The sequence below is a fragment of the Hymenobacter persicinus genome, assembly GCF_004167665.1.
Classification (GTDB): Bacteria; Bacteroidota; Bacteroidia; order Cytophagales; family Hymenobacteraceae; genus Hymenobacter; species Hymenobacter persicinus.
Genome location: NZ_SEWE01000023.1, coordinates 1 through 57507 on the forward strand (window position 1 = coordinate 1; position 57507 = coordinate 57507).

Sequence of the window (57507 nt, forward strand, 5' to 3'; positions counted from 1 at the left end):
GCGCGTGGCGCGCCTGTGAGCGTGGCCTGACCAGATGCCGGGTTGGGATATAGATGCAGAGCCGCCGCATTACTGCCCGCAACAACCGATAGCGGGTTAGCCACAACATTGTAGATGCCGAAGCGCGAGTTGACTTTGCTGCCATCACCAGAAACTGTAAAGTCGCCGCCGGCTATCAACTGGTTACCGGAGGCGACCAGTGCCCGGACGTTTCCATTTAAGCCCGTACCCAACGTGTTCCATGTTGTGCCATTCCATTTGGCTATCATAGTGGCGGGCACCGCACCGCTGCTGTTATTAACTGTGAGGAAGTAGCCCCCCACGTAGAGTTCACCGCTCCCCGCGGCCAGCGCATTGACGACGTCACTCACCCCGTTGTTGGTACTGGTAGCAGTAGCCGAACCACTCCCCAGCGCGCTCCAAGCTATGCCGTCCCATTTGGCGATATTATTAGCCGTCACCACACTGTTACTAGTGCGGGCAGTAGTAAAGTTGCCGCCTACGTAAAGGTCATTGCCCCAGAATGTCATGGCATTGACGCCGTATTCAGGGAAGTTAAGATTAACAATTCCATTATTCGTGCTGGTGGCGGCAGCCGTGCCATTGCCCAACGCGCTCCAAGAAGTGCCGTTCCACTTGGCTACGCTGTTAGCCGCTACTGCACTGCTGCCGTTGAATGCCGTGGTGAAACTACCGCCCACGTAGAGGTCGGTGCTGCGCACGACCAGGGCTGAGATATTACCGCTTGTACCGTTGTTGGTGCTAGTAGCCAGCGCGGTACCGTTACCCAGCGTACTCCAGACAGTGCCATCCCACTTAGCTACATGGTTTGCAGATATCCGATTGGTTCCGTTGCGGACTGCGCTGAAGGTGCCACCCACGTAAAGTTCGTTGTTCAGCACGGCCAAACCAAGTACAAAACCATTCACCCCATTATTGGTACTCGTGGCGATGGCAGTACCATTCCCTAGCGTGCTCCAGACAGTGCCATTCCATTTGGCTATCTGACCGGCGGCCAACTCGCTGGTGCCATTGAAAACCCTGAAAAAGTAGCCGCCCACGTAGAGGTCATTGTTCAACATAGCCAGGGTATTGACTCTATTATTTACCCCGTTGTTGATGCTAGTAGCAACAGCAGAGCCATTACCCAGCGCGCTCCAAGTTGTGCCGTTCCATTTGGCCACGTTGTTGGCCACGGTTGCGCCTATGCTTGTAAATTCCCCGCCCACGTACAGGTCACCGTTGCTGGCTCGTGCCACGGCATATATAGTGGCGTCGGCACCATTTTGCCCCGTATCCAGCGCGCTCCAAGCGGTACCGTTCCACCGGGCTATGCGGCTGGCTGCCACTTCACTGCTGCTATTGTTCACAATAGTGAAGTCCCCACCTACGTAGAGGTCATTGCTTAGCACTACTAAGCAACCGGCCGTGTAATTCACCCCGTTATTAGTGCTGGTGGCAACGGCCGTGCCATTACCCAGCGCACTCCAGGTCGTGCCATCCCATTTGGCAACGGAACTGGCCGATACCGGGTTGCTGCCATTGCGGACGGTACTGAAATACCCGGCTATGTAAAGCTCATTGTTCAATACCGCCAGGGCGAAGACCCCATCACTCACGCCGTTATTAGTGCTGGTGGCGACGGCCGTGCCATTACCCAGCGCGCTCCAGGCCGTGCCATTCCATTTAGCAATGTTATTAGCCGCCACTGCAGTGCTGCCATTACGAACCGCGCTGAAGCGCCCGCCCACGTAAAGGTCGGTGCCCATGACGGTCAGAGCGAAGACCGCTTGGGGATTTACCCCGTTGTTGGTATTCGTGGCGACGGCCGTGCCATTGCCCAACGCACTCCAGGCCGTGCCATCCCATTTGGCAACGGAACTGGCGGCCACCGGACTGCTCCCATTGCGAACATCAGTGAATTGGCCGCCTACATAGAGGTCGTTGTTTAGTACGGCCAGGGCAAAGACTGCCTCATTTGCTCCATTGTTAGCGCTGGTAGCGGGAGCTGTGCCGTTGCCCAGCGCGCTCCAGGCGGTTCCGTCCCATTTCGCTATATAATTAGCTTGCACCGGACTATCACCGTTGTTGGCAGCGGTGAAGAAGCCGCCCGCGTAGAGGTCGTTATGTAGCACGGCTAGGACATCTGGTCTACTGTTTAGCCCATTGTTAGTAGCAGTAGCGACATCAGTACCATTGCCGAGCCCGCTCCAGGTGGCACCGTCCCATTTGGCAATGTAGTTGACGGCCACTACGCCGCTGCTAGAGCGGGCAGCGGTAAAATCACCGCCCACGTAGAGGTCGGTACCTACTACGGCTAGGGCGGTGACTATGTCATTTACTCCGTTGTTGGCACTGTTAGAGCGAGCGGCGCCATTGCCCAGCGCGCTCCAAGTTGTGCCGTTCCACTTGGCTATCCGGCGGGCCTGCACCGCGCCTACGCTCGTAAAGCGGCCGCCAACGTACAGGTCGCCGTTACTGGCCCGCGCCACCACATACACGCTATTCGTGGCACCGTTCGCTCCAAAACCCTCCTGCCAGTTTTCGTCGCCCGCGCCGGTGGGGCGAAACGAGGGCTCACCCGAAGCCGGGTCGAGCGTCATGCGGTAACCCGTGGCATCAAACGAACCGGCCCCGCCGGGGCGCAGCGTGCCGTCAGCGTTGAGCATGGTGCCCACCGAGGGCGCCTTGCCGCCGGCCGGTGCCTGCGCCCGGCCCGTCCAGGGCAGCAACAGGCAGAGCAGCAGCAAAAAAACAGGCAGCCGGGGCGTTGACAGGGACTGTTGGGGGCCGCGATGCTCGGTCGGGCGCGACACAGGAACACTCGCGGCACGCAGACTGTGCCGAAAAAGAGCAGTAGAAAATGTAGTCATGTAATCGAGGCCGCGCTGTATTCGGAAAAAGTCCGAGCGAGCACAGAGCCAGTTAGAAGTACGATAGATGAAGAGCAATAAAAGCGAACGGCAAAAGTACGACTACTCTGCCTCTGCTTTGCTATGGCTGCGCAAAGCCGGGGAGGCCCAAGACTACATCCTGGGAATCTTCACCTCCGCAACGAAGCAGGCAGCACCCAGACCAGCGCACCAGAACCAGTAGGGGGGTATAACTTTTTGAGGGGGTTAAAAAGCTATACCCCCACGCCCACCATACGCATGGGGGTATAAGTTTTTAAGGGGGTCAAAAAGTTATACCCCCTTGTGCAAAGCTGCTTACTTTAGGTATCGAGTAGTCACCGATGATAAATCTTCCAGATAGAGCACCCCACGATGAGAAAAGCCCAGCATACCGTCGATAGCTCAGGATTGGAGGAGACGGTGCAGATCTACTGGGGGCTGTCGCAAGAAGCGTTGGGCCGACTGCTCGGCATACCGCAGGCGCGGCTGGCTCAGGCCAAAGCGGGCACCCGCCCCCTGCCCGCCGATGCCTCCTACCGCCTGCGCGCCCTGGCCCAACTGCTGCCCCCGCCCGGCGCGCCCGAGCCCCCGCTCCCACTTCTGGACTACACTCCGCTCGAAGCCCGCTTAGTCGCCTGCCTCGACCAGGCCCGCCGCCTGCGCTTCCGCCTTGAGCACGAACTGCCCGCCCGGGCCCTACCCGCCCGGCACCGCCTGGCCCACGCCCAAAGCCTGCCCGCCGCGCTGGCCGCCGCCGAGGCCGATGCGCCCCTGCCCCCGCGCAAGCTCGAAGACCGGCAGGCCGAGCTCACGCTGCTGCTCAACGCGGCCCGCACCGAGCTGGAAGACCGCAGCGGCCCTACGCCGCTGGCGTTGCTGCGCGCCCGCCTGGCCGGGCTCGAAGCCGAGGCGGCCGCGCTGGCTCAGATGCTGGCCGAGGTTAATGCTGAAGGGTGACCAGCTAGAGGTGAAGCCCTAGCTAGCATGCAATCGATGCTGGTAAGCTACTTTTTATCGGGACTTCGAAATCAGCCGCCGACTGGAAGTGATTGACACGTTGTTGTCGATACTTTCCACCCGCAGCGGCAAGTATATATCATACCATCTGCTTACCACCTTAGCATTTGACAGAGTATAAGGATAGTTGAAATTACGCACAGCTGTCCAGTCGTCCATTTTTAGATGAAGCCAAATAACTCTGACCTCCGCAAATCCAATCAGATGGTGGTTATCATACTTGCGCGAGTCTTTTACCTTGAAATATATTTGGGGATTTATCATACTGTTAATAGGAATACACTTGAGATACTCGGCTAAGCACGAGTCAGCAAATAGACCGGTTATATAGTCCCCACGATCAGGCAGTACGGCAGCATATTTTATGGTGTCGTGCATATCATGTAATGCTTTTTCACAGATAGCATCAATCGTTTGATTTAACGCCGTGTTTTTGGCTATGTAGTAGGCAGCACTAGGCTTGGGGCCATCAATGGCGTAGGTGATGATGCCAGGCTTAGGCTTCTCTTTCTTGATCTTCACCATAGTTTTGAAGAAAAAGCCGGTGGTAGTAACCGTGTCAACGCATATAATCTGCTGCGAGAATGTTTTTACGCTGCAAACAAGGAAAACAAATAGGAGCAAAAATCTTTTCATACGTACTGTTTCACAATTTTTCAAGTCTTTTGAGAGCCTTTCTGTGCACGCAGCCTGAATAGCTGGGCGGTGCTGCTCAGCACGGCGGTCGGCACGTTAAAGCGCGCAACTATCGTTGCCGGTCGTACCCAGGCAGGCAATAAATAATTCCAAATTCACTCGGCAGTTACGGGCGTGGTCTATGGATTATTTTTCCGAGTGTGGAGCATTTAGCTACTAAGACAAATTATTATATTAGGAGAGTAATTTTCTTTCACTCCTTTATCTTTTTTATTATGGCGTACTCTATTACCCAACTGGCCACCAAGGCCGACTGCGACCTGGTGCTGGTGCCCCTGACGCAGAAACGCGACCAGGCGGCTAACCGCCGGTCGAATCTGGCCTTTCAGCTGCAGACATTCAGCGACCCGGCCGGGCGCAACGCGGAACTCTCGCGCCTGAACCGCCGCATTGCCGATGCCCAGGCCGACCTGCCCACCCTGCCGGAGGGCAAAACCAAGCGCGACCTCGAAAACGAGCTGGCCACCAACACCAAGCGCCGCAACCAACTGCTCAACCAGAGCGACGCTCAGGGCTCCGACGACCGGGTGCTGCTCGAGTTTGAGCAGGCCACCCTCATCCAGGCCCACGACGAGGCCGTGAGCTTGATCGGGCAGGTCGAAAGCCACAAGGCCACGCTGCCCGCCTAAGACCGTCGGCCGGGGCTTTTCCGCTATCCGTACGCCTATTGCAATTTAGAAGAAACGCCTCACTTGCCTCGCGGCGGGTGGGGCGTTTCGATTTCGGGGGGCATGCCCGCGCTAAGCCGCACCCACGGGGGCCGGAGCCGCCGGCAGCGCCCCCCCGTAAAGGGCCGCCCCCGCCGCATCGACCTGCGTCTCCAGGGCCAGCGTCTCGGCGGCCGGGTCAGCGGCCTGGGCATCGAGGATTTACCGACTTTGTTGCCGCGCTCCGCCCCAGCTCCCGTACTGGTACCATCACCAGCAGACAAGTCGACTAGCCAAGCCTATGAACCCGTCACAGCACCACCCGCCCGCAGAGCCAGCCTTCCTCAAAGCCATCCGGCTTCTCAACACGGCCGACGGCGGCTGCACGTTCCAAACCGGCTGGCTGCCCACGCAAACCCAGTGGGCCGTCAGCACCTGCTTTGCGGAAACCCAGGTTCACCACGAGCATCGCCCGCACGCCGCCCCGCGCACGCAGTACGTGGTTACGCTCCAGGGCAGGCTGCGCTTCCGGGTCAGCAATGGAGCCACGTTCCTCCTTGAGCCGGGAATCATCCTCGTGGCCAAGGATGTCAGCGGCCCCGGCCATACCTGGGACCTGATTGAGGGCCCCACTTGGGAGCGGCTCTACCTGCCGTTTGCCGCCGATGCCAACGACCATTTCATTGCCGATGACGGACCAGTTGCCGCTGGCCAACCGCAGCAGCTGCGCTAAGCGCAGGCCCGGCCACGTGCCGGCCCCTGACCGACCCTGCCGATAACCGCCTGGCATCTCCCACCGCGCTACAACCGCGCTACAACCGGGCCCGGCCGCACCGCATGCTGCCACCCAAAGTGTCTAGCTGAGTGGTCGGGCCACTGCTCACAAAAAAAGGCCCGCCTCCTTGCGGAAGCGGGCCTTTCTGAATCAGAACTGAGCGTGTCCTTAGCCGCGGCTGGCGGCCAGGGCTTCGGCGCCCCCCACGATTTCGAGAATCTCGGTCGTGATGGCCGCCTGACGCGTGCGGTTGTAGGTTAGCTTGAGCGACTTGAGCAGCTCACCGGCGTTTTCGGTGGCTTTGTCCATGGCCGTCATGCGGGCGCCGTGCTCCGAGGCGTTGCTTTCCAGCACCGCCTTGTAGAGCTGCACTTTCAACGACTGCGGAATCAGGGTCTGCACGATTTCCTCTTTCGAGGGCTCGAAGATGTAGTCCACGTTCGAGGTAGCGGCAGCCGTGACAGGGGCGGCAGCGGGTACGAGCGGCAGGAGCTGCTCGGCCTGCACCACCTGGGTGGCCACGTTGCGGAACTCGTTGTAGACCATTGTCACCTCATCGTACTGACCGGCGCTGAAGCCTTCCATGGCCTGCTCGGCCGCTTCGCGCACGGTGTCGAAGGAAAGCTGGCCAAACACGTGGGTGTAGTTGCCCAGGATCGGGCCGCGCTTCGAGAAATACTCGTGAGCACGCTTGCCGATGGCCATCACCGTGATGTTGCCGGCGGCAGCCTGCGCCGCGTAGCGCTGGGCAATCAGGGCATTAACACCTTTGAAGATGTTGCTGTTGAAAGCCCCGGCCAGGCCGCGGTCGGAAGTGATGGCAATGATGAGCACGCGGCGCACCTCGCGCTGCGCCGTGTAGTCACTCTCCACGCCCTCGCCGACCTGGGCCGTCAGGTTGCTGAGAATGCTGTTGAGCCGCTGGGCGTAGGGACGCATGCGCAGGATGTTGTCCTGGGCGCGCCGCAGCTTAGCCGCCGCCACCATTTTCATGGCTTTGGTGATCTGCTGCGTGCTCTGCACCGATACAATGCGGTTGCGGACTTCTTTTAAGCTTGCCATTCTTGTGAAAAATAAGTTGTCAGTTGCTCGTTGTCAGCTGTCAGTTTGGGCCAGACTTAACGTCCTTCTCCTGACAACTGACAACGAGCAACTGACAACCGATGAATTACTTCGAAGCGTATACCGCCGACAGGTCTTTGGCAACCTGACGGATGGCACCCGTAATCTCGTCGTCGAGCTTACCGGCTTTCAGCGACTTGAGCGCCTCGGGGTGGCGCGTCTGCATCACCTGACGGAATTCCGTCTCGAACTCGCGCACCTTGTTTACGGGCACTAGGTCAAGCAGACCGTTGGTAGCGGCGTAGATGATGGCCACCTGGTCTTCCACTTTTACGGGGGAGAACTGGGGCTGCTTCAGGATTTCGAGGTTGCGACGGCCCCGCTCGATGGTGAGCTTGGTCGAGGCGTCGAGGTCGGAGCCGAACTTGGCGAAGGCTTCCAGCTCGCGGAACTGAGCCTGGTCGAGCTTCAGCGTACCGGCCACCTTTTTCATCGACTTGATCTGGGCGTTACCACCTACGCGCGATACCGAGATACCTACGTTGATGGCGGGACGCACACCCGAGTTGAACAGGTTGGTTTCGAGGAAGATCTGCCCGTCCGTAATCGAAATTACGTTCGTTGGGATGTAGGCCGAAACGTCACCAGCCTGGGTTTCGATGATCGGCAGAGCCGTCAGCGAGCCGCCGCCTTTCACCATGTGCTTGATGGAGTCGGGCAGGTCGTTCATGTCGGCTGCAATCGTGTCGGAAGAGTTGATCTTCGCGGCACGCTCGAGCAGGCGGCTGTGCAGGTAGAATACGTCGCCGGGGTAGGCCTCACGTCCGGGAGGACGACGCAGCAGCAGCGACACTTCGCGGTAGGCTACGGCCTGCTTCGACAAGTCGTCGTATACCACCAGGGCGGGACGACCCGTATCGCGGAAGAATTCGCCGATGGCAGCACCGGTGAAGGGAGCAAAGAACTGCATCGGAGCCGGATCGGAAGCCGAAGCGGCAACCACTACGGTGTAGTCCATGGCGCCGCCCTTGGTCAGGGCGTTTACCACCTGGGCTACGGTCGAAGCCTTCTGACCTACGGCTACGTAGATGCAGAACACGGGCTCGCCGCGCTCGAAGAACTCGCGCTGGTTCAGGATGGCGTCAAGCGCTACCGTCGACTTACCCGTCTGACGGTCGCCGATGATCAGCTCACGCTGGCCCCGGCCGATTGGAATCATGGCGTCGATAGCCTTGATACCCGTCTGCATGGGCTCGGTTACGGGCTGACGGAAGATAACGCCGGGCGCCTTACGCTCCAGGGGCATATCGTAGGTGTCGCCGGCAATGGGGCCGCGGCCGTCGATGGGCTGACCGAGCGTGTTCACGACGCGGCCGATGATGCCGTCACCGACTTTGATGGAGGCAATCTTGTTGGTGCGGCGAACCGTGGCGCCTTCGCGGATGTCGCTGTAGTCGCCGAGCATTACGGCCCCTACGTTGTCTTCCTCGAGGTTGAGCACCAGGGCCTGCAGGCCATTTTCAAATTCAATCAGTTCCCCCGACTGGGCGTTGCCCAGGCCGTAGATGCGGGCTACACCGTCGCCAACCTGGAGTACCGTACCAACCTCTTCGAGTTCGGCTTCGGTCTTAAAGTTGGACAGCTGCTCCCGCAGGATGGCGGATACTTCATCCGGACGTACGTCTGCCATGTTTTTGTTTATAGATGGGGTTGGTAGGGGTTCTCTTTAAACGTGTTGCGCAGCTTGCGCAAGCTGTTACGCACCGATTCGTCGAGCTGACGGTCGCCTACGCGCAGGATAAACCCGCCGATGAGCGACTCATCAACCGATTCCTGCAAGGTAACGTTCTGCAAGCCGGACTGACGGCGCACCACTTTGTTGAGTTCTTCGCGCAGTTCGGGCGCGAGCGGGGCGGCGGTGGTCACCTGGGCAACCTGCATGCCGCGCAGCGCGTCGTACTGGCTCTGAAACTCGGTTGCCACCCATTCGAGGGCACTCTCGCGGTTGTGCTGGGTGATGATGGAGAAAAACTTCTCCGTCATTTCCGTCACTTTGCCGCCGAAAATTGCCTTCAGAATGGCCAGCTTCTTATCGTGCTTCACGATGGGGTTGCGCAGCAACAGGCGCAGGTCGCGGCTTTGCTCCAGCGTAGTGCGGAACAAATCCATGTCGGCCTTTACCTGCTCCAGCGTCCCGCGTTCCTCGGCCAGGTCCAGCAGGGACTTGGCGTAGCGGGAGGCAACTCGTTGTTCAGACATTGGTTTTCAGTTGCGAGTTGCCAGTTGTCAGTTGCCAGATTCCAGTTGGCTGTCGATTCCACATCAACTGGCAACTGGTAACCGGCAACCGGCAACTGATAACAACTAGTTAAGCTTTACATCCTTCAGGTACGAGTCCACGAGTTGCTGCTGGGAACCGGAATCGGCCAGCTCCCGGCGCAGGATGCGCTCAGCAATGTCGATGGAAAGCTTGGCAGCCGTGTTTTTCACTTCGGTCAGCGCGGCGTTCTTCTCGTTCTGAATGGCTTCGCGGGCCTGCATGATCATGCGGCTGCCCTCTTCAGTGGCTTTGTTTTTGGCGGTCTCAACGAGTTGATTGGCCATTTGCGAAGCTTCCTGCATCATCTTGTCGCGCTCCATGCGGGCTTCGGTCAGCAAACGTTCGTTGCCGGCTTTGAGCTGCTGCATTTCCAGCTTGGCCTGGTCGGCCATGCGCAGGGCACTTTCGATAGAATCTTCGCGCTCCTTGAGGGAGAGCAGGATGGGCTTCCAGGCAAACTTGGCCAGCAGGAACAGCACGGTGAGGAAAATCACCAACTGCCAGAAGATCAGACCAAATTCGGGCGTTACGATTTGCATAGCGCTTTAAACTCTGCGTTGGCCATACAGGCCAACAGATGAAAGGAGGAAATAGAATCAGCGCCCGGGGGCGGCTGAAAACCTACTTCAAAAAAGCCAAGTCAGCCCGCTGCGCCGTGCGCCGAAGCGACGCGCAGCGGGCTGCTCTTGCGGTGCCTCCTCTACTGGAGTTTGAACGAAATCAGCAGGCAGACTACTACTGCGAACAGCGCCAGACCTTCGATCAGAGCGGCTACGATCAGCATAGCGGTTTGGATCTTGCCGGAAGCCTCAGGCTGACGACCAATGGCCTCCATGGCCGAGCCACCGATGCGGCCGATACCCAGACCAGCACCCAGAGCAACCAGACCAGCACCGATACCGGCACCCATTACGGCGAGACCAGCGGCATTAACAACCTGCAACAACAGAGAAAGAAGCATAAAACAGAGGTTTGAGAGAAATGTAAAACAGAAAAAAGTCGGGTGAGAAAAGCGCGTTAGTGGCTAACGTGGGTCGAGGCCGAACCATCGTCGTAGCCCATCTGCAGGTCGGCGTCGTGGTGGTCTTCCACGGCCCCGCCGATGTACATGGCGGTCAGCAGGGTGAAGATGTAGGCCTGCAGGATGGCCACCAGCAATTCGAGCACGTTGATGAACAAGCCGAACGCCAGCGACACCGGGGCCAGGGCCGCCGTTTTGAAGATGAAGATCAGGCTGATGAAGCTCAGGATAACGATGTGGCCGGCCGTGATGTTGGCAAACAGACGAACCATCAGCGAGAAGGGCTTTACCACGATGCCGATGAGTTCTACCGGACTCATGATGGGCAGCAGGGCCTTGGGCACGCCGGGCGTGGCGAAGATGTGGGCCCAGTAGTACTTATTGGACGAAGCCAGGGTGATAATCAGCGTCAGGATGGCCAGCGTGAAAGTCACGGCAATGTTGCCGGTCAGGTTGGCGGCCCCCGGAGTCAAACCGAGCAGGTTGTTGAACCAGATAAAGAAGAACACGGTCAGCAGGTAGGGCATGTAGCGCTCATACTTGGGGCCGATAGACTTCTTGGCTACCTCGTCGCGGATGAAGATGATGATGGGCTCGAAGAACGACTGGATGCCTTTGGGGGCTTTGCCGTGGTTTTTCTTGTAGCCGCGGGCAACGGCGGTGAACACCAGCAGCAGGATAATTCCGCTGCCCATCAGGGCGGCGGCATTTTTGGTAATCGAGAAATCGTATACCTTGCTGCCGTCTTCCGACACCAGATGCTCGTGCTCGAGCTTCAGACCGTCGTAGGACTGGTCTTCCGCCAAGCGGGCCGACGAGAACGTCGACAACCCTTTGCCGGGACGGTAGGCAATGATGGGCAGCGGGGCAACAAAGTGGCCGTTGTCGGTCGAGAACCAGTGCCACTCGTGCGAGTCGCCGATGTGGTGCAGAATCATCTCCCCGGGGTTGAAAGCCTTGTCTTTGGAGCCCTCAGCCGCGGTAGCTGGTTCGTTAGCAAAAACGGGAAGCGTAAGAATGCAAAAGAGAGCTATCAGTAAGCGCTTCATTCAGTGGGGATTAAGGTAAATTTCACAAAACCTTCATTTTGGATTTTCACCCGGTTTTGAAAACGGGCGCAAGTTACTCAGGATGCTCCAGACTTCAAACCCGGCGTACAAGAAATACAGAATAAAGAAGCAGCCGAGGAAGGTCCAGGTGCCCCGGCCTTCGTGGGCCCCGCCCTTGTATAAGTAGATCATCACCATGCCGATGGAAAGCAAAAGCCGCAGCACAATGGAGCTGAAGTAGGCCGCCATGAAGTTGTCGGGGCTGGCGCGCACGAGCCGGAGCGTAATCCAGTAGGTAATGGCGGTGAGCAGGGCGAAGAAGCCGAAGATGGAATAGGCCAGCGGATGAATGACGGCCGCGCCGTACTGCAGCTGCAAGCCATACAGAATGGCCCACACGACGACGGAGAAAAACAACAGGGAGCGAAGAAAAACGGCCACTAGGGAGAGCTTACTCGTTGCGCGAGACGGCGCGAATGATTTGATAGGTGGCCGCCACGAGCCCGAACACCATCAGGCCAATGGTAAACCACGGGTTGCGGGTGTGGTAGTGCTCGTCGAGCTTGAGCCCGCCATAGGTGCACAACCCAATGATGGCCAGCATCTGAAAGCCCAGCCCCGAGTACTTGGCGAAACTGCGCAACCGGTCGGAGTCGTTGGATTTGGGCGGCTGGGGAACGTCGGCGGGCATGGCACGGGGCGGTTTGGGGCTGCGAAAGTATTGATTTTCGGCGCAGTAGCCTACGGTTATCGTCAGCATTTGGCTGAACTGCCAGCAGGGCTGGGGAAAAACCGTAATTTTACCCAATTGGCTACGTTATCAACACGCAGGCGCCCCCGCGACGAACGAAACGGCGGAGCCCACGCGTTTGATTTTGCAACTTAGGGCCCCGCCTATCATTCTGCTTTGACAAAGTATCCGCTTTTCCGCCTGCTTTACGTGCCCGTCGTGCTACTGCTGGCCGCTGCCGCCGTGGGCGCCTGCTCCTCGGAGCGCAAGTCCATTATCGGGCACGGCTACGAGAACATCGTGGCCCGCGACAATGGCTTTTTCCTGGCCCGCGAGAAGCTGCGCGCCACGGAAGCCACCTTGTACGCGGCCCGCGTGAACGACTACAACCGGGTGCTGCCGCTGTTTCCCACGCTCGACGACGCGACGGTAGCCCGGGTCACGGCCGACCTCGACGATATTATCAAGAAAGCCTCGCTGCCCATTCAGCACCGTCCCGGCTCCGACTGGACTGACAACAGCTATCTGCTCATCGGGCAGGCCCGCTTCTATAAAAAGGAGTTTGAGGACGCGGCCAAGACGTTTAAGTACGTCAACACCACCAGCAAGGACGCCAACGCGCGACACGAGGCCCTGATCTGGCTGATGCGCACGTTTCTGGCCACCAAGGAGCTGGAAAGCGCCGCCGCCGTTTCCGATTTGCTCGACAAGGAGCAGGGCACCGGCCAGAATGCCCGGGAGCTGTTTCTGACCCGCGCCGAGTACTTTCTGCAGACCGGCGACCAGGCCAAGGCCATTGACAACCTGAACCGGGCCCTGCCCTACATCACGCCCAAAAACGAGTTGTCGCGCACGCGCTACATCCTGGCCCAGCTTTACCAGGCCAACAACCAGGACAAGGAAGCCTACGCCCAACTCAACAAGATCCTGAAGCGCAACCCGCCCTACGAGCTGGACTTCTTCTCGAAGCTGATGCTGGGGCAGGTATCGGACCTCAACAACCAGGACAAGGCCCGCCTCGACAAGTACTTCGCCAAGCTGCTCAAGGACACCAAGAACAAGGAGTACCGCGACAAGATCTACTACGAAATGAGCCGGCTCGAATACCGGCAGCAGCGCTACGACAACGCCTTGGCCTTGCTGCGGAAGTCGGCGCGGGCCACCACGACGAACAAAGCCCAGAAGTCGTACACCTACCTGCTGGCGGGGCGCATTTACTACGAGAACCTGCAGAAGTACCGGCTGGCCGCGGCTTATTACGACAGCACCGTGCAGAATATGCCCCGGGAAGCCCCTGAATACGCCGCTACGGCCGAGCGGAGCACCATTCTGAAAGATTTCGCCCGACAGATTACGACCGTCGAAAACCAGGACAGCCTGCAGGCCCTGGCACGCCTGGATACGGCCGCCCTGCGCAGCCGCCTGACCGAGTATGCCACCGCCGAGCTGGCCGCCCGTAAGAAGGAAGCCGAGCGGCAGGAAGCCCTGCTGGCTCAGCAGGCCCGGCGGGACGATGCTGCCAGTAGCAACGCTACTTCCGCCTTTGGAACGGCCAACTTCGATCCGCTGGCCGCCGCCAACTCCGGCGCCGCCGTGTGGTACTTCGATAATCCGACTTCCCTGGCCGCCGCCCGCGCCGACTTTATCCGCAAGTGGGGCGACCGGCAGCTCCAGGACAACTGGCGCACGACCAGCCAGGCCAGCTCTTCGCCAGTGGCCAACCAGGGCGGCAACGTGCCCGTGGCCATTGCGGGCGCCGGCAGCACGAGCGTGAATCCTCCCGGGGGCGCTACGGCCCCTTTGAGCGAGGAGGCGCAGGTTCAGGGCTTGGTGGCGGGCTACCGCCAGAATCTGCCCCTGACGGCAGACAAGATGAAGGTTTCGCAGAAGCAGGTGGAAGACGCCCTGTTTGCGTTGGGCGCCATCTATAACCAGCAGCTGCGGGAAACGGCGCGGGCCGCGGAAACCTACGAAAAGCTCGTGGCGCGCTTTCCGGCCAGCACCCACCTGCCCGAAACCTATTACAGCCTGTACCTGATTTATAAAGAGCAGAACGACCCGAAAGCTGAGCCCTACGCCCAGCGGCTGCGCCAGGAGTTTCCCAATTCCTCGTATGCCCGCCTAGTGGCCGACCCCGAATACCTACGGCGCACTTCGGTGGCCAATGCCCAGGTGGGCGTGCTACTGGACTCGGCCTTCACGTTTTATAAAAAGCAGGAGTTCAAGAAAGCCTCCGCCGTGCTGGTCCGGGCCAAGAAGCAGTATCCGACAACCGACCTAAACGACCGGGCCGCTTTCCTGAACACGCTAATCATCATCCGCACCCAGCCGCCAGTGGCCGCGCGGGCCGCCGTTGACAAGTTCCGCAAGGACTACCCCGAAAGCCCACTGCAAAGCCGGGCCGACGCCCTGCTGGGCAGCTACAAGCGCTACGAGGAAGGACAGATTTCCGGTGCCCTGGCCTCCACCGACAAGCCGGTCGTATCGGTGTTCCGACCCGGGGAAGTGGAAAACCGCATGCGGATTTTCTATACCGATAGTGAAACGCCGGCCAGCAAAGCGCCCCAGCCTGCCCCCACGCCAACGCCAGTAGAAAAAGCAACCACGGATAAAGCCCCGGTAGCGGCGCCGACTCCCGCCCCAGCTCCTGCTCCTGCCCCGACGAAAACCAAAGCCGCCGGCAAAACGCCCGCCAAGGGCGCCGAGCCCACCCCGCTGCCCGTACCCGACCCCACTCCTACCCCACCCACCGGGACGGAGCCCGTGGCGCCGGCGAAGCCAGCTACGGCGTATTCTACCAACCTGAACGCCGGCCACGCCGTGGTGCTGGCCTTTCCGAAGGGCGCGGCGCCGCTGAAGGATTTGCCGGCCCTGCTGGGCACGTACAACGGCCGCTACTTCAAGGCCAACAATCTGCAGGTGCAACAATCGACGCTGGGCGACAGTCTGGACCTAGTGGTGGTGCAACCTTTGCCGGGCGCCAAGGTCGCGCAGAGCTACGCCCTGAAGCTACGGGGGCCCCAATCGCCGCTGAGCCGGCTCCGCGGGGCGGGTTACCAAACCCTGATCATCGGTATTGATAACATTCCGCTGCTGCTGCAAAGCAAGGACGTAGAGGAGTATCAGCGCTTCTACCAGAAGACGTACGGTAAATAATTCTGAATTATGAATTCTGAATTATGAATTGTTCTGCATTACAGGCTCAGTTCAAGCCATAATTCAGAATTCATAATTCATCATTCAGAAGTGAATTCATGGCTTACCCTGCCACTAAAAACAAACCCACTACCCGCAAACCGCAACGGCCGGGCCGCTTTTCGGCTTTCACCCGCACTCTTTGGCTGCTCTTCGGCGGCGGAGTACTCGGCTTTGTGCTGTACGTGCTGGCGGTGAGCGTCAACTTTCTGGGGCTGTTTGGGCGGATGCCCAACCTCAAAACCCTCGAAAACCCCAAAAGCGAGCTGGCCTCCGAGGTGTATTCCGCCGATGGTGTGCTCATGGGCAAGTACTTCCACGAAAACCGCACTCCGGCCGAATACGAAGACCTGCCCCAGCACCTGATTGACGCCCTCATTGCCACCGAAGATTCCCGCTTCGAGCAGCACTCCGGTATCGACCCCAAGGCCACGGGCCGGGTAGCGGCGGGCCTACTCACTGGCGGTAGCGGCGGCGGTGGCTCCACCCTGACCCAGCAGCTGGCCAAAGTGCTGTTCCGCACCCGCGGCGACCTGAACGACGGCACGCTCAACGATGTGCCCGGCGTGCGGATGCTGGTTACGAAAACCAAGGAGTGGATTCTGGCCATCCGGCTGGAGCGCAACTATACCAAGCGCGAAATCCTGCGCATGTACCTCAACACCAACGACTACGGCTCCAACGCCTTTGGTATCAACACGGCCTCGAAGACCTTCTTCAACAAGAAGCCCAAGGATTTGACCGTACCCGAGGCCGCCACGCTGGTGGGCGTGCTCAATGCCCCGTCGCGCTTCAGCCCGCGGTTCAACCCGGCCCGCTCGAAGCGGCGGCGCAACTGGGTGCTGCTGCAAATGAACAAGTACGGCTACCTCGACGAGGCCGCCCTGCGCGCCGATACGCTCAAGCCCATCAAGCTCGACTACAGCGTTGAAAACCAGAACGAAGGCATTGCTCCTTACTTCCGCGTTGAGGTCAGCAAGATGCTCAAGGAATGGGCCCGGGAAACCGACCACGACCTATACGCCGACGGTCTGAAAATCTACACCACGATTGATTCGCGGATGCAGAAGTACGCCGAGTCGGCCATTGCGGAGCACATGAAGCTCCAGCAGAAGTGGTTTGATGCGCACTGGAAAGGTCAGCAGCCCTGGCGCGACGAAAACGGCAAGGTGATTCCTAACTTCATTAACACCTCCATCCGCCGCACCGAGCGGTACAAGTCGCTTAGCAACCGCTTTGAGGGCAATAAGGACTCCATCAACTACTACCTGCGCAAGAAGTACAAGATGACGGTGTTTTCGTGGCAGGGCGAAAAGGAAATGGTGATGTCGCCGCTGGATTCGCTGGCTTATTACAAGCGGTTTTTGCAGGCTGGCTTTATGGCCATGAACCCGCTCAACGGCCAGATCAAAGCCTGGGTGGGCGGCACCAACTACAAATACTTCAAGTACGACCACGTCAAGCAGGGTAAGCGCCAGCCGGGCTCCACGTTTAAGCCCATCGTGTACACGGCGGCCATCGACCAGGGCTTCTCGCCCTGCTACCAGCGCCCCGACGTGGCCACGACCTTCCCGCCGGTGGCCGGCCGCCCCGCCTACACGCCCAAAAACTTCGAGGGCGGCTTCTCGGGCCGCACCTTCACCCTGCGTCAGGCTTTGGCCCGGTCCATGAACTCGATTACGGCCTGGGTGGTGCAGAAAGTAGGCCCTGAAACGGTGGTTTCCTACGCCAAGCGCCTGGGCATCACCTCCCCCATCGAGGCCGTGCCGGCCGTGGGCTTCGGCTCCTCCGACGTGAGCATGTACGAGCTCTGCGGGGCCTACGGCACGTTTGTGAACAAGGGCGTCTGGACCGCGCCCATGATGGTGACCCGCATTGAGGACAAAAACGGCAACGTGCTCCGTGAATTTGTGCCCCAGACCCGGGAAGCGCTAAGCGAGGAAACGGCCTATATCATGACCTACATGCTCCAGGCGTCCACCACGGAAAAGGGCGGTACGTCGGTTATTCTGAAAACGGGCTTTAAGTTTCCCTACGAAATCGGGGCCAAGACCGGCACGACCAGCAACTACTCCGACGCCTGGTTTATGGGCATCACCCCGGATCTGGTCTGCGGCATGTGGGTGGGCGGCGAAGACCGCAGCATTCACTTCCGCACCGGGGCCTACGGGCAGGGCGCGCGCCTGGCACTACCCATCTACGGGGTGTTTATGCGTAAGGTGTACGCCGACAAGAACATCGGCGTCAGCACCGCGCCCTTTCCCAAGCCCACCGAACCGCTGAGCATCGAAATTGACTGCAGCCGCTACTACGGTGGCCAGCGCGACACCATTCCGTACGAGCAGAAGCTCAACCAGACCGACTTGCAGGACTTGCAGGACCAGGATATTTAAGTTCGGCTTTCGGGCGCAAATTGCCGGTGGCAGGTGTTCTACACCTGCCACTTTTTGTTTCTTTACGCCTCGCCTGGGCGCTTTGCTGCCGTCGGCCGCCAAACAATTCCGGCCGGGCGGAGTACTCAGGAAATCATCCGCGACTCACGACCCTTATGGCCGCTAACGCCCACCTCCAGGAGCAAATCCGCCAGCTGCCCCACCAGCCCGGCATCTATAAGTTCTTCGACGACGAAGGCATCATCTACGTCGGCAAAGCCATTGATATCCGCAAGCGGGTCAGCAGCTACTTCACCAAGCAGGACCACAACAAGAAAACCCAGCAGCTGGTCAAGAATATCCGGCGCATCGAATTCACCATCGTCAACAGTGAGTCCGACGCGTTTCTACTCGAAAACAACCTCATCAAGCAGAATCAGCCCAAGTACAACATCCTGCTCAAGGACGGCAAGACGTATCCGTACCTGTGCATCACCAATGAGCGGTTTCCGCGCCTGTTGCCGACGCGCAACAAGATCAACGACGGCTCCCGCTACTACGGGCCCTACGCCAACCTGACGGCCATGAATGTGGTGCTGGAGCTGATCCGGGCCCTGTACCCGCTGCGCACCTGCACCTACAACCTTTCCCCGGCCAACGTGGAAGCCGGCAAATTCAAGGTGTGTCTGGAATACCACATCGGCAACTGCAAAGGCCCCTGTGAAGGGCTGCAGGACGAGGAAACCTACAACCAGTACATTCAGCAAATCCGCAACATCCTCAGCGGCAACCTGACGGTACCCAAAACCTACTTTCGGGAACGGATGATGGCTGCCGCCCAGGACCAGCAGTATGAGCTGGCCCACGGCATCAAGCAGAAGCTCGACCGCCTCGACGACTTCCAGGCCAAATCGACGGTGGTGAATGCCTCCCTGTCCAACATCGACGTGTTCAGCATCGCCTCCAACGAGAAAAGCGCCTTTATCAACTACCTCAAGGTGATGAGCGGCTCCATTATTCTCACCCAGTCGGTGGAGGTGCAAAAGAAGCTTGATGAAACCGATGCCGAGATTCTGGCCCCGATGATTATGCAGATGCGGGACGAATTTGAGAGCCAATCCAAGGAAATTCTGGTCAATACGGCCGTGGATGAGCTGCCCCTACCCGGCGTGACGGTCACCGTGCCCCAGATTGGCGACAAGCGCAAGCTGCTGGAAGTTTCGCTTAAAAATGTGCTCTACCTGCGCAAGGAAAAGGAAAGCATGAACGACCGGAGCAAGGACGTCAACGAGGTCCGCATCATGGAAGGCATCAAGCGGGATTTGCGCCTCACGGAGCTGCCTAAGCACATCGAATGCTTCGACAACTCCAACTTCCAGGGCGACAACCCGGTGGCCGCCATGGTGTGTTTCCGCAACGCCAAGCCCAGCAAGAAAGACTACCGCCATTACCACATCAAAACGGTCATCGGCCCCAACGACTTCGACTCGATGTACGAAGTCGTCACGCGCCGCTACCGCCGCCTCGTCGACGAAGGTGCCTCCCTGCCCCAGCTCGTCATTGTCGACGGCGGCAAGGGCCAGCTGAGCATGGCCGTCAAAGCCATCAAGGACCTGAATCTATGGGGCCAGATGGCCGTCATCGGCATCGCCAAGCGTCTGGAGGAAATCTACGTGCCCAACGACCCGCTCCCGCTCTACATCGACAAGAAGAGCGAATCCCTGCGCCTGTTTCAGCGCATGCGCGACGAAGTGCACCGCTTCGGCATCACCTTCCACCGCAGCCGCCGCGACGCGGCCACCCTCAAAACGGAGCTGACCGACGTGAAAGGCCTCGGCCCGGTCACCGCCGACAAGCTACTGACCAAGTTTAAGTCGGTTAAGAAAATCAGGGAGCTCACCGAAGCCCAACTTATTGAAGAAGTCGGCAAAGCCAAAGCCCGGATTCTGATCAACTATTTCAACGAGCAGGAAACGCCGGCCGCTAAGCCTCAGGAATAGAATCAGCAGTATAAAGAAAAAGCCTCTCCCGTAATGGAAGAGGCTTTTTCTTTGCCTTGGGAAACTCTAAAAACTAGAAGCTCCAGAGGTTGTATTCGTACTCAATCAGGTCCGAAGCAGCCTGCTGCGAAGCCAGGATACCCTGCTGCTGCCCACCGTAGATTTCGTCCAGACGCGAATCGTTCGGGTTGGAAACCTTTACGATGTAGGAGTTGAACAGCCACAGCTCGAAGGCATCCGCCAGGTTCTTGTGCTGGGCGTCGTTCTGAGAGTTAAACCAGATAGCCTTGTCCGGGTTGGCGCGGAATACGCGAACCAAGTCGCTGTACTTGAACGTGCCAATCGGCTTTTCAATGCCCGAAGTGTTCGAGCCCAAGGTCGAAGGAACCAGCAGCGTTACGGTTTTGATGTCGTGATACATCCGCGACCGTTTCTTGTCGAAGATCATATCCTCTTTCAATTCCATCTGATACAAGTCCTTGTAGCGGTACTCGTAGCTTGGTGGCGCAACGGGCTTCTTAGGAGCTGCAGCTACCTTTTTGCCTTTCGTCGACTTCTTAGGAGTTCCCCAGTCATCAGCGGCAGCGTCATCGCTGAAGCCGGCCGCTTTTTCCTCGTCGCTCAGACCGGCGCTAGCTTCAGCGTACGACATGTTGCCGGACACTTCGGATGGCGTGTAGGTCGTCGTCAGCGAGTCGTTGCGGTAAGCCTGGAGTTCTCCACGCTTTACCGCTTCGAGGATTACGCGGCTGATTTCCTTGCCCTCGGAGAACATCGGCTTGTTTTGCTTCTCACGAAGGTCAACAGCCCGCCAGATGGTCTTCCGGAACATGATGTCCGAATTCGGAATCGGACGGTACGAGCCATTGCTGCTCGCGGTGGTGGCTTGCTCCTGAGCCGAAGCTGCCACCGACAGCATCAGACCGGCCGAAAGGGCGGCGAAGGAAAGGAATTTGTTCATACCCTGGTAATCAAAAAAGCGCATCGGTTAGTTCAGCAGTGTAACGCTTTACAGCAGCGGAATATTGAATTGCTTCGACACTTTAACTTCTTCCTGCTGATCCTGGAAGTTCAGGCGGCGTACTTCCTTCACCTCGATGTACAGACGGTCACCTTCACGGCCCGAGTTTACAACGGAAGTCAGGTTAGCATCGGGGCTGTTGAACGTCATCGTTGGCATGGCGGGGCGCTTACCCCGCACCAACGTTACTTCGTAGCGCGTCACGCGGTAGCGAGCATCGTCGGGCAGGAAGGTGGCGAAACCAGCATCCGGAACAGCCTTCAGAATCATATTGCGCACGGCCGTAATCGGAGTGCCCTGCTTTTCGTTGGCCGGACGACCACCTACCCAGCACTGAATCTCTGGCTTAGGAATCGGACGGACCTGGAAAGTCTGGGAACCGATGGCGTTGCCGCCGCTGCTCACGCTCAGGGTCACCTCGCGCGAGTTGGGCACCAGCGTTACGTCACCCAGCTTGGAACCTTGGATAACCGAGGCCCCGGAAGCACCGAAGCTTGGCTTGTACTGAGCCCCGAGTGCGGGAACCTGTACGCTGAGCTTGTTGCCGCATTTGAAATACAGTGCCTGCACCGAAGCCGACTGAATCTGCATAACGGGCTTGGTAACCACGTAGTCAACTTTCTTGGTGAAAGTGGTGTCGCGGCCGTTCTGCTTGAAGCGAATCGTACCCGTCCAGCTCTTCTTGGCGTTACCGGCTGCGTCGAAGCCGCCGGGCGTTGCCGTGAACTCAACCAGACCATGACCGTCCGAATTCACGCGCAGCGGCGAGCCGTTCAGCGTCATCGACGGGTTCAGCCCCGAAGCCGAAGCCGTCAGGAACAGCTCAGCTTTGTACTTCGTACCAGCTGCTACCGTGTTCGACTCCGCGCTGGCGAAGGCGCCCACTTTGTCGAATACAATGATGTTGCCACCAACCTTGGCCGACTGGGCAGCCAGAGCATCCGACTCGTACTTCAGTACTTCGGCCTCTTTCTGCGACAGTACTGCCAAAGCAGCTACCAGCGGAGTGTTTTCGAAGTTCAGCTCAGCAAAGTTTTTGCTTTTCTGCTCGGGCTCCATGATGCTGGCGTCATCCTTGGCGTCGAGGGCCAGGGGAGCAGCGTTTGGTACAAACTGCTTGATGTAGGTCGAGTACTTGTTGAGCTCATCCTTCATAGCGTAGGCAGCACCGTTCTTGCTACCGCCCAGCATGGTGATGGCCACCTTGTCTTCGGCCGACATGTTCTTGTACTCGTTCTTGCCTTTGGTGTTCTCCGTGGCCGTTACGAGTTTGTCCCGGATGTCGCGCAGATAGGCAACCATCTGCTGCGAGCGGGTCCGGATTTCTTCGCTTTGTTTCAATACGGCCACATCCTGGGGCGTATTGCGGTTCTTCACGACTTGTGCCTGAATCCCCTTTACCGTGCCTTCGTTCGCCTTGGACACCTTTTCGTTGATACCGAACAGGCTGTCATCCAAGAATTTGAACTTGAGCAGAATTGCTGAGTTAACTTGTAGGGCAAGAAGGGCAGTCAGTACCAGGTACATCATGCCAATCATTTTTTGCCGTGGAGTCTCTTTTCCTCCCGCCATCGTGTTCTTTCCTAGTCGATAAAATTATTGGACAGAAACGTTCTATGCAGTTGCTATCAGCCTTAGCTGGTAGCGCGCATGGCGTTTAGCATGTTGCCGTAGACGCGGTTCAGCGAACCCAGGTTGGTGGTCAGCTGAGTCACTTCCTGCTTGAACTGGTCGGTCTCTTTGCCAGCTTCGGTCAGGTTTTCCATAGCCTGGCTCAACGTGCCGTAGAACTTATTCATGGACTTCAGGTGCGTGTTAGCATCCTGGAGCTCCATTTCGTAGACTGCGTTCAGAGCACCCAAGTTCTTGGTTACGTTCTGCACCTGCAGGTGGTACTCACGGGCATCCGAAGTAGCATCCGACATAGCGCCGATAGCCTGGGCGGTCTGCGAGTAAGCTTCGTTGATTTTCTCGAGCGACTGAGCCGCCGAACGCACTTTGGTCGTGTACTCTTCCGTAGCGTTGGTAGCATCACCGAGCGAGGAAAGCTGCTGGGTAGTGGTGCTCAACCGGTTCAGGCCCTGGCCCAGCGAAGCAATAGCCTCTGGGGTTACGTTGGCGTCCTTCAGCATGTCGTCCAGCTTGCGGGTCAGACCCTGGCTGTTGTTGTTAGCCGACAGGCTGTTGCTATTCGTCGAGGGGTCGTAGCCTTCCGAAAGCTCGGGGTATACCAACGACCAATCCGTTTCCTTGGGGTTTGGCTGGAAAGCACTCAGAAAGAAAATCAGAGCTTCCGTGCCCAGACCTACCATCAACATTACGTCGGCACCTTTCCAGTGCAGAATCTTAAACAATGCCCCGATGATTACGACTGCGGCCCCGATGCCATACACCTTGGGCATAACCACGTCATACATGAAGCTACCGCCTTTTGCTGCCATTTTACTTGAGTTGAAAGAATTGGATTGGATGAAGTTGAGAAGCGAAAACGTGTTGAAACGGAAATCTAAAAGGCTGCTGTAGGCGGAATTAGTTCAGAGCGTTGTTGGTACCCTGGCCGATCTGGATCATAGCGGTGCGGAAACCGATGTAGGAGCGAGCCGAGTCCTGGTATTCGAAGTTGCGCGAGCCCGTTTCGAGGAAGTACGAAATGTCCTTCCAAGAGCCGCCACGAACTACTTTGCGAGGCTCGTTGTCGTCCGGGTTGGTTGGGTTCATGTCCCATACCACGGGTACCGAAGCTTCCATGTAAGCATCGTCGCACCACTCGGCTACGTTGCCCGACATGTCGTAGAGACCAAAGTCGTTGGGGAAGAACGAACCGACCGGAGCGGTGTAGGCATACCCGTCGCTGGCGTAGTCACCGCGGCCGGGCTTGAAGTTCGCCAGCATGCAGCCTTTCGAGTTGCGCAGGTATGGACCACCCCAAGGGTAAGTAGCAAGGTTACGACCACCCCGGGCGGCGTACTCCCACTCAGCCTCGGAGGGCAGACGGAAGTTTGGCGTTGGCGCGAGGCCGGCTTCGGCGTTAGCCGCATTCTTGTTCTTGGTGCGCCAGTTGCAGAAATACTTCGCCGCGAACCAGTCGACGCCCACTACTGGGTAATCGTCGAAAGCTGGGTGGGTGTAGTAGTACTCCATCAGCGGGTCACCCATGTGGTAGGTAAAGTCGCGCACCCACACGGTGGTATCCGGATACAATTCCGTCATCACATACTCTTCGCCGAGCACGTCAATCGAGTCTTGGCGGATGGCATTCATGAACTGCCGGTACTCATTGTTAGTAATCTCCGTCTCATCCATGTAGAAGCCGGCGATAGTCACCTGCTTGTTCATGTTGACCATCGAAGCCGAGATATCCTGGTCCGTCTGACCCATGTGGAAGGTGCCGCCTGGGCAAGGAACCATGCCGAACGGCACTTCCTGGGGATTGAACTCGGGGCGGTCTTGTGCCCCGACCAGGTCGCCCTGCGGTCCTTTTCCAAAACCACAGCCTCCCAAGAACAGCGCCGAAAGGGCGAAGAGAGGCAATACGAGTAACTTGTTCATGTCAAGAAAAAAAAGACTGTTTAGGCGGCGATACCCGAAGATTACAATTTAATGAGCTGGCAAATTTAGTGAATCTTACATTCGTCCGCAAGCATATCGTTTAATACCGCTCAAGTGTCTACGAACTAGACAACTTACCGGTTAAACGAAGAAACTTAGCGACTTAGTACAGCAACACCAGAAAACCAGTCAGCACGTAATCAGAGGGTGGAGTTGGTCCGCAACAGCCCGTAATTTAGAAGCTGTAACGGGGAGTCCGGATAGCCGGGCGAATAGCCAGCCCGGGCTTGGGCAGACGGTAGGAGAGCATAATTTCGTGCGAACTAAATGCACGTGCGTCTTGGTTGAATGCAATAAAGTCGAATGCATAACCAAAGCGCAGAGCGTTGTCTTTAGCAAAGCTCATGCCCAAAAGCCCCGTAAACGATTCATCGTAGCGGTATCCTACGCCCCCCCAAAACTTATCATTAAAGGTAGCGCGCACGCCGGCCTCATACGAATTATTCTTAAAGGTAAATTTGTTGCTGTCGCCAAACTTGCCCGGCATCACCAGCTTAGCCAACACTGTCGGCGTGACGACAACCGACGAGGAGGCTTCGATATTATAACCGGCCGTGAGGTAAGCGTGGTTTTCGCCAATGACCTGGGCCGTATTGTCGCCGCCCTCGCTCTTGAATTTGTACTGGGAACGCAGCAGGTTGTTGGCGCTCAAGCCCACGTACAGCTTATCGGATTCGTACCAGACGCCGACGCCGGCATCAATCTTCTGGTCGGAACCATCCCGGGGCACGCTGCCGTCGTTTTTATCGATTGGACGGTACAGACCTTTGCTCAGGTGGTTGAAGATACCCTGCACCCCAATACCGAGACGGCCTTCCCCAACTTTGATGTGCTTGGAATAGGACAGCTGGGCGTTGGTGATATTCGACTGCGCCACTTTATCCCGAAATACGCTGATGCCGATGCCACCGCCAATGGCCGCCACGGGCAGGGAGGCGCTCAGCATGTAGGTTTGCGGAGAGCCTCCATCGTCGAAGGTGGCGTTGTAGCCAAGATACTGGTACCGACCAAGGGTGGTAATTTCACCTTGGCCTTTTATTCCGGCGTAGGCAGGGTTCAGATACATCCCGTTAAAGCCATAATGGCTAAACTGGGGCTGCTGCTGTGCAAGGGCTGAACCGGCAACTGCCGATAGCAGGAGGGTGGCAAGTAGAGTTCCCTTCATAGAAGCGACTGATATGGGGTTTGTTACGCGCTGGGGTGGACAACGCAAGTGTTTCCAAATGTATGGAAAAAACCCTCTGCAACAAATACGCTAAAAAAAACAGGCGAATCACTCCGAAGGAGCTGACTCGCCTGTTTGTTCAATTAGGTACCTTGTCTAGGCGCTCTGCTTGCCGCTCGCCTTCTTGTCTTTGTAGGCGTCGATTCCGTGGTGGTGCCGGATGTAGGCTTCAATGGCCCCGGTCATGGAGGGCGCATTGGGCTGCGGCGCTTCAATGTCCAATTCCAAGCCCGCGTCGCGCACAGCTTTGGCCGTCGTTGGGCCAAAAGCCGCTATGCGAGTGCCATTCTGCTCAAAATCAGGGAAGTTGATGAACAGGGAGCTAATGCCCGAGGGGCTGAAAAACGCGAGGCAGTCGTACTTCACGTCGGTCAAGTCCGACAGGTCGCTGGCCACCGTGCGGTAGATAACGGCCTCGGTGAATTTGAAACCGTTGGCGCGCATAAACTCCGGAATATCATCCTTGCGGATGTCGGAGCAAGGATACAGGAACTTCTCGGTCTTGTGCTTCTTGATAACGTCGAACAGATCGACGGCCGTGCGCTGGCCCACAAAGAGCTTGCGCTTACGCAGCACGATGTATTTCTGCAGATAGTTGGCAGTTTGTTCCGAGATGCAGAAGTACTTCATTTCGGCGGGCATCTCCAGCTTTGCCTCCTGACAGATCCGGAAGAAGTGGTCAACCGCGTTGCGGCTCGTGAAGATGATTGCCGTGTGTTCAGCAATGTTGACTTTTTCCTTGCGGAAGTCCTTGTAAGAAACCGGATCAACCTGAATGAACTCCCGAAAATCCACTTTGATACCGTATTTCTCGGCAATGGCAAAGTAAGGATTGATGTCGTTCGTCGGCTTAGGCTGGGTTACCAGAATGCTGGAAATGCGCTTTGCATGCCGGCCCGTACCCGGTTTGTCTTTGCTTTCGGCCATAAAATTAAAAGAAGGGTAAATTTCGGGCAATAGGTGGGTCGTTGGGAGAAATCAGCGTTCAAGCCACTGACACTCGGGGCATTAGTAGGTAAAAACGATCAATTTCAGCAAAATGACCAGTGGAATCACTTCCGTGGCGCAAAGGTACGAAAACAAATGTAGATTAAGTAGGGAGGCCCGGCGGTGCAGCGTGCGCGCAATGCGAACCACGGTGCCCACCAACATCAAGGAAACCACCCCGTTGGAAACCCACAGCACCGTTTCGGGCAGGGTTTGGTTGAGCCCCAGGTAGAGCAGCATCACTAGAGGCAGAAACAGACCCATGAACAGAATGGTCCGCACAAATTCGCGGTACTGTACCATCACCAGGGGCGTAACATCGAAAATATAGCCCATCAGCTCCAGAAACAGGTATTTACCCAGCACGAACCCCGCAATCAGGGCGGCGTAGAGCAGTACCCGCAGCACAATGGCGGACTCGGGCACGTCGAAGAGGCGGCGCAGGATAACGATGGTCTGGATGTTGGTGTGAATGGCCACCAGCAGCAGGGCAAAGGACAGCGCAAAAACCATGACCAGCAGCAAATTGAGCCAGGTCAGCGTGGGCTTGGTCAGGAAGTCCTGGTCGTTGGACTGCTTGCTCCAGAGACCCTCAAACTGGTAGATTCGGGCAAAGCCCGGCTGGTAGGTGGCCCGGATACCGCCGTAGAGCAGCCCAATGACCAGCAGAAAGCACAGAAATACGTTCTGGCCCTGGTGCCCCAGCGGCCGGGGCTGAGCGAGCAGAGCGGCCGTAGCGGTGCCCTTACCGCTCTGGGCGACGGGAACCACGGTAGCATTGGTGAAAGACGCCAGATTAGGCGGTACTTCCGGCTGCCACACGCAGAGTAGGTGGTTACCTAGCCGCTCGGTTTTGGGCAATAGCTCCGCCAGGTCCAGAGTATAGGAGGCGGGACGGCTGGCCGTAAACACCAGCCGGTTGTCGAGAAACAAGCTCAGGTTTTTGCGGGCCGCAAACGTGATAAGTAAGGGCTTGTTGGGGCGCAACCCCACCCACTGGTAGTAGGCTGCCGCTGGGGCGTGGTAGTCCGGCAGGTAGAGAATAAGGCTGTTGCGGGCCGTATCGTAGATCAGCCAATCGGCGGTGAGGCCCCCGCGGGGTGCCGGCGGCAAGGGCCGGTACTCAGCAGCTGTGGCCCGAAGCTGGGTCAGCAGCAGAGCCAGGAGAGGGATTAGCCAATGGAAGCGGAACAGCAACATACTTTTCCCCTGCATGGTGGGCGGAGCTCCGCGCTAGGAAGCCACCCGCTGCTGGGCGCTCCGGCTCTGGTACACGCCCAGAAACACGCTCAGCACGAGCGAAAATGCTACCAGCCCCACAATCAGCCACGTATTGCCGACGGCCGCGAAGTTGATAACGAACAGAATCACGACCAGATTGAGCAGCCCGAGCAGCATCACGGTGCTAATCTGCTGGAAGCCCATGGCCAGAATGCGGTGGTGAATGTGGTTTTTATCGGGCGCAAAGGGGGAACGGCCGGCCATCATGCGCACGATAAAGACGCGCAGCGTGTCGAAGAGGGGCACGAACAGGATGCCGATGGCCACCGCAGGCGACGAAGCACCGAAGGGCTGCCCGATTTTGCCCCCCATCTCAATAAATTGAATCGTCAGGATCGAGACGATAAAGCCGCAGACCAGGGAGCCGGTGTCGCCCATGAAGATACTGGCGCGGTGGAAGTTGTAGCGCAAGAAGCCCAGCATACCGCCAATCAGGCAGACGGAAACGAAAACGTAGTTGCCGTAGTTGGGCCCGCCATAGCGCAGAAAGTAGTAGCCGTAGGTGCTGGTAATAATCAGCACGATGGTGCCGGCCAGACCGTCGAGGCCATCAATGAGGTTGATGGCGTTGGTGATACCCACAATGGCCAGAAAGGTGAAGGCGTAGCTGATGCCGATGGGCAGCTCGTGAATACCCAGAATTCCCTGGAAGCTGGTTACCCGCACATCGGCCATAATCATGACGATGCCAGTAGCCAGCAGTTGGCCCACGAACTTCTTGCCGACCGTAATGCTAACCAGGTCGTCTTTGAGGCCTACGAAGAACAGCACGATGCAGCCAGCCAGGAGTTGCTGAATACCATTGCTGAGATTGGCGAAGATGGTGAGCGACGACATGAAGCCCGCAAAGACGGCCACCCCACCCAGCCGCGGCGTGAGCGACTCGTGCACGGTGCGCACGTTGGGCGTGTCGAGCATGTTTTTCAGGTGGGCAATATAGATGATGGAGGGCACCGCAAACAGTGCCACCAGAAATGCCCAGAGAAAGGACAGGCCCAACTGAATTCCGATTGGATTCATATTATCGACTCAAAATTAAGCAAATATGCCCGAAGATGTACGCTCGCCGGGCTTTTGCGGATCAGTGCCTAGCTATGCAGTACGCCTTCGCGGTTGAGCAGGGCAATGTGGATTAGGTTAGCTGGAACAATGGAATCGGGCACGAAGATGAATTTCTTGTCGAAAATCTGCGGTCCGTGGTAGTAGCTCACCCAGTACTGGTTGTTGAGGTGAAACAGGTCAGGGTCGATGGGCTCGATGGGAACGGCGCTCTGGGGCTCCACTTCCATCATTACGTGCCGCAGCGTAGATGTCCGCACCACTTCGCCGCCCTCGCGGGTGCCGTAGCCGTTGGAGCTGACAATGACGTTGCTCAGGGGAAAGGGGTTGTGGTTGAGCAGGTACACCTGCCACACCTGCTTGCCCTCCCCGGGGGTAGGATTATCGTCCGGCACCACGGCAATGGATACGCCCTCAACCGGATCAAACTTGATATCGTCTTTCATGCCTGCTTAACGGATAAGCTCGGCATCGAGCAGGGTAGCCAGATGCCGGAGCAGCTTTTCTTCGACCTCGGGCAAGGGCACGGCACGGCCCAGCTCCTGCTGGAGCGAGGTCACGGCCTTATCGGTGATACCGCAGGGCACGATGTAGCCGAAGTACGCGAGGTCGGTGTTGATGTTGAGAGCAAAGCCGTGCATGGTCACCCAGCGGCTGCACTTGACGCCCATGGCGCAGATTTTCCGCGGGTTGGCGGCTCCTTCGGCAAAGTCGAGCCAGACGCCGGTCAGGCCCGCAATGCGGCCCGCCCGCAGCCCATACTCGGCCAGAGTATTGATAACGGCTTCCTCGAGCACCCGCAGGTAGCGGTGAATGTCGTTGAAGAAATTGTCGAGGTCCAGAATGGGGTAGCCCACCAGCTGACCGGGGCCGTGGTAGGTGATGTCGCCGCCGCGGTTGATGCGGTGGTAAGTGGCGCCGTGCTCGGCCAGCTCGGCTTCGCTGAGCAGCAAATGCTCGGGCTTGCCACTCTTACCCAGCGTGTACACGTGCGGGTGCTGGCACAGCACTATACTATTAGGAGTGGGGGTGATGGGCGACCCCGCCTCGGCCGCCTGCCGGTTGTGGTTTTTGAGGGCCACCGTAGCCGCCAGCAGCTCTTCCTGGTGGGCCCAGGTGGCTTCGTAGCCAACCAACCCCAACTTTTCCACCCGAATCTGCCGGTTCTGCCCCGGCTTCCTGGCATCGGGCACCAGCGCCGCCTCGGGGGCAGCAAACGGCGTTACACAGGCGGATAGCAGATCCATAGCGGTGTTTTTATATAGCCCGGTCAACCCTGGCCGGAAGTCTAACGAGCGGCGCAAGCCGACCCGCAGATAGGCGCAAAGGTACTAGATTTAGCTCCAACCTCTACTTCCCCCCTTTCGCTCCCTCCCTCCTATGCCCAGTTCTGCCCACCTGCTCGGCCAAGCCGGCGAGGCCGCCGCCGCCCACCTGCAGGCCCAGGGCTTCACCATCGTGGAGCGCAACTACCGCTTCCGGCGCGCCGAAGTCGACCTGATTGCCCGGCTGGGCGATGCGCTGCTGGTTTTCGTGGAAGTCAAGGCCCGGTCCTCGGCCCGGTTCGGCCATCCGGAGGAATTCGTGACGGAGCGGAAGCGGGCGCTGTTTCGGCTGGCGGCTGAGCAGTACCAGGAGGAAGTGAACTGGGCCGGCGACATTCGGTTCGACATTCTGGCCCTGCAGCAGGTGGCCGGCGGCTTTCGCCTCGAGCACTTTGAGGATGCATTTTACTAGAGCCGACGAGCAGACTTAGGCACAAAAGAAGCCCGCCGGGGTGCCGACGGGCTTCTTTTGAGAGCTAGTTATCTTTACTTTTTCGACCCGGGACGGTCCGTAACGGCGTCGCGCTTGTCGAGCTTGTCCTTTTCGTAGACCAGCACGCCGTTGCGGTTGTATTCCTTGAGCAGCACCGGCTCCTGCACTTCCGGCTCGTAGCCTGATTCGCCGTACTGATACACGTAGTGGCGGCGGTCCTTGGTGTTGCGGAAGCCCCAGTACTTGGTCCACTCCCCTACTTTCTTGCCGTTTTCAAACTGGCCTTCCCACTCCCGCTTGCCGTGCTCGGTGAAGCTCACATAGTCGCCGTCGATTTTGCCCTGGGTGTAGGGAATCACTTCCTTCAGGCGCTTTTTGTCGTTGGCGTAGTAGCTCACCTGGGCGTCGCGGGGGAAGCCCATTTCGTAGTGGTTCTTGCTGAGCAGCACGTTGTCCTTGTTGAACTTCTCCCAGCGCAGGTGACGGGTACCCAGAGCGAAATAGCCGGTTTCGATAACCTTACCGCCCTGGAGCTTCTTGTAGGGCCCGTGCAGCACTTTGGCCGTGGCGGGGTCCAGCTCGTCGGTGGTTTTGAAGATTTTACGCTTGCGCGCGTCGAAATAGTAGCGAGCCGGGGCGAAGTCGTTGGGCTGCTGAAACGTGCGCAGGTAGTAGAACACCTCGATGATCTGGTTGCGTCCCTTTGGCCCCGACTTGGTGAAGCCCTTCTTGATTCGCTCCCCGAGGAACACGTTCTTCTTCTTTTTCGGGGCGCGTTGGGCGGCCTTTTGCTTTTCCTTGGCGGCCCGCTCCTGCTCCTTGGTCAGCACCACCCGGTTGGTTTCCAGCGAAGGCGCGTTGGTGGTGTCGCGGGCCGTAGTGAGCGAATCGCGCACCACCCCGCCCGCCAGGCCGGAATCCGGCTTGCTGTTGAAGGAAACGGTCTTTTTAGAGCAGGCCCCAGTGGCCAGCAGTAGAGCCGTGAGCAGAAGCAGTAAAAGCTGAAATGGACGCATCAACGAGGAAAAGCGGTTCGGAAGGGCAAACGTAATGGTAGAGGGATTTGGTGCCCGACCGGCACCGGAGCTCCCGCCCTACCACTTCACCGGCTGGTTCATAATCTGGTTGTAGTCGGCGCGCTGGTAGGTGGTGGTGTCGCTGGCCGGAAACGGGAAGTACTTGGGCGGCAGCAAAGCATAATCAAACACGCCCTAGGCGGCAATAAACGCCTGCCGCTTGTTCAGGCCGCCGGCGTGCTCATCGGGGTTGCCGCTGATGCAGATAGAGCGGGCCTGGTAGGGCTTTTCCAGGGACGAGAGCAGCCAGAACTCGTAGGACGTGGCAAACGTCATCATCACCGTATCCATGCGAATGTCCTTGTCGGCAAACAGCAGCTTGCGCTGGGGCAGGTGCTCGGTGCGGCGCAGCACGTGCTCGGCCCACTGCAGTCGCTCGGAATAAGGCTTGTGGACCAGCCCGATGTGCACCACCCGCACCAGCAGTACCAGCGCCGCGTAAGTAACCAGACCACCCCAGGCAATGGTCTTGCGCAGCGGTTCCGGGTACGATAGATGATCAAACATAACGAGGAAAGCAGATGAAGCCGTCGGCCACGACGGCAGCCAAAGTTACATAGTCTGCTTGTTCCCGCCCGCCTAAAAAGAAAACCCCTGACCAACGGCCAGGGGCTCCTTATTACCTAGGTAGCAAAAACGGCGGGCGGCTACTCGGCGGCCAGCAAATCGGCGCTGCGCTTTACAAAGGCCGTCAGGGCTTCGCCTTTCAGCAGGCCCTGGGCCAGCAGGCCAAGGTCGAAGGCCTGACGGGCCAGCTTCTCGCCGGCTTCGCCCTCGGCGCTGAGCACGCGCTGGGCCACGGGGTGGTTGGCATTCACGCTCACCGTGTACGAGTCGGGCAGGTTACCGAACATCTGCATGCCGCCGCCCCCGCCGGTGCGCTGCATGTCCTTCATGCGGCGCATAAACTCGGGCAGCGTGATGACCACCGGCGAGTCCTGGGGCGAGAGGGCCTCCACCTGCACGTGCATGTGCTCGTTGCGGATAGCCTTGGTAAACAGCTCCTGCAAACGAGTTTTGTCGTCGTCGCTGAGCACGCTCTCGGTCGTGTCGTCCTTCTCGATCAGCTTGCCGATGGTCTCGGCATCTACGCGCTTGAAGGTGGTTTTCTCCAGCTTCTGCTCGAGTTGGCCAATGAAGTGCGAGTCCAGCGGGCCGTCGAGCTTGAGCACGTCGTAGCCGCGGTCCTGGGCGGCCTGCACGAAGGCGTGCTGAGCCTCGGCATCGGTGGTGTACAGTACCACGGTCTGCTCGTTTTTATCCTTCTGGTTGGCCTGCACAAATTCCTGGTACTCGGGCAGGGTGAAGAACTTGCCGGCCACGTTCTGCACCAAGGCAAAGTCCTTAGCCTTGTCGTAAAACTTTTCGTCGGAGAGCATGCCGTACTTCACGAACAGCCCGATGTCCGACCACTTCTCCTCGAAGCCCGCGCGGTCCTTGCGGTAGAGCTCGGCCAGCTTGTCGGCGACCTTCTTGGTAATGTAGGTATTGATTTTCTTCACCGCGGCATCAGCCTGCAGGAAGCTGCGCGACACGTTCAGCGGAATATCGGGCGAGTCAATCACGCCGTGGAGCAGCATCAGGAACTCGGGCACCACGTCCTTCACCTCGTCGGTGATGAACACCTGCCGCGAGTAGAGCTGGATTTTGTTGCGCTGGAACTGCAGCTCGTCCTTCACCTTGGGGAAATACAGGATGCCGGTCAGGTTGAACGGGTAGTCCACGTTGAGATGAATCCAGAACAGGGGTTCGTCCATGCTCATCGGATACAGCTCGTGGTAGAACTTCTTGTAGTCCTCGTCGGTCAGCTCGGCCGGCTGCTTGGTCCAGATGGGCTGGGTCTGGTTGATAACCTCGCCCTCGAACTCGATTTCGACGGGCAGGAACTTGCAGTACTTGTTCAGGATGGTGCGGAGGCGGGCCGGCTCCAGGAACTCGTCGGAATCGGCGGCCACGTGCAGCACGATGTCGGTGCCCCGGTCGGCTTTATCGGTGGTTTCGAGCGTAAATTCCGTGCTGCCGTCGCAGGTCCAGTGGGCGCCCTCGGTGCCTTCCTGGTAGCTTTTGGAGAAGATTTCCACGTTGTCGGCCACCATGAAGGCCGAGTAGAAGCCCATGCCGAACTTACCGATGATCTGGTCCTTGGTGGCCGCGTCCTGCTCCTTGTATTTCTCCACAAACTCGGAAGCCCCGGAGAAGGCAATCTGGTTGATGTACTTCTTGATTTCCTCGGCCGTCATGCCCAGGCCGCGGTCCGAGATGGTGATGGTGCGGGCTTCCTTGTCCACGCTCACCTTCACCTTCAGTTCCCCTAGCTCGCCCTTAAACTCGCCCAGCTGGGCCAGGCTCTTGAGCTTCTGAGTGGCGTCTACCGCGTTGGAAACCAGCTCCCGCAGGAAGATTTCGTGGTCGGAGTACAGGAATTTCTTGATGATGGGGAAGATATTCTCGGTGTGAATCGAGATGCTACCTTTCTCTTGCATAGCGCGTTGCCTAAGGGTGGTGAAACTAAAAAACCGGACGAAACGCCAGCCTCTACAAGCCGGGGTTCGTTTGGTTTCGTGTTTCAAAAGCTGTTCCACGCCGCTGCGCGCTGTCAGTTTGACAGCCGCCGGCACACTATGCGACCAAGGGCCGCGGCTCCCGGCAGCCCACCGACTGCTCCCACTGCTGCTCCAGCGCCATAATCTGCGGGGACGAGTCGGTGAGCCAGTCCAGGCCGGCCAGCGAGTCGGAAAAGAACTGCAGGTTGGCCGGCGTGTAGCGCTGGGTGTCCACCATCAGGTGCTCAATCACCAGCACATTGTGCAGGCTCAGCGGCAGCACCAGCCCGATCTTGCTCACGCCCAGCCGAACAAACCGCGGCAGCCATTCTTCCCCCAGCCATACCTGCTCATCGATGCCGACCAGTGGCATGTCCGATGTATCGGCCAGCCAGCGGGTGACGTGGTGCTGTTGGGAAAAGTCGGCCAGGTAGTCCAGGGCCTGGCTAAATTTGATCAAATCAATGGAGCCGCGCCATTTCCAGCGCAGCAAATCCATTGAAATGTCATATTGAAAACAAAGTGAATCCAGTGTGTAAATCATCCCCTCTACGCAGCCGCCTTAGCGCGGTCAATCGGGAACAAATATACTACCGTGCAATGCATTACGCCTAATTCCATTAGCCCAGCGCCGGATATTAGTCGACCAAAGGCTGGATTCATCCGCCGTACGCCGTTCACTGGCACCTTGCCCGGCCCTGTTTTATTTTATATTCCCCTCATTCCGAACAATCAATTATTTATATAACAATACCCAGCAGCACAACACCGCGAAGCCCCGCACCTGCGGCTGAGCTTCACCGCATCGGGCGGGTCTGGGCCTTACACGAACAGCGCTACGTCTTCGGCCGGGCGGGGCCGCTGACGGGCCGGACGCAGGGAGGAAACCAACGACCACAGCAAACGGCGGGACAGGCTTTTCATGGCAAAGCAGTTAGGGTGAATTACGCTGGCAAAGGTGGGGCGCCGGTGTTGCCTGCGCGTTTCCCGACCATTATGCTTTGGTGAAAAGCCGAGCCCCGGTACGCACGTTGCTGCAAGTAAAAATCTACTACCTTTGGGCACTTTCTGACACATTGTTGCAAATGCGTGCTTTTCGGTCCCATCTGGCGGTATTGCTGCTCCTGTGCTTCGTGCGGGTGCTGCTGCCCGATGCGCTGATACTGGCCCTGCACGCCCACAAGCACACCGAGCAGGAACCTAGCCGGGAGCTGAAGACCGCCAAGGCTATCCTGACGGCCAAGCACCAGCACTGCCAGACTGACCACTTCTGCACGCTGCCGTTTCAGGTAGCACCGCTGCTCGAATTTGGAGTGGCCGCGGCCTACTACCAGCCCCATTCCATCCGGCCATTTGTGGCCTGGGGCAAAGCTTCGGCCCCGGCAGCCCTGCTGCGCGGCCCCCCGGCCCGCGCTTAGCGTCCCGCCTGTTTTGCCGCCCCGGCGCGTGCGTGGCTTGGCTGCGCACCGGCGGCCCACTCCCACTTTTTTTTTGCGGATACCAGCCCGCCCGCCACTCAGCCGCCCCGCTGGGTGGTGGGCGGCGGCTTGCCGCTTGGTATGCCGGCTCCCGCGCGGAGCCCGGCGCCGGCTCTCCTGGTTTGGTTGGAGAAACGGGGAAGGCGCCGGCCACTGGCTGGCGTTTTCTTCCCCCGGGGCTGCGCCCCCTTGCCGCTTCATTTTCTGATTTTCACTTCCCGCTGATATGTTCCGATTTTTTCTGGCTACCGCGCTGCTGGGGCCGGCCACTGCTGCCTGGGCCCAGTCGGCTCCGGCGCCTAAGCCCGCCCGCGTGGCGACCCTGCCGGTTACCGGCCGCGTTATCGACGACGCCACCAAAGAGCCCCTCCCGGGCGCCACGGTATTGTTTCCCGACCTCAAGCAGGCCACGGCTACCGGCCCCGACGGCACATTTCAATTCAACAGCCTGCCTCGGGGACGCTTCCTGATGCAGGTGCGCTTTCTGGGCTACAACACCGTGGTGCGCACCGTAGACGTGGGCAGCCCCCAGGCCCTGGACGTTGCCCTGACTTCGGCCGCCACCGAAATTGGGCAGGTGGTCGTCACGGGCGTGTCGGCGGCCACCGAGCTGCGCCGCTCCCCGGTTCCGACCACCGTTATCGACCGGACCCGCCTCAATCAGACGGCGGCCAGCAATGCCGTCGATGCCATTGCCCACACGCCCGGCGTGGCCCAGATTACCACCGGCGCCGGCATCAGCAAGCCCGTTATCCGAGGGCTGGGTTCCAACCGCGTGATTACGCTCAACAACGGCGCCAAGCAGGAAGGCCAGCAGTGGGGCGACGAGCACGGCATCGAAATAGACGAGTACGCCATCGACCGGGCCGAGGTCATCAAAGGCCCCGGCAGCCTGCTCTACGGCTCCGACGGCATGGCCGGCGTGGTCAACTTCCTGGCCCCCGACCCGGTGGAGGAAGGTAAAATCCTGGGTTCGGTAGCGGCCAATTACCAAACCAACAACCATTTGCAGGGCTATTCCCTGCTCAATGCCGGCAACAAGAATGGCTTCAACTGGCTCGTACGCGGCAGCAGCAAGCTGGCCGGCGACTACCGCAACCGCTACGACGGCCGCGTCTACAACTCCGGCTTCCGGGAGCTCGACGCCAATGGCTACGTGGGCCTGAACAAAAGCTGGGGCTACTCCCACCTCACCGTGTCGTCGTTTAATCAGCGCGTGGGCCTCGTAGAAGGTGACCGGGACGAAACCACCGGCCGCTTCCTTAAGCAGGTGGCCTCCGGCGACTCCGCCCTGGGCGTGCCCGTGACGGATGCCGACCTGCGCGGCTACGGCCTGGCCGTGCCCCAGCAGCAGATCAACCACTTGCGTATCGGCACCGACAACAACTTCATTCTGGGCCAGAGCCGGCTGACGGTGAACGTGGGCTGGCAGCAGAACCTGCGCCGGGAATTCGGCAACGTAGTGGACCCGGCCGAAACCTCGCTGTTTTTCCAGCTCCGCACCCTCGACTACGCTGTGCGCTACTACCTGCCCGAAATGCGCGGCTGGAACCTCACGCTGGGCACCAGTGGCATGCAGCAGCAAAACGTGAACAAGGGCGTCGAATTCCTGATTCCGGCCTACCGCCTGTTCGACAACGGCGTGTTTGCCGTGGCCAAGAAAAGCTTCGGCCGCCTCGACCTCAGCGGCGGTCTGCGCGAAGACGTGCGCACCATCACCGGCGACGCGCTGTACCTGAATGCCGACGAGCAGCCGGCCGCCGATGGAGAGCTGAAGTTTGCGGGCTTCCGCCGCACGTTCCGCAACGTATCGGGCAGCGCGGGCGGCTCGTTCAGCGCCACCGACAAGCTGGTGCTCAAAGCCAACGTGTCGAGGGGCTTCCGGGCGCCCAACATTGCCGAGCTGGCCTCCAACGGCAAGCATGAGGGCACCATCCGCTACGAAATCGGGGAAACCAACCTCAAGGCCGAAACCAGCCTCCAGCTCGACGGGGGCGTGAGCTACACCACCGACCACGTCAGCCTGAGCGTGGATGCCTTCCGCAACCAGATTCAGAACTACATCTTCCCCAGCCGGCTCAATGACTCCATTTCGGCCGAAGGTGACCCAGTGTTTCGCTACGGGCAGGGTACGGCCCGGCTGGCCGGCGGCGAAATCAGCCTCGACCTGCACCCCCACCCGCTCGACTGGCTGCACTTCGAAAACTCGTTTTCGATGGTGCGCGCCGTGCAGCTCGGCCAGTCTGCCGACCACAAATACCTGCCCTTCATTCCCGCCGACCGGCTGCAATCGGAGCTGCGGGTGAATTTCCGGAAGGTGGGCACCACCCGCCTGGCCAACCTCTACGCCCGCGGGGGCGTGGAGCACACCTTCGCCCAGAACCGTTTCTTCTCCGCCTTTGATACTGAAACCCGCACCCCGGGCTATACCCTCGTCAACCTGGGCCTGGGCTCAGACGTGCAGAACGCCGCGGGCAAAACGCTTTTTTCGGTGTTTCTGGCCGGCAACAACCTATTTGACGTGGGCTACCAAAGCCACCTGAGCCGCCTCAAGTACGCCGCCTTCAATGCCGCCAACGGCCGCACCGGTGTGTTCAATCAGGGCCGCAACGTGAGTGTGAAGCTGGTGGTGCCCCTGGCTTTCAACTAAGCTCACTGCCCATTAGAGCAAGCCCAACATTAGGCCTTGCTTTACGTATTACGGAATATACCTAAAAGTAAAGCAGGTTCTGTTTGGATCTGCTTTACTTTTTTTGTGATTTCCAACATCATAAAGCACAACCAGCTTGAGTATGCAAAACGTTGCGGCAAACATGGGCCTGCTGCCCCGGCTCCGGGCTTGGTTTGGGCTGAGCCAGACTGGTCTGGGCCAGTGCCTGGGGCTGAGTAAGATGATGGTGTCGCAGGTGGAACGCGGGGTGCGGGGACTGCCGGGGCGGGCCGCTATGCCCCAGGCGGCCCTCACGCTGGCCCTGCATTCCACCGCTACCGACCCCAGTCCGGAGCCGCTGGACGCCCAAGCGGTGCTTCAGCGTCAGCAGGCTTGCCAGCAGCGGGCCAACCAGCTGGCTTTTGAGTTGAGCGGAATGCTGGAGCGGGCTACTTGGGCCCGGCGGCGGCTGGCGGCCTTGCCCACCCTGCTGGCGGCCCTAGCGCCGCCGGGTACTGCCGCACCAGCTTGGCTGGCCACCTTCGAAGCCGACGCCCGGCAGGAGCTGGCGCGCAGCGGCACCACGGCTCAGGCCCTGCTGCGCCTGCGGCTGGCGGCTCTCACGGCCGAGGTAGCCGAGGCCGAGCAGCTACTGGCGCCAACCAAGTAAGCCCATCTACTGTGGGTGTGACACGCCTGCCGTGTGGCCTGGCCACCTACTGCGACGACAGGACCGAACGGAATGGTAAAACGCTCGTACTTTGGCGCCCATCTATTCCCTTACTTCCGGGCCCACCCACGGCCAGCCGGGCCGTCATTTCCCCCATCCCATGTTCCGACTCTCCTTTCTCTGGTTCGCGCTGCTGTTCGGGTTTGCTTCCGCTGCAAACGCTCAAAACGCCGTTAAAAGCCCCGCAGCCGCCCCTCTGGTTATCGGCCAGACGTTTACCCTGAACTCCAAAGTGATGGGGGAAATGCGCCGGATCAACGTGTATCTGCCGGCGGCCTACCAGGACTCGGCCACGCTGCGGCTGCCGGTACTTTATATGCCGGACGGGGGCCTCAAGGAGGATTTTCTCCACGTGGCCGGGCTGGTACAGGTGCTGACCGGCAACGAAGGCATGCGGCCCTTTATCCTGGTGGGCATTGAAAATACCCAGCGCCGACGCGACATGACGGGCCCCACCACCAACGCCGAGGACAAGAAGATTGCGCCTAAAGTGGGCGGCTCGGCCACGTTCCGGCAGTTTATCCGCACGGAGCTGATGCCAGAAATAACCCGGCGCTACCGCACCACGTCCGAAAAAGCCATTGTGGGCGAGTCGTTGGCAGGGCTGTTTGTCTTGGAAACAATGGTTCTGGAGCCTGCCCTGTTCGACACCTACGTGGCCATTGACCCTAGTATCTGGTGGAACAACGAGCAGCTCGTAAATCAGGCTGGTAGCCTCCAGCTTAAGGAAGACGGCGCGCCCAAAACGCTGTACGTGGCCACCAGCAGCGATGCGCAGGGTCCCGCCGCCCAGCGCCTCGACCAAACTATGCGAGCCAAGGCCGGCCGCGCCCTGAAGTGGTACTACGCGCCCATGCCTCAGGAAACCCACGCCACCATCTATCATCCGGCGGCCCTGCAGGCCTTTCGCACCGTGTTTAAGCCCCAGCCGGTAGCGAAGCCGACCAGCCACTAAAAGCATCACCGGCCGAGTTGAACCCCAAGGCTGAGTTCGGAGTAAGGAGCAGAGCTCGTTGCCGCTACGTTGCTGCCCGGCACCCAGTAGTGAACGAGCCGGCGCTGTGCCGCAGTTTTACCTGTCCCCGCTTTCTGCTCTTCCCATGGCCCACGACCACCACGGATCCGACCACGCCGGTCATCACCACGGCCCCCCGCCTGACGGCAACTTCAGCAAGGCCTTTGGCTGGGGCATTGCCCTGAACCTGCTGTTTGTGGCCCTGGAAGCCGCGGGCGGGCTGTGGGCCAATTCCTCGGCCCTGCTTTCCGACGCGGGTCATAACCTGAGCGACGTGCTGAGCCTGGCCCTGGCCTGGGGCGCGGCGCTGCTGGCCAAGCGGCGCTCCTCAGCCCGCTACACCTACGGCTACAAGGGCATTACGATTCAGGCGGCACTGCTGAATGCGGCGCTGCTCTACGCGGCGCTGGGCGGTATTCTGTGGGAAACCATCAGCCACCTGCGCCACCCCGAGCCGGTGAACGGCAAGCTGGTGATGCTGTTGGCCGGCCTGGGCATTGTAGTCAACGGCTTCACGGCCTGGCTGTTCAGCAGCGGGCAAAAGGGCGACGTAAACGTGCGCGGGGCTTACCTGCACATGCTCACTGATGCGCTGGTATCGGTGGGCGTGGTTATCGGCGGGGGGCTGGTGCTCTGGACCGGCTGGCTCTGGCTAGACCCGGTTATCAGCCTGGGCATTCTGGGCATTGTGGCCTACGGCTCCTGGGGATTAATGCGCGAAACCGTGCAGCTGAGCATGCAGGCCGTACCCGCGGGCATTGACCTGGAAAAAGTGCGGGAGTTTCTACTGGCCCGGCCCGGCGTGACCGACGTGCACGACCTGCACGTGTGGCCGTTGAGCACCCAGGAAACGGCCCTCACGGTGCACTTGGTGCGCCCCAGCGGCAGCGGTCCGGCTAATACTTTTTTGCAGGAGCTACACCACGCCCTCCAGCACGAGTTCAACATCGGGCACAGCACCGTCCAGATTGAGCAGGACTCGCCCCTAGCCGGGCCCCACGGCTGCTGCGACGAGGAGGACGCGGCCTGAACCCAACATCAGCGAAATCTGACTAATATGCGGCTTCTATCCGCCCGTTTCGCTTCGCTGCATGCCCACGCCCACCCTGCCGGAAACTCCCGTCAAAACCGCCTCCCTGTTCAGCGCCATCGTCATTGTGGCCTCGCTGGGCTACTTCGTCGACATCTACGATTTGATCCTGTTCAGCATCGTGCGGGTGAAAAGCCTGAACGAGCTGGGCATCACGGCCGCGGCCGAAGTCACCGACCAAGGCCTGTTTCTGATCAACATGCAAATGGGCGGCATGCTGCTCGGCGGCATTCTGTGGGGCATCCTGGGCGACAAGCGCGGCCGGCTGTCGGTACTCTTCGGCTCGATTCTGCTGTATTCGGTGGCCAACCTCGCCAACGGCTTCGTGCAAACCATCGACCAGTACGCCTGGCTGCGCCTGATTGCCGGCGTGGGGCTGGCCGGGGAGCTGGGCGCGGGCATCACGCTGGTGTCCGAAACGCTGCCCAAGGAAAAGCGCGGCTACGGCACCATGATTGTGGCCACCGTGGGCGTTTCGGGCGCCATGCTGGCCTACTGGGTGGGGGAGGCCCTGGGCTGGCGCAATGCCTACTTCGTGGGCGGCGGCCTAGGCCTGGCGCTGCTGGCCTTGCGGGTGGGCGTGTACGAGTCGGGCATGTTTGAGCAAACCAAGCAGACCGACGCGCCCCGCGGGCAGTTTCTGAGCCTCTTTACCAACGGCCCCCGCCTGGCCCGCTACCTCAAGTGCCTGCTCATCGGCGTGCCGCTGTGGTTCGTGGTCGGCATCCTGATTACGCTGGCCCCGGAGTTTGGCCGGGAGCTGGGCGTGACGGGCGCCGTGACGGCCGGCCTGGCCGTGTTCTGGTGCTACTTCGGCCTCGTCTTCGGCGACTTTGCCAGCGGCACGCTCAGCCAGTTGCTGCGCAGCCGCAACCGCGCCCTGCAGCTTTTCCTGGGGCTGTGCGGCGTGATGGTGGCAGCTTACCTCTTCGGCACCCGCGGCGTGTCGCCTACCGTCTTCTACGCCGTGTGCTTTCTGCTGGGCCTGTCGGTGGGCTTTTGGGCGCTGTTTGTGACCGTGGCCGCCGAGCAGTTTGGGACCAACCTGCGGGCCACGGTGGCTACCACGGCGCCCAACTTCGCCCGGGGCTCGGTGGTGCTACTCGTGCCGCTGTTCAAGGGCCTGACCGGGCCGCTGGGCTTTATCGGCAGCGCCATCACCATTGGCCTGGTCTCGTTGCTGGTAGCCTTCTGGGCCGTGAGCAGCCTGCCCGAGAGCTACGGCAAAGACCTCGACTACGTGGAAGAATAAGCCGGCTGGTTCCCAACCATGCGGGGCCCGCGCCGTTACAGACGCAGCCGTACCATCGGCCCTGCCATGAAAAAGATTCTTGCCCTATTTGCCTTCGTTACCCTGCTGACCGGTGCTGCCCAGGCCCAGACTACGACCCCAACTCCGGCGCCCACCATGTCGACTACGCCCGAGCAGCCCGCGCTGACGCCCGCCATGCAGGAGCAGCGCGCCGCCGAGGCCCGCACCACCTACGACGCCCAGAAGCAGCAGGCCAACGCCAGCGCCCAAGCCTCCCGCGACACCCGCAGTGCCATGCAGGAAAGCAAGCAGCAGCTGCGCGAACAGAAAAGCCAGATGCGCGCCCAAAGTGCCCAGCTCAAGGAGCAGCGCCGGACGGAAAAAGATGCCCGGGCCAAAGAAAAGGCCGCCCGTACCCAGATGAAGGAAGAAAAGAAGCGGGCCAAAGAAATGAAGTAAGCCGCCCGCCGGTCCGTCAGTTCCGAAAACTCCGGCTTCGGCCGGAGTTTTTTGTTACCTAAGCATTCCTCTCTTCTACCCTTCTTTTCCCCGCCCTATGGCTGACCGTCCGACCAAGAACAAGCCCATGTACTACCCCTGGCACCATTTCGTGCTGCTGCCCGCCGCCCTGGTGCTGGCCGGCTACGGCATCCGCCGCTATATCGGCGTAGCGGGCCAGGACGACGAAATTGCCCGGCTTTGGTTTACGGTCATGGCCCTGGCCGTGGTGGGCCTGGGCGTGCTCATCATGCTGCGCCAGCACTACGCCCTGAGCTTGCAGGACCGCCTGATCCGGCTGGAGGTGCGCCAGCGTTACTTCGAGCTGAGCGGGCAGCGCCTGCAGCCGCTGGAAAGCCAGCTCAGCATGGCCCAGATTCTGTCGTTGCGCTTCGCCGGCGACGCCGAGCTGCCCGCGCTGGTGCAGGCGGCCATCACCGAAAAACTCAGCCCCCAGGACATCCAGGCCCGGATTCAGGACTTCCAGTTCGACTACCTGCGGGTGTGAGCCGGGCACTAAAGTTTCCGGCGTGGATTTTTCCGCCGACTTTTGTGTTGAAGTAAGCTCCCGGCACAGGGCCGGGCGGTGCAGTTCTTCCATTCCTCACGTTCAGCTCTCCCGTCACCGGGCGGCAGGCGCCCCTGCTTATGATTCTCTACAACGTTACCACCAGCCTCGACCCGGAAATTGCCGAAGAGTGGGTTACCTACATGCGCGACATCCACATGCCGGAAGTAATGGCCACGGGCTTTTTCCTCAAAAGCCAGCTTTGCCGCCTGCTCAACGAAGAAGACAACGGCATCACCTACGCCTCCCAGTACTACTGCGTGAGCCTGGAGCAGCTCGAAGAATACCAGCTGGTGGCCGCCCCGGCTTTGATTCAGGAAATCGAAAAGCACTTCGGCGGCCGCTACGCCTCCTTCCGCACCATGCTGGAAGTGGTAGACTAGCTTCGCGCCGACGGACCACAAAAAAGGGCTGCTTCGTTCGGGGCAGCCCTTTTCGATTCTTTTGACTTCGGCAACCACCGGCGGCGAAACCGGTGGGTTAGGCGTTATGCCCCACGGCTGCTTCCACGGCCGGGTCGCAGGCGTACGCCTGAAGCTGGTCAGCCGTCATATTGCCATTGAACCACTCCGGGTCGAGGTTGGCGCCGATGCGCTTGTAGAAGCCAATGGCGGGCTCGTTCCACTCCAGCACCTGCCACTTCAGGCGGTAGGCATGAGTGCGGCGCGCCTCGGCTACCACCGCATCGAACAGCTTCCGGCCGATGCCGGTGCCGCGGGCGGCTTCGGTTACCACGAGGTCTTCGAGGTAGAGCATGCGGCCCTTCCAGGTGGAATAGGCGGTGTAAAACAAGGCAATGCCCAGAATGCCCTGCGTCGGGGTTTCGGCCACGAAGAACCCAAAAATCGGCTCCGGCCCAAACCCGTCGCGCTGCATGTCGGCCAGGGTATTGGTTACTTCGTCGGGGGCGCGCTCATACACGGCCAGCTCCACGATAAGCGCGTGTACGCGGGGCAAATCGGCTTCGGTGCCGCGGCGGATGGTGATAGTAGACATAGAAAAAAAGGGGAAGCGCCGCCTGCTCGGCCGGTACGAAAAAAACCAACGCAGCAACGCCCACCTGCGCGGGCGCAAATGGGCGTTGAAAAAATACTCCGGGGCCCGGAGGCCGGAATTACATCTGCGGCTGCATCTTTTTGATGTCCTGCGTGGCGTTAACCGCGTTGATTTCGCGGGTCGCGGGATTTTCCGGGGCCACTTTGCCGCCCGTCGTGTCGGGCGCGGCGGGAATCTCGGGCAGGGGCTTGGTAGCTACGTCCTCGTCGGTTTTGTAGTCCGGGTTGTGGCACGAGGTAACGGTGAGGGAAGCAGCGGCCAGCAGACCGAGCAGGAGCTTTTTATTCATGGGTAAGCCGAAATAAGACAGTCGTTTGGGACTTTGGGGCCGCAAGATACGAAGCGGGCCGCGAAACCCGCCTACGCAATTAGCGCCCCGTCGGATACGGGTTGACGCCCATATTCTGGAAAGCAAACGCCCAGATGTCGGTCCACTCCTGAATCTGCAGGGCCGTACTCTTGCCCGCCCCGTGCCCGGCATTCACGTCGACGCGGATCAGCTGGGGGTTGGGGCCCGCGTTGGCTTCCTGCAGGGTGGCGGCAAACTTAAACGAGTGCGCGGGCACCACCCGGTCGTCGTGGTCGGCGGTGGTAATCATGGTGGCCGGGTACTCGGTGCCGGTCTTCAGGTTGTGCAGGGGCGAGAACTTGTAGAGGTTCTGGAACTGCTGGTAGTTGTCGGAAGTGCCGTACTCGGGAGCCCAGTTCCAGCCGATGGTAAACTTCTGGTAGCGCAGCATGTCCATCACGCCCACGGCCGGGAAAGCCACGTGAGCCAGGTCGGGGCGCTGGGTCATGGTGGCGCCCACGAGCAGGCCGCCGTTGGAGCCGCCGGCAATGGCCAGGTGGCGGGCATCGGTGTAGCTCTGGATTTTGAGGTACTCGGCGGCGGCAATGAAGTCGTCGAACACGTTCTGCTTGTTGGGCGTCATGCCGGCCTGGTGCCAGGCTTCGCCGTACTCCCCGCCCCCACGCAAGTTCGGAATGGCCAGGATGCCACCGTTTTCGAGCCACAGCATCCGCACCACCGAGAAGCTCGGCGTCAGGGAGATATTGAAGCCGCCGTAGGCGTAGAGGTAGGTCGGGTTCTGGCCGTTGAGCTTCACGCCTTTCTTGTGGGTGATGAACATCGGAATCTTGGTGCCGTCCTTGCTGGCGTAGAACACCTGGGTGGTCACGTAGTCGGCGGGGTTCACGTCGACCTGCGGGGCGCGCAGCACGGTGCTTTGCTTCGTGGCGAAGTCGTAGCGGTAGATGGTGGTGGGGTAGGTAAACGAGGTGAAGGCGTAGTACACGCTCTTCGCGTCGCGGCGGCCGCCGAAGCCCGCGGCCGTGCCGAGGGCGGGCAGCTCCACGTCGTTCTGAAACTTGCCGGTTTCGCTGTACACCTTCACCTGGCTGCTGGCATCCTTGAGGTAGGTCACGATGAGGTGGCCGCCGGCGTGCTCGATGCTTTCGAGCTTGTTCTCGCTCTGCGGAATCACCTCTTTCCAGGCCGTTTCCTGGGGCTTTTTGGGGTCAATCAGCACCACGCGGTAGCGCGGGGCCTTATAGTTGGTGAGCACCAGCAGCTGCCCGCCCACGTTGCCGACCACCGAGTTGTTGTACTCGTAGCTGCCCATCAGGGTCGTAAACTTGGTGGCCTGCTTGGGGTCGGTGAGGTCGCGCACGGCCACCCGGTTGCCGTCGGCCTTGCCGTCGGTGGTGTAGAGCACCAAGAACCGTTCGTCCTCGGTGGTGCCCACGGTGCGGAAGCCCAGGGCCATGCTCTTGTCTTCGTAGACCAGCTTATCGGCGCTCTGGGGCGTGCCCAGCTTGTGGTAATAGACCTTGTGAAACTCGTTTTTGCCCGAGAGCTGGTTCTGCCCCGCCTTGGGGGCGTCGTAGCGGCTGTAGTAGAAGCCGTCCTTGGCCCAGGCCGCCCCCGACACCTTCACCCACTGCAGCTCATCGGTGAGCGTTTTGCGGGTTTGCAGGTCCATCACCTTGAGCTTCTGCCAGTCGGAGCCGCCCCCGCTGGTGGCGTAGGCCAGGTAGCGGTGGTCGTTGGAGAAGTAGGTGCCGGCCAGGGCCGTGGTACCGTCGGCGGAGAACTTGTTGGGGTCGAGCAGCACGTCGGGCTGGCCGTTGGCGCCGTTTTGCTGCACGTAGAGCACGGCCTGGTTTTGCAGACCGTCGTTTTTGGAGAAGTACATGTTCTCGCCTTCCACCTGCGGCACGCCGTAGCGCTCATAGTTCCAGAGCTTGGTGAGGCGGGCCTTGATTTGCTCCCGGAACGGAATCTTGTCGAGGTAGCCGAAAGTCACTTTGTTTTCGGCCGTCACCCAGGCCTTGGTTTCGGGCGAGTCGAGGTCTTCGAGCCAGCGGTAGGGGTCGGTGACGGACGTGCCGAAGTAGTCGTCGGTCTGGTTGGATTTGCGGGTTTTGGGGTATTCCACGGTCAGGCGGGGAGTTTCGGGCGCGGCGGTGCCGCTGCGGCGGTCGGCGGTGCCCGAAGTGGAGGTGGTTTGAAGCGCCGGTTCCTGGGTGGGTTGGGAGGAGCGGCAGGCAGCCAGCGCGGTCAGCGACAGCAGGGCGAGGGTGGTGGTACGCATAGCTCGGATACTGGTAAAACGAATGCTTCAGGCCCAAGGTAACGCCAAATACGCCGGGCAGGCCGATTTTATTTCCCCCGAAACAGGATTTCACCCCCAATGGTTGCCGGCCCGCAGGAGGATGAGTGGACCGCTGAAGTTAAGACTGTCATGCTTCGCTTCGCTCGGCATAACAGTATCTCTCTCCAACGACCGGCCCGGCATAGTGCAAAACCTTGCCTTAGCCGCTCCGTGCACTTCACCCGAGGGCAACCCGAAGCCAACCCGAAGGCAACCCGAACGGAATACGAAGGCACTGCGAAGCCATACTGAACCGACCTTCCCGGCAGGATGCTATTTCCTTGGAACGAATAAGGGGTTACCGGGCCGTGGCCATGCGCCCGATCTTGGGAATCACCTGAATCAGGAAGCGCTTGTTCTGGCCTTCGCGGGCGCCGGCATAGCGGCCGGTGCCAAAGAAGCCGCTGCCGCCGATAATGAGCTCAATGCCGCGGTCCTGGCTGAAGTCGAGGCCGTTCTGCTTCCAGAAGTTGAGAAGGTTCAGGGCCCGGCGGTAGCTGAGCTGGTAGGTGAGCTGCTCCTCGGCCCGGTTGCGGGGGTCGTTGCCGGCGTAGCGGGCGGCCATGCCCTCCACGATAACCAGGTAGCGCACGGGCTGCTCGGTGCGGATGGTCTTGAGCACGTCGCGCAGGGTGCGGCCGGCCTGGAGCAGGGCAGGCTTGTAGGCGTCCTGGATTTCGTCGCGGCCGGCCTTGAACTGCACCGGCACCAGCAGCTCGTGGCGCTCCAGCAACGGGTCGTACTTGAAGTAGCGGCCCTCCAGGCGCTTGAGGGAGTTGCGGATCTTGGTTATCTGCTCCAGCTCCTCGGCCTTGGCCTTCAGCTCCCCGTTGGCCTTTTTCAGGTCGTGTTCCCGGTCCTTAAACAGCTTGAAGCTGTAGACGAACAGCACCAGCATCACCACAAAGAGCGACGTCATCAGGTCCACGTAGCTGGGCCAGAAGAAGTCGTTGGAAGAGCGGTTTTGCGGGTCGTTCATGGGGAAGGAATTGCGGAAAGGAAACCTTAAAACGTGCTGGTATCAACCCGCCTTTTGTTCTGCTCAACCAACTGGGCAATTTTGGCCTGCAACTGGTTAAGCGAGGTTTCGGGCATACAAGTGCTGTCCGCTTTGCCTTTCCAGAAGGCTTTTACTAAGCTCTTATGCTGCGAGTAGCTTTTCATATTCTGCACATACCAAAGCTCATCATCTGCTTTGACTACAACCACCAGATTGCCCGCTGTATGGTCGGTAGCACCTTGCCCGAATCTGTACAATCCGGTACCGGAGCAAGCGGCTAAGGCAACAATTGTGGTATCCTCGGGGAAAACATGTCGGGACTTTGTGAGCCTTGGTTTTGCCAAAACCCTTTTGATTGCTTCCTCGGTGCTATAGCTCCGATATTCAAGCGGAATTTCAACTTTGCTGATGCTCTGCGCACTGACAGAATTGAACGCACTGATGCTTAGCAACAGGATGAATAAGAATGTGACGCGCAGGTGCACCATGTATATTGGATATTCTGATTGAACGTCATCCTGAGCTTGCGAAGGACCTTATGACAGTTACACCGGCTTTACCCCGCCAAACAGGCTGTCCATAAACCGCTGGAACCGGTTTTTGGCCGTGGCTTTCACCAGCACCGTGTTCAGGTTGGAAAGTTCGGACAGCAGCTTGGCCTGGATCTGGGAGTCCAGCTCGATTTTGCGCAGCAGCTCCCGCTGGGTGGCCGATACTTCGCGGCCGAGCACGTCCTGCTGGGCGTTGAGCTGCTGGAAGGGCTCCAGGTACTGGCGGATCCGGTCGAAGACGTTGTCCTTGTTGAGCTGCTGGAAGTGCTGGCTCCACTTCTCGTAGGCCTGCTGGGCGTCCCGCTCGTGGAAGCTCAGGCGCTGCTGCATCAAATCGGTGAGGCGGCCGGTGGCCTCGTCGAAGTACTGCTCGGTGCGGGCGGCCACGTTGCCCATTTCCTTCTGGTGGCGCTGGAAAAAGTCGAGCTGGGCCTGTACCAGGTTGTCGTGCTGGCCGATGTACTGGCCCACGTTGTTGATGCCCCGCTCGAATCCCACGAGGCGGTCGAGGATACTGCCCACGGCCCGAGCGGTGGCGGTGCCGTCTTCCAGCATCTGGTTGAGCCGCTGCTGGTAGCCGATAAACTGCTGGAACATTTCGGCCGACTGGCTCACTTTCTCGAACACGGCCACGTTGGCGTTGGCCATCTTATCGAAGCCGATTTCGTTGAGGCGCATGAGGAAGTCGCGCTGCACCTTCACGTTCTCGGTGAGCGTGCCGATGACGGGCTCGAAGATGGTGACCTTGCTGACGAAATCCTGGTTGAAGGCGTCGAGCACGGCCTTCAGGTTCGACAGGCTGCCGGCCATGTCGGAGTGCAGGATGGGCAGCAGGCGGGCCTGCAGGAAGGTGTAGTAGTTGTTCTGGGCCTGGTCGAGGCGCTGGTGGGCGGTGCGCACGAGGCCGTTGCCGAGCAAGGTGAGCAGCAACCCCACGAAGGAGCCCGTCATGGCGATGAGCACCCCGGTCAGGAAGGGCGTCAGGGCCGCATCGTCCGACACGCCGTTGCGGGCAATGCCGACCAGGCCCAGAATCACGCCCAGGAAGGTGCCGAGCAGCCCCAGGTAGAGCGGGGTGGCCACGTTAGCCTGCACCGCGTTTTCCATTACCTGGCTCTGGCGCTCGGAAATATCCTTGAGGATGCTGAAGTCGGCCGCGCCCTTGTTGTAGCGCAGGTAGCCGTTGGTGTCGGCCATGATTTCGCGGAAGCCGTCGGACACAGCGTCGGCCTTGATGATTTCCACCGGGAAAGAGCCTTCCGGGGCGTTGGCGGCGTAGTCGGGCAGATCCTCGCCGCTGGGCGTGACGAGGCGGCGCTCCACGCGCAGCGCATTTTTATCGGGGTAGAGCTGGCTCAGCTGCCGGGCCTGGGTGCGGGTGCGCAGAAACGTGCGAATCTGCAGGCCCACGACAATGGCCACCACGACGACTTCGAGAATTATTTCGAGCATGAAACTTCAAACGGGAACGAAGCACAAAGGTCAGCGCAAATACGCTGACCGAAGTGGGAAGATGCAAAAAAGGCGGCGGCTCGTACCGGAATGAGGTAGAAACGCCTATTTGCGGCTCGTCGGCCGCGCCGTTTGGATGGTGGCTGTTCAACGAGCAGACGCAAGCAGGCGTCTCTACACCGTTCGGTCAACTTGGTTACTTCAGCGGCTCCAGCGCGAAACCCTGGTCGGTTTTCACCACGCGGAACCGGCGGTTGGCGCACTGCACGGTCGTCGTCTGCTCGTTGAGCGGCACGCGGCTGCGCGTCCACGAGCGGGTCCGGCCCAGGAAAGCCCCGCGCTTGTACGTAACCAGGAGCGTGTCACCCACCATTTCCTGCTTGGTAATCTGGGTCTGGATGGCCGAGCTGAGCGAGGATATCCGGGGTTGACCGTTGTCCTGCACGAGCATAAAAGCGGAGTCTTCCTGAGTAGGGCCCACTTTGGAAGACAAGCAGCCGGCCAACGGCAGCCCCAGTAGCAGCAGGCAATACCGGTTCATCGGGCCTGCCTCCTACTCAAAGTGAATGGCCGCCTTCTGCTCAATCTGCCAGGCGCCGTTGCTCTTGATGAGCGTGCCGTCCTTGTCGGTGACGATGCGGGAAACGGGGCCGTTGGGCTGCTGGTAGGCGCAAGCATCGCGCAGGGAGTATTGGGCGCTCTGGATGGCGTAGGCGTGCACCCCGGAGTTGGCCGTGACCCGGAACGTGGCCCGCTCGGGCACCCGGGGGTCGGGGGTTATTTCGTAGATGCTGTCGTGCTGGGGCTGCTCCTGCAGGTCATAGTCACTAAAGCCCCCGTTGACGGGCACCTTCACGTAGTAGCGCGACGGCGCCGGTGGCGTAGGCTGGGGGGTCGGTACTGCCGGAGCAGTGGCTTCGCTCCAGTTGGTACCGGGCAGCTGCACGGGCGGAATCAGGCTTTCGAATTCGTCGCGGGGGGTACTGGCTGGCGAGCCGGCGGGCTGCACCGGCGGCTGGGGCATAGCTTCCTGAAACGACTCGGGAGCCGCCACGGGCGCTGGTACCGACGCAGGAGCAGGCGGGGCGGCTACGGGCTGAGGCCGCGGCTGGGGCTGGGGCTGGGGCTGGGATGAGGGCGCCGCCGCAGCCGGAGCCGCTTGGCGGGGCGGAGTACTTTGCTGGGTGCCCTGGGGGCGCGGCTGGTTCTGCTTGCCCTGGTTCTGACCTTGCGGCTGCCCACTCCCCTGCTGGCGCTTGCCCAGCTCCTCGGCCACGCGCTGCTGCACCAGCTTCTCGATGTCGCGCTGCAGTTCCGGGGTCAGACCCTTGGCGGCAGCCACCGGGCGTGCCGGCATGCCATTGGCGGAGGCTTTCACCGATTCCAGCTCGTTGCGGTGACGGTCGGCACGGCTGCCCAGGTCGTTGATGCTACGGCGCAGCATGACGTAAAGAAACAAACTCAGCAACGACATAATCAGCGCCAGCGGGGCAAAGAACTTGCTCATCAGGCTCTCCCCGCCCGCGGCCCGCGGGGCCGCGCTGGCTATTTGCTGGCTACCCAGCCCGGTTTCGGCCGGACCGGCCACGGCTTCGTCGGTGGCGGTGGTGTCGATAACGTCGGTCTGGTCGTCAGAGGCCACGGCCGTGGCGACGTCGGTGGGCGGGGTGCCGTTTTCGACGTAGCCTTTCAGCTGGGCTTCCAGGGCCTGCACGCCCTGCATGCGGGCGGCGTCTTTGCGGCGGGCCGGGGAGGCTTTGAGCTTGTTGATGATTTCGGTAGCCAGCTTCTGCAGGCGCGACTTATCCGAGCCCAGCCCTTTGTACATCGTGCCGCGGGCCTCTAGGGGCTGGTAGAGCATGCTGTACACCTTCTGGCTGTCGGCCTTGATGCTGTTTTCAAACTCCTTCAGGCTGCCGCCGCAGCGCAGGGTGCTTTGCAGGTTGGGCCGGCCGGTGTCGCCGTACACGAACTTCATCGTGGCGCACCAGATCTGGGTTTTCTGCTCGTCGAGCGTGGGCTGGCCGAGCTGGGTTTGGGCGTGGGTGGCAGTCGAAGAAAACAGCCCGGCAAGCAGCAAGGCGCAGGAAAGGAAAATCCTCATGAAGGTGGGGTATTGAGGATGAGAAATTATTCTAACAGCAGAATCCAGCCTATTTTCGAGTCGTCAGGTGTTCCCGGGGCATCCCGCAGAAACTCCCATGATTCGCCTTGCAACGTCAATTGATACCGAGCTATTAACTCGTCACTAATTGACACTGTATTCGACAGCCAAGCAAACATGAGCCGGTCATAGGCCTCCAAAAGAGGAGTTTGCCCAACCAGTATTTTGAAGTGGTCCGGCAGATACAACAGATTCTTCTGCTGTATCAGATGCACCAAGTTGGCTTTATCCCGAAGCGAGATTCTGACTTCTCCCGTTTCATGCACAACATAGCCAGTGGATTCCAAATCGGGGAGATGCTCATCATATGGATAGCAACTGAATACCGAATTATTCGGCATCAGCTCTAACACGTCCACTATAAAAGCTTCTCCCCGATCCAGCATTACCCGTTCGTCATCAGCTCCCGGCTCAGGTTGTACAGGGCCTGCTTAAGCGGGTAGAAGAACAGCGTTTCGGGGAGGGTTTCGCCCTGGCCGAGGTTGCGGCCAATCTGGTGCAGGCCCAGGTTGAGGCTGTCCTCGATTTCGCGCAGCAGCATTTCCTTGATGCGGGTGCGGTCCACGTCCACGCCGACCTCGCGCATGAGCGGGGCCACGTCGTCGTTGTCGAGCACGATGTCCAGGAAACGTTTCGTGTTGTCGATGACGCTCTGCTTGAGGTCGGCATCCACCTGGGGCATTTTCAGGCGGGCCGTGTCGATGTCCTGGCCGGTCAGGGCGCCGTCCAGCTTCACGGTGCGGATCTGGTCGAAGTCGGCGGCGCTGGTGGCGCTTTCCTCGAACAGCACCCCGCCGTTGGTAGTGGCTTCTTTGGGGTTGTCGGCCAAGATGACGCGGAAGTTCTGGGGGGCTTCCTGGCCCGTGGCGGCCTTGAACACGGCTTTGCTGATCTTCTCAATGGCGGCCATGCTGGCGCCGCCGCTGAGCAGGCGCAGGTAGAGGCTGCCCTTACCCGAGAAGCACAGGTAGCGCGGGGGCTTGAGGCCCAGGTGCTGCACCAGCTGGGCCACGTGGTAGACGATGGCCGTGTAGTGCAGGTAAAACAGCACCCGCAGCTGCCGCCCCTTGCCCAGGCCGAGGCTCTGGGTGAAGCGCAGCGCGTCGTTGTACGTGAACAGCAGGCTGGTCACGTCGGCCGAGCCGAAGTCGGGGTTTTGCAGGGCGGCGCGCAGGTAGCCCTTGTACTCCTGGTTTTCCTCCGAGTCGGGCAGACTTTCCACGTACTGCACGCCGAGGCGGAGCAGGCCGTTCTGCTTGGGCGCGCCCTGCACGCGGGCGTAGCCGTCACCCCACAGGTCGTCGCCGGCGAAGCGGAAGGACGAGCTGAAGGCGGGCTTCTGGTCGGCGAAGATCAGCAGGTCGGTGGTGCCGCCGCCGATGTCGATGTTAATGACGTTTTCGTCGCGGTTGGGTACTACCTGGTTGGTAGCCGTGAGGTAGTAGTACGGCGCCACCGACTCCGAAATGCACTGGGTGGGGCGGCGGGCCCGGAAAATCTGCTGGAAAGCCTCGTCCCAGACCTGCTGGAACTGGTTGCGCAGGAACATATCAAAGCTCAGCGGGGCAAACCACACCACGCGGGTGTCTTCCAGGATGCCGCCCTGCATGGCCGCCTTGTGCTTCATCAGCAGCAGGATTTCCTTGAAGAAGGCCGCAATGCGGTTCACGCCCTGGGGGTCCAGTTCGGCGCTCCACTTCAGGTTGGTCACGAAGCGGTTCTGGGGCGGCTGCCCGGTTTCGGTGTTGATGCTGAAGCCGATGTTGATGTTGCTGAGCACCTTGCTGGGCTCGTTGGCGTAGGAGTTCGTCTCGCACACGGCGGTCCGGATTGGGAACTCATACACTGAGCCGGCCTCGCCGATGATGCTGGGCACAAATTCCCGGTTCTGAATCAGCGGAATGTCGAACAGCTGACCGGGGCCACGCATATAGCGCTGGTAGGCCGAGTAGCCGGTGTCAGGCAGCGGGGCGTTGAGCAGTTCCATCTGCAGGTCACTTTCCCCGATGGTGAACGGGCGCGGGTGGGCCGAGGGGCCATCAGCATACGCCACGTGGGTGTTGCTGGTGCCAAAGTCGACGGCGAAGGTGAAGCGGCGGGTACCGCGGTCCAGCTCCCGCCAGCGCGGCACGATCAGGCCCCGGGCCGGGGGCGCGCCGTGGAAAGCCGGCGGACAAGTCAGCTCGGCCAGGTCGAAGTGCGTCCCGGTGATTTCGTAGTAGGTGCTGCCGGCCGTGGACACGCTTTTCTGGGTGCGCTCAAACTTGGTGGCCCGCTTCGACGCGCCCTGGTCGGTGAGCCGCTCCCCGCCCACAAAGAACGTGAGGTCGTAGCGGCGCTGGAGCATGGTGGGCGAGTTGTCGGCGTCCACGAGCATGACCTTGTAGAAGTCGTTGTACTCGGGCTGGGCGCGCATCTTGTAGAACGGGAACACGCCCAGGCCGATGTTGGCCTTCACGATGCGGCCCTTCTCGGGAATCTCCCGGCCCTGGGCGTCCTTGGGGTTCTGCGGGTTCTGGTAGTAGCTCCGCTCGAAGGTGATGAAGCGGCCGCCCTGCACCGGAATCCGCAGCGCAATGCGCACGTGGTTCAGATCAATGGTGAAGGTGAGCAGCTCGGCCAGGTCGTGGTCGGAGAAGTACTCGAAGAAGGTCTGGCGCAGGGGCAGCAGGTATGGAAACCGCGCCCGGCCCTGGGTATCGGCCCCGTACTGGAACGTGACCTTGCCGGTGTGGAAGCGCTGGGCATTCAGCTCGTAGGGCAGCTCCACCAGGGCATCTTCCAGGAAGTCACCGACGGTCAGGTACGGGTACTTGAAGCCTTTGCCGGGCAGCACGCGGTTTTCCAGGGTCAGCTCGTCGGCGTAGGGCACCGGGGTGCGGTCGTCCCAGGGCTGGCCGTTGAGGTAGTTGGCGCCCTGCATGGTCAGGTTGGGGCGCAGCACCAGCGGGGTGGGTCGGCTCTGATTGGTTTGCCGCGTCGGCGCAATGAACAGGTCCGAGCTGGTCACGGCCGACTGGTCGGCGCGGCTGGGCAGGGGCACGTGCTTCACGCTGGCCAGGTTGCCCTGGAAGTCGGCAATGGCGGGGTAATTGGTGGCAAACTGCTGGGCCGTGTGGTCGCCCTGCATCTGCATCTGGTTGATACGGTTCCGGTCGAGGCCGGCAAACACGCTGCCGGCAAATTCCCGGCGCTGCAGCTGCGGGTAGGCCAGGAACAGCTCGTAGACAAACTCCCGGAACGCCGGGGACCGGTCTTCGAGCAGCACCACCTGGTTGTCGAAGTAGTGGCCGCGGGCCTGGGCGCGCTCCAGGTCCAGCTGGCGCACGGCCGGCGCGGTGAACAGCAAGGTCAAAGGCGAAGTACCGCCCAGCAGCTGGGGCCCGCCGGGCAGATTCGGCGACTCGTAGAACACGAGGTACATATCCGAGAAGTCGCGGAACCGGTCGTCCTGCAAAAACAGGCGCAGGGTTTCGCCCAGCAGGCGGGTACCTTCGTCGCCCTGCATCCGGCGCAGCTCGGCCTCCACGTTCCAGCGGCGCAGGGTAATTTTGCGGCCGGCCTGGGTGTAGAGGTTGTAGTTGTAGAGGATTTCGAACAGGTCCCAGAAGTGCGACACCAACTCGTGGTAGACCGAGCCGGGGTTGCGCTGCCCTTCCCGGGCCAGGAAGTCGAAGGCGGTTTCAAACAGGTGCATTCGCGCAAACGGCGTCGGGATGCTCACCGCCACGTTCTTGGCCCGCCCGCCCGTGGGGTCGGTGACGGTGTTGATTTCGGTGCTGGTGATGGGCGCAGTTTTCTGCCAGCCCTGCACCTGCTGGGAACCATTGTTGTGAAGACGAAGGACTTTGGGCATTGTCGGAAGTTTGCTTTGATAAGGAGAACGGGCCGTTTGGGGCCGAAGCCCGGCTCGTTCTTACACCACTTTCACCTTTTCCTCGAAGGCTTTGTCGGTTACCTGGTCGAACAGGGCGACGAGCTTGCGGAAGCTGTCGGGCTCGTGGATGGACTTGGCCGCGTCGTTGAGCTGGTTGAGGAAGTAGTTCTGGCTGAGGCCCTTGTTGAAGAAGTCGTTCCACTTCTTTTCCACCGGCTTGCCCGAAATCATGGCGTTGAAGTCGTCGGTGGTCAGGTCGAAGGGGCGGAAGCTGCGGCGGTTCTGGCTGAGCTCCTTGAGCCACTCGTCGACGCCGTACTCGGGGCTGTGCAGGAAGTTATTGAGCTCCTTGAAGATGGGCTCGTTGCGCAGGGCGTGGTCCAGGTTTAGGTTGTCGTGGTAGGGCGCCTTGTCGGTGGGCAGGTGCTGCTTGTGGTAGCGCGAGAAGTACAGCAGCTGGGTCAGGTGCTTGGCAATCAGCTCCCGGCTCTCGTCGGGCAGGTGGCTGAAGTTCAGGTCCTGGGTGTCGGTGCCGAGGCCGTACTCGTGGAAGTGGGGCGCGCCGTTGCGCAGCTCGGCGTCGGAGTACTGCATGAAGTCGACCACGCTCAGGGCGGCCAGTAGCTCGATGAGGTGGGCCTTGTTGCGCTGGGCGGTGCCGCCGGGCTGGTTTTCGTAGGGCGTGTCGGGCGTGTCGGCCAGGTAGTACAGCGCGTCGAGGCCCTGCAGGTTGTGCTCGTAGTAGCTGAGCGCGGCCTTGGTCTTGGTCAAAAAGGAGTTGGAGTCGATAACCGAGTTGTCTTCGCTCTGCAGGGCGAAGTAGGGCATCACCGTCACGGCGCCGGTGAGGGCATTGCGCAGGTAGCCGGCGTTGCTGAGACGGGTGTTGGGGTCTTTGAGGTTTTTGAGCAGCAGTGGGAAGCCCGCGGCCCCGGTCCCGCCGAAGATGCTGGAAATGAAGAACACCCGGTCGCCGGCCTGGAAGTTGTCGGCAAAAAACCGGATTTCCGGCGACTCCACCACTTTGTTCAGCACGATGCTGCCCACGTTGGGCGAACCGCGGAAACCAATGGTGAGCGGGCTTTCCAGGTTGTCCTGGGTGAAGAGCAGCTCCACGAGGCCCTTGGAATCCACC

General features: G+C 60.0%; 51 protein-coding genes (1 of these 51 only partly in view). 16 read left to right on the forward strand and 35 right to left on the reverse strand.

Translation table 11 applies throughout. The annotated features are described in order from the left end of the window. Positions 1-2750: beta strand repeat-containing protein (locus EWM57_RS11990; RefSeq protein ID WP_129921392.1), on the reverse strand; the 2750-nt coding region annotated here is incomplete at its 3' end. A gap of 516 nt (positions 2751-3266) precedes the next feature. Here EWM57_RS11990 and EWM57_RS11995 point away from each other — a divergent pair. Continuing rightward, on the forward strand, positions 3267-3851 hold the full coding sequence (locus EWM57_RS11995) for a hypothetical protein (protein WP_129921393.1): 585 nt from the start codon (positions 3267-3269) through the stop codon (positions 3849-3851). Positions 3852-3905: 54 nt separating this feature from the next. On the opposite strand, the gene EWM57_RS12000 is transcribed toward EWM57_RS11995, so the two are convergent. Continuing rightward, entirely contained in the window at positions 3906-4436 is a 531-nt protein-coding gene (locus tag EWM57_RS12000) for a hypothetical protein (RefSeq protein WP_129921394.1), read from the reverse strand. A gap of 386 nt (positions 4437-4822) precedes the next feature. On the opposite strand from EWM57_RS12000, the gene EWM57_RS12005 reads away from it, so the two are divergent. Further along, a complete protein-coding gene (locus tag EWM57_RS12005; RefSeq protein WP_129921395.1) occupies positions 4823-5236 on the forward strand; it encodes a hypothetical protein in 414 nt (137 codons plus the stop codon). Between the two features lie 319 nt (positions 5237-5555). After that, the gene (locus tag EWM57_RS12010; protein ID WP_129921396.1) at positions 5556-5987 is read left to right on the forward strand and encodes a cupin domain-containing protein; all 432 of its coding nucleotides are present in this window, start codon (positions 5556-5558) and stop codon (positions 5985-5987) included. A gap of 210 nt (positions 5988-6197) precedes the next feature. Here the strand turns inward: EWM57_RS12010 and atpG are convergent, their stop codons facing one another. From atpG to EWM57_RS12050, 8 genes are all read right to left on the reverse strand, one after another. Next, positions 6198-7091, reverse strand: a complete 894-nt coding sequence (atpG, locus tag EWM57_RS12015; protein WP_129921397.1) for an ATP synthase F1 subunit gamma — start codon at positions 7089-7091, stop codon at positions 6198-6200. Between the two features lie 106 nt (positions 7092-7197). Beyond that, positions 7198-8781 carry a F0F1 ATP synthase subunit alpha gene (atpA, locus tag EWM57_RS12020; protein ID WP_129921398.1) on the reverse strand — a complete coding sequence of 528 codons (1584 nt, stop codon included), beginning with the start codon at positions 8779-8781 and terminating at the stop codon, positions 7198-7200. 8 nt (positions 8782-8789) lie between these two features. Next, the gene (gene atpH, locus EWM57_RS12025; RefSeq protein ID WP_129921399.1) at positions 8790-9350 is read right to left on the reverse strand and encodes an ATP synthase F1 subunit delta; all 561 of its coding nucleotides are present in this window, start codon (positions 9348-9350) and stop codon (positions 8790-8792) included. A gap of 105 nt (positions 9351-9455) precedes the next feature. Further along, positions 9456-9950, reverse strand: a complete 495-nt coding sequence (locus EWM57_RS12030) for a F0F1 ATP synthase subunit B (RefSeq protein ID WP_129921400.1) — start codon at positions 9948-9950, stop codon at positions 9456-9458. A 161-nt stretch (positions 9951-10111) separates the two neighbouring features. Beyond that, on the reverse strand, positions 10112-10372 hold the full coding sequence (gene atpE / locus EWM57_RS12035; protein WP_073105040.1) for an ATP synthase F0 subunit C: 261 nt from the start codon (positions 10370-10372) through the stop codon (positions 10112-10114). Positions 10373-10428: 56 nt separating this feature from the next. Further along, on the reverse strand, positions 10429-11370 hold the full coding sequence (atpB, locus tag EWM57_RS12040) for a F0F1 ATP synthase subunit A (protein WP_317128183.1): 942 nt from the start codon (positions 11368-11370) through the stop codon (positions 10429-10431). A gap of 144 nt (positions 11371-11514) precedes the next feature. Next, positions 11515-11922: a hypothetical protein gene (locus tag EWM57_RS12045; RefSeq protein ID WP_129921402.1), complete on the reverse strand. Its 408-nt coding sequence runs from the start codon at positions 11920-11922 to the stop codon at positions 11515-11517. Between the two features lie 10 nt (positions 11923-11932). Beyond that, entirely contained in the window at positions 11933-12172 is a 240-nt protein-coding gene (locus EWM57_RS12050) for an AtpZ/AtpI family protein (RefSeq protein ID WP_165370500.1), read from the reverse strand. A 216-nt stretch (positions 12173-12388) separates the two neighbouring features. On the opposite strand from EWM57_RS12050, the gene porW reads away from it, so the two are divergent. The 3 genes from porW to uvrC all read left to right on the forward strand — a co-directional run bounded on the left by porW (position 12389) and on the right by uvrC (position 19778). Further along, entirely contained in the window at positions 12389-15367 is a 2979-nt protein-coding gene (porW, locus tag EWM57_RS12055; protein ID WP_129921404.1) for a type IX secretion system periplasmic lipoprotein PorW/SprE, read from the forward strand. 98 nt (positions 15368-15465) lie between these two features. Further along, the gene (locus EWM57_RS12060) at positions 15466-17799 is read left to right on the forward strand and encodes a transglycosylase domain-containing protein (protein WP_129921405.1); all 2334 of its coding nucleotides are present in this window, start codon (positions 15466-15468) and stop codon (positions 17797-17799) included. Between the two features lie 155 nt (positions 17800-17954). After that, positions 17955-19778: an excinuclease ABC subunit UvrC gene (uvrC, locus tag EWM57_RS12065; RefSeq protein ID WP_129921406.1), complete on the forward strand. Its 1824-nt coding sequence runs from the start codon at positions 17955-17957 to the stop codon at positions 19776-19778. A gap of 73 nt (positions 19779-19851) precedes the next feature. On the opposite strand, the gene porN is transcribed toward uvrC, so the two are convergent. The 10 genes from porN to lipB form a co-directional block, all read right to left on the reverse strand. Beyond that, entirely contained in the window at positions 19852-20739 is an 888-nt protein-coding gene (porN, locus tag EWM57_RS12070) for a type IX secretion system ring subunit PorN/GldN (RefSeq protein WP_129921407.1), read from the reverse strand. 48 nt (positions 20740-20787) lie between these two features. After that, entirely contained in the window at positions 20788-22371 is a 1584-nt protein-coding gene (gene porM, locus EWM57_RS12075) for a type IX secretion system motor protein PorM/GldM (RefSeq protein ID WP_129921408.1), read from the reverse strand. 62 nt (positions 22372-22433) lie between these two features. Then, positions 22434-23240, reverse strand: coding sequence for a type IX secretion system motor protein PorL/GldL (porL, locus tag EWM57_RS12080; protein WP_129921409.1), 807 nt, complete (start codon positions 23238-23240; stop codon positions 22434-22436). 88 nt (positions 23241-23328) lie between these two features. Further along, the gene (gene porK, locus EWM57_RS12085) at positions 23329-24348 is read right to left on the reverse strand and encodes a T9SS ring complex lipoprotein PorK/GldK (protein WP_129921410.1); all 1020 of its coding nucleotides are present in this window, start codon (positions 24346-24348) and stop codon (positions 23329-23331) included. Between the two features lie 235 nt (positions 24349-24583). Then, the gene (locus EWM57_RS12090; protein ID WP_129921411.1) at positions 24584-25573 is read right to left on the reverse strand and encodes a PorP/SprF family type IX secretion system membrane protein; all 990 of its coding nucleotides are present in this window, start codon (positions 25571-25573) and stop codon (positions 24584-24586) included. 156 nt (positions 25574-25729) lie between these two features. After that, on the reverse strand, positions 25730-26560 hold the full coding sequence (locus EWM57_RS12095) for a uroporphyrinogen-III synthase (protein WP_129921412.1): 831 nt from the start codon (positions 26558-26560) through the stop codon (positions 25730-25732). A gap of 81 nt (positions 26561-26641) precedes the next feature. Beyond that, positions 26642-27820 carry a DUF4271 domain-containing protein gene (locus EWM57_RS12100; RefSeq protein WP_165370501.1) on the reverse strand — a complete coding sequence of 393 codons (1179 nt, stop codon included), beginning with the start codon at positions 27818-27820 and terminating at the stop codon, positions 26642-26644. A 33-nt stretch (positions 27821-27853) separates the two neighbouring features. Continuing rightward, positions 27854-28921, reverse strand: a complete 1068-nt coding sequence (locus tag EWM57_RS12105; protein WP_242510053.1) for an MraY family glycosyltransferase — start codon at positions 28919-28921, stop codon at positions 27854-27856. 68 nt (positions 28922-28989) lie between these two features. Further along, positions 28990-29406 (reverse strand): hypothetical protein, encoded by a 417-nt coding sequence (locus EWM57_RS12110; RefSeq protein ID WP_129921414.1) that lies wholly within the window; start codon positions 29404-29406, stop codon positions 28990-28992. A 6-nt stretch (positions 29407-29412) separates the two neighbouring features. Further along, on the reverse strand, positions 29413-30207 hold the full coding sequence (lipB, locus tag EWM57_RS12115) for a lipoyl(octanoyl) transferase LipB (RefSeq protein ID WP_129921415.1): 795 nt from the start codon (positions 30205-30207) through the stop codon (positions 29413-29415). Positions 30208-30340: 133 nt separating this feature from the next. On the opposite strand from lipB, the gene EWM57_RS12120 reads away from it, so the two are divergent. Then, positions 30341-30697 carry a YraN family protein gene (locus EWM57_RS12120; protein ID WP_129921416.1) on the forward strand — a complete coding sequence of 119 codons (357 nt, stop codon included), beginning with the start codon at positions 30341-30343 and terminating at the stop codon, positions 30695-30697. Between the two features lie 74 nt (positions 30698-30771). Here EWM57_RS12120 and EWM57_RS12125 read toward each other — a convergent pair whose 3' ends face one another. The 4 genes from EWM57_RS12125 to EWM57_RS12140 all read right to left on the reverse strand — a co-directional run bounded on the left by EWM57_RS12125 (position 30772) and on the right by EWM57_RS12140 (position 34836). Then, positions 30772-31734 carry a toxin-antitoxin system YwqK family antitoxin gene (locus EWM57_RS12125; RefSeq protein WP_129921417.1) on the reverse strand — a complete coding sequence of 321 codons (963 nt, stop codon included), beginning with the start codon at positions 31732-31734 and terminating at the stop codon, positions 30772-30774. A 195-nt stretch (positions 31735-31929) separates the two neighbouring features. Then, positions 31930-32301 carry a hypothetical protein gene (locus EWM57_RS12130; RefSeq protein WP_129921418.1) on the reverse strand — a complete coding sequence of 124 codons (372 nt, stop codon included), beginning with the start codon at positions 32299-32301 and terminating at the stop codon, positions 31930-31932. A gap of 140 nt (positions 32302-32441) precedes the next feature. Further along, positions 32442-34277 (reverse strand): molecular chaperone HtpG, encoded by a 1836-nt coding sequence (htpG, locus tag EWM57_RS12135; protein WP_129921419.1) that lies wholly within the window; start codon positions 34275-34277, stop codon positions 32442-32444. 136 nt (positions 34278-34413) lie between these two features. Then, positions 34414-34836: a hypothetical protein gene (locus tag EWM57_RS12140; RefSeq protein ID WP_129921420.1), complete on the reverse strand. Its 423-nt coding sequence runs from the start codon at positions 34834-34836 to the stop codon at positions 34414-34416. A 586-nt stretch (positions 34837-35422) separates the two neighbouring features. On the opposite strand from EWM57_RS12140, the gene EWM57_RS12145 reads away from it, so the two are divergent. The 9 genes from EWM57_RS12145 to EWM57_RS12185 all read left to right on the forward strand — a co-directional run bounded on the left by EWM57_RS12145 (position 35423) and on the right by EWM57_RS12185 (position 44001). Next, a complete protein-coding gene (locus EWM57_RS12145; RefSeq protein WP_129921421.1) occupies positions 35423-35755 on the forward strand; it encodes a hypothetical protein in 333 nt (110 codons plus the stop codon). Between the two features lie 286 nt (positions 35756-36041). Beyond that, complete coding sequence (locus EWM57_RS12150; RefSeq protein WP_129921422.1) at positions 36042-38465, forward strand: TonB-dependent receptor; 2424 nt, start codon at positions 36042-36044, stop codon at positions 38463-38465. 142 nt (positions 38466-38607) lie between these two features. After that, a complete protein-coding gene (locus EWM57_RS12155; protein ID WP_129921423.1) occupies positions 38608-39135 on the forward strand; it encodes a hypothetical protein in 528 nt (175 codons plus the stop codon). A 160-nt stretch (positions 39136-39295) separates the two neighbouring features. Continuing rightward, positions 39296-40150, forward strand: a complete 855-nt coding sequence (locus EWM57_RS12160; RefSeq protein ID WP_129921424.1) for an alpha/beta hydrolase — start codon at positions 39296-39298, stop codon at positions 40148-40150. 145 nt (positions 40151-40295) lie between these two features. Next, complete coding sequence (locus tag EWM57_RS12165) at positions 40296-41240, forward strand: cation diffusion facilitator family transporter (RefSeq protein WP_129921425.1); 945 nt, start codon at positions 40296-40298, stop codon at positions 41238-41240. A gap of 61 nt (positions 41241-41301) precedes the next feature. Further along, positions 41302-42552, forward strand: coding sequence for an MFS transporter (locus EWM57_RS12170; RefSeq protein WP_129921426.1), 1251 nt, complete (start codon positions 41302-41304; stop codon positions 42550-42552). Positions 42553-42618: 66 nt separating this feature from the next. Then, positions 42619-43011 carry a hypothetical protein gene (locus EWM57_RS12175; protein ID WP_129921427.1) on the forward strand — a complete coding sequence of 131 codons (393 nt, stop codon included), beginning with the start codon at positions 42619-42621 and terminating at the stop codon, positions 43009-43011. A gap of 97 nt (positions 43012-43108) precedes the next feature. Then, entirely contained in the window at positions 43109-43558 is a 450-nt protein-coding gene (locus tag EWM57_RS12180; protein WP_129921428.1) for a DUF6526 family protein, read from the forward strand. Between the two features lie 140 nt (positions 43559-43698). After that, on the forward strand, positions 43699-44001 hold the full coding sequence (locus tag EWM57_RS12185) for a DUF4286 family protein (protein ID WP_129921429.1): 303 nt from the start codon (positions 43699-43701) through the stop codon (positions 43999-44001). 97 nt (positions 44002-44098) lie between these two features. Here EWM57_RS12185 and EWM57_RS12190 read toward each other — a convergent pair whose 3' ends face one another. The 11 genes from EWM57_RS12190 to EWM57_RS12240 all read right to left on the reverse strand — a co-directional run. Beyond that, positions 44099-44614 (reverse strand): GNAT family N-acetyltransferase, encoded by a 516-nt coding sequence (locus EWM57_RS12190; RefSeq protein ID WP_165370502.1) that lies wholly within the window; start codon positions 44612-44614, stop codon positions 44099-44101. 118 nt (positions 44615-44732) lie between these two features. Next, complete coding sequence (locus EWM57_RS12195; RefSeq protein WP_129921430.1) at positions 44733-44963, reverse strand: hypothetical protein; 231 nt, start codon at positions 44961-44963, stop codon at positions 44733-44735. Between the two features lie 79 nt (positions 44964-45042). After that, positions 45043-47268 carry a prolyl oligopeptidase family serine peptidase gene (locus EWM57_RS12200; RefSeq protein ID WP_129921431.1) on the reverse strand — a complete coding sequence of 742 codons (2226 nt, stop codon included), beginning with the start codon at positions 47266-47268 and terminating at the stop codon, positions 45043-45045. A 358-nt stretch (positions 47269-47626) separates the two neighbouring features. Further along, positions 47627-48307: a hypothetical protein gene (locus tag EWM57_RS12205; RefSeq protein ID WP_129921432.1), complete on the reverse strand. Its 681-nt coding sequence runs from the start codon at positions 48305-48307 to the stop codon at positions 47627-47629. A 26-nt stretch (positions 48308-48333) separates the two neighbouring features. Then, positions 48334-48816 (reverse strand): hypothetical protein, encoded by a 483-nt coding sequence (locus tag EWM57_RS12210; protein ID WP_129921433.1) that lies wholly within the window; start codon positions 48814-48816, stop codon positions 48334-48336. A gap of 57 nt (positions 48817-48873) precedes the next feature. Next, entirely contained in the window at positions 48874-50331 is a 1458-nt protein-coding gene (locus EWM57_RS12215; RefSeq protein WP_129921434.1) for a hypothetical protein, read from the reverse strand. A 196-nt stretch (positions 50332-50527) separates the two neighbouring features. Next, the gene (locus tag EWM57_RS12220; protein ID WP_129921435.1) at positions 50528-50824 is read right to left on the reverse strand and encodes a hypothetical protein; all 297 of its coding nucleotides are present in this window, start codon (positions 50822-50824) and stop codon (positions 50528-50530) included. Positions 50825-50884: 60 nt separating this feature from the next. Beyond that, the gene (locus tag EWM57_RS12225; protein ID WP_129921436.1) at positions 50885-52435 is read right to left on the reverse strand and encodes a DUF6683 family protein; all 1551 of its coding nucleotides are present in this window, start codon (positions 52433-52435) and stop codon (positions 50885-50887) included. Positions 52436-52461: 26 nt separating this feature from the next. Further along, a complete protein-coding gene (locus EWM57_RS12230; RefSeq protein WP_129921437.1) occupies positions 52462-52848 on the reverse strand; it encodes a hypothetical protein in 387 nt (128 codons plus the stop codon). Positions 52849-52880: 32 nt separating this feature from the next. Then, positions 52881-56351, reverse strand: a complete 3471-nt coding sequence (locus tag EWM57_RS12235) for a hypothetical protein (RefSeq protein ID WP_129921438.1) — start codon at positions 56349-56351, stop codon at positions 52881-52883. Between the two features lie 60 nt (positions 56352-56411). Beyond that, a protein-coding gene (locus EWM57_RS12240; RefSeq protein ID WP_129921439.1) for an FtsZ/tubulin family protein crosses the window boundary here: on the reverse strand, positions 56412-57507 show its 3' portion. Its footprint extends 353 nt past the window's final position; only the last 1096 of its 1449 coding nucleotides appear in the window; its start codon lies beyond the right edge, outside the window; the stop codon is at positions 56412-56414.

Excerpts from the sequence above, each read along its gene's own strand:
- EWM57_RS11995 (WP_129921393.1), top strand. The coding sequence starts at position 3,267 with ATGAGAAAAGCCCAGCATACCGTCGATAGCTCAGGATTGGAGGAGACG.
- EWM57_RS12000 (WP_129921394.1), bottom strand. The coding sequence starts at position 4,436 with ATGGTGAAGATCAAGAAAGAGAAGCCTAAGCCTGGCATCATCACCTAC.
- EWM57_RS12005 (WP_129921395.1), top strand. The coding sequence starts at position 4,823 with ATGGCGTACTCTATTACCCAACTGGCCACCAAGGCCGACTGCGACCTG.
- EWM57_RS12010 (WP_129921396.1), top strand. The coding sequence starts at position 5,556 with ATGAACCCGTCACAGCACCACCCGCCCGCAGAGCCAGCCTTCCTCAAA.
- atpG (WP_129921397.1), bottom strand. The coding sequence starts at position 7,091 with ATGGCAAGCTTAAAAGAAGTCCGCAACCGCATTGTATCGGTGCAGAGC.
- atpA (WP_129921398.1), bottom strand. The coding sequence starts at position 8,781 with ATGGCAGACGTACGTCCGGATGAAGTATCCGCCATCCTGCGGGAGCAG.
- atpH (WP_129921399.1), bottom strand. The coding sequence starts at position 9,350 with ATGTCTGAACAACGAGTTGCCTCCCGCTACGCCAAGTCCCTGCTGGAC.
- EWM57_RS12030 (WP_129921400.1), bottom strand. The coding sequence starts at position 9,950 with ATGCAAATCGTAACGCCCGAATTTGGTCTGATCTTCTGGCAGTTGGTG.
- atpE (WP_073105040.1), bottom strand. The coding sequence starts at position 10,372 with ATGCTTCTTTCTCTGTTGTTGCAGGTTGTTAATGCCGCTGGTCTCGCC.
- atpB (WP_317128183.1), bottom strand. The coding sequence starts at position 11,370 with ATGATTCTGCACCACATCGGCGACTCGCACGAGTGGCACTGGTTCTCG.
- EWM57_RS12050 (WP_165370500.1), bottom strand. The coding sequence starts at position 12,172 with ATGCCCGCCGACGTTCCCCAGCCGCCCAAATCCAACGACTCCGACCGG.
- EWM57_RS12060 (WP_129921405.1), top strand. The coding sequence starts at position 15,466 with ATGGCTTACCCTGCCACTAAAAACAAACCCACTACCCGCAAACCGCAA.
- uvrC (WP_129921406.1), top strand. The coding sequence starts at position 17,955 with ATGGCCGCTAACGCCCACCTCCAGGAGCAAATCCGCCAGCTGCCCCAC.
- porN (WP_129921407.1), bottom strand. The coding sequence starts at position 20,739 with ATGAACAAATTCCTTTCCTTCGCCGCCCTTTCGGCCGGTCTGATGCTG.
- porM (WP_129921408.1), bottom strand. The coding sequence starts at position 22,371 with ATGGCGGGAGGAAAAGAGACTCCACGGCAAAAAATGATTGGCATGATG.
- porL (WP_129921409.1), bottom strand. The coding sequence starts at position 23,240 with ATGGCAGCAAAAGGCGGTAGCTTCATGTATGACGTGGTTATGCCCAAG.
- porK (WP_129921410.1), bottom strand. The coding sequence starts at position 24,348 with ATGAACAAGTTACTCGTATTGCCTCTCTTCGCCCTTTCGGCGCTGTTC.
- EWM57_RS12090 (WP_129921411.1), bottom strand. The coding sequence starts at position 25,573 with ATGAAGGGAACTCTACTTGCCACCCTCCTGCTATCGGCAGTTGCCGGT.
- EWM57_RS12095 (WP_129921412.1), bottom strand. The coding sequence starts at position 26,560 with ATGGCCGAAAGCAAAGACAAACCGGGTACGGGCCGGCATGCAAAGCGC.
- EWM57_RS12100 (WP_165370501.1), bottom strand. The coding sequence starts at position 27,820 with ATGTTGCTGTTCCGCTTCCATTGGCTAATCCCTCTCCTGGCTCTGCTG.
- EWM57_RS12105 (WP_242510053.1), bottom strand. The coding sequence starts at position 28,921 with ATGAATCCAATCGGAATTCAGTTGGGCCTGTCCTTTCTCTGGGCATTT.
- EWM57_RS12110 (WP_129921414.1), bottom strand. The coding sequence starts at position 29,406 with ATGAAAGACGATATCAAGTTTGATCCGGTTGAGGGCGTATCCATTGCC.
- lipB (WP_129921415.1), bottom strand. The coding sequence starts at position 30,207 with ATGGATCTGCTATCCGCCTGTGTAACGCCGTTTGCTGCCCCCGAGGCG.
- EWM57_RS12120 (WP_129921416.1), top strand. The coding sequence starts at position 30,341 with ATGCCCAGTTCTGCCCACCTGCTCGGCCAAGCCGGCGAGGCCGCCGCC.
- EWM57_RS12125 (WP_129921417.1), bottom strand. The coding sequence starts at position 31,734 with ATGCGTCCATTTCAGCTTTTACTGCTTCTGCTCACGGCTCTACTGCTG.
- EWM57_RS12130 (WP_129921418.1), bottom strand. The coding sequence starts at position 32,301 with ATGTTTGATCATCTATCGTACCCGGAACCGCTGCGCAAGACCATTGCC.
- htpG (WP_129921419.1), bottom strand. The coding sequence starts at position 34,277 with ATGCAAGAGAAAGGTAGCATCTCGATTCACACCGAGAATATCTTCCCC.
- EWM57_RS12140 (WP_129921420.1), bottom strand. The coding sequence starts at position 34,836 with ATGGATTTGCTGCGCTGGAAATGGCGCGGCTCCATTGATTTGATCAAA.
- EWM57_RS12145 (WP_129921421.1), top strand. The coding sequence starts at position 35,423 with ATGCGTGCTTTTCGGTCCCATCTGGCGGTATTGCTGCTCCTGTGCTTC.
- EWM57_RS12150 (WP_129921422.1), top strand. The coding sequence starts at position 36,042 with ATGTTCCGATTTTTTCTGGCTACCGCGCTGCTGGGGCCGGCCACTGCT.
- EWM57_RS12155 (WP_129921423.1), top strand. The coding sequence starts at position 38,608 with ATGCAAAACGTTGCGGCAAACATGGGCCTGCTGCCCCGGCTCCGGGCT.
- EWM57_RS12160 (WP_129921424.1), top strand. The coding sequence starts at position 39,296 with ATGTTCCGACTCTCCTTTCTCTGGTTCGCGCTGCTGTTCGGGTTTGCT.
- EWM57_RS12165 (WP_129921425.1), top strand. The coding sequence starts at position 40,296 with ATGGCCCACGACCACCACGGATCCGACCACGCCGGTCATCACCACGGC.
- EWM57_RS12170 (WP_129921426.1), top strand. The coding sequence starts at position 41,302 with ATGCCCACGCCCACCCTGCCGGAAACTCCCGTCAAAACCGCCTCCCTG.
- EWM57_RS12175 (WP_129921427.1), top strand. The coding sequence starts at position 42,619 with ATGAAAAAGATTCTTGCCCTATTTGCCTTCGTTACCCTGCTGACCGGT.
- EWM57_RS12180 (WP_129921428.1), top strand. The coding sequence starts at position 43,109 with ATGGCTGACCGTCCGACCAAGAACAAGCCCATGTACTACCCCTGGCAC.
- EWM57_RS12185 (WP_129921429.1), top strand. The coding sequence starts at position 43,699 with ATGATTCTCTACAACGTTACCACCAGCCTCGACCCGGAAATTGCCGAA.
- EWM57_RS12190 (WP_165370502.1), bottom strand. The coding sequence starts at position 44,614 with ATGTCTACTATCACCATCCGCCGCGGCACCGAAGCCGATTTGCCCCGC.
- EWM57_RS12195 (WP_129921430.1), bottom strand. The coding sequence starts at position 44,963 with ATGAATAAAAAGCTCCTGCTCGGTCTGCTGGCCGCTGCTTCCCTCACC.
- EWM57_RS12200 (WP_129921431.1), bottom strand. The coding sequence starts at position 47,268 with ATGCGTACCACCACCCTCGCCCTGCTGTCGCTGACCGCGCTGGCTGCC.
- EWM57_RS12205 (WP_129921432.1), bottom strand. The coding sequence starts at position 48,307 with ATGAACGACCCGCAAAACCGCTCTTCCAACGACTTCTTCTGGCCCAGC.
- EWM57_RS12210 (WP_129921433.1), bottom strand. The coding sequence starts at position 48,816 with ATGGTGCACCTGCGCGTCACATTCTTATTCATCCTGTTGCTAAGCATC.
- EWM57_RS12215 (WP_129921434.1), bottom strand. The coding sequence starts at position 50,331 with ATGCTCGAAATAATTCTCGAAGTCGTCGTGGTGGCCATTGTCGTGGGC.
- EWM57_RS12225 (WP_129921436.1), bottom strand. The coding sequence starts at position 52,435 with ATGAGGATTTTCCTTTCCTGCGCCTTGCTGCTTGCCGGGCTGTTTTCT.
- EWM57_RS12235 (WP_129921438.1), bottom strand. The coding sequence starts at position 56,351 with ATGCCCAAAGTCCTTCGTCTTCACAACAATGGTTCCCAGCAGGTGCAG.